Annotated in this window: 41 protein-coding genes and 1 tRNA gene; 18 read left to right on the forward strand and 24 right to left on the reverse strand. The window is 39.6% G+C overall.

Features of this window, described 5'->3' with window-relative positions; all coding sequences use genetic code 11:
* The 3 genes from KBF71_02985 to hflK all read right to left on the reverse strand — a co-directional run.
* Positions 1-393 (reverse strand): acyl-CoA dehydrogenase family protein (locus KBF71_02985; GenBank protein MBP9877282.1); only part of this gene is annotated, 393 nt, incomplete at its 3' end.
* An 11-nt stretch (positions 394-404) separates the two neighbouring features.
* The gene (hflC, locus tag KBF71_02990) at positions 405-1277 is read right to left on the reverse strand and encodes a protease modulator HflC (GenBank protein MBP9877283.1); all 873 of its coding nucleotides are present in this window, start codon (positions 1275-1277) and stop codon (positions 405-407) included.
* Positions 1278-1288: 11 nt separating this feature from the next.
* The gene (gene hflK, locus KBF71_02995) at positions 1289-2275 is read right to left on the reverse strand and encodes an FtsH protease activity modulator HflK (protein ID MBP9877284.1); all 987 of its coding nucleotides are present in this window, start codon (positions 2273-2275) and stop codon (positions 1289-1291) included.
* Positions 2276-2696: 421 nt separating this feature from the next.
* Here hflK and KBF71_03000 point away from each other — a divergent pair, with 421 nt between their 5' ends.
* The gene (locus KBF71_03000; GenBank protein MBP9877285.1) at positions 2697-3779 is read left to right on the forward strand and encodes an Mrp/NBP35 family ATP-binding protein; all 1083 of its coding nucleotides are present in this window, start codon (positions 2697-2699) and stop codon (positions 3777-3779) included.
* Between the two features lie 12 nt (positions 3780-3791).
* Here the strand turns inward: KBF71_03000 and KBF71_03005 are convergent, their stop codons facing one another.
* The 4 genes from KBF71_03005 to KBF71_03020 all read right to left on the reverse strand — a co-directional run bounded on the left by KBF71_03005 (position 3792) and on the right by KBF71_03020 (position 7606).
* Entirely contained in the window at positions 3792-5060 is a 1269-nt protein-coding gene (locus KBF71_03005; protein ID MBP9877286.1) for a sel1 repeat family protein, read from the reverse strand.
* A 137-nt stretch (positions 5061-5197) separates the two neighbouring features.
* Entirely contained in the window at positions 5198-6301 is a 1104-nt protein-coding gene (ychF, locus tag KBF71_03010) for a redox-regulated ATPase YchF (protein ID MBP9877287.1), read from the reverse strand.
* 19 nt (positions 6302-6320) lie between these two features.
* Positions 6321-6953, reverse strand: coding sequence for an aminoacyl-tRNA hydrolase (locus tag KBF71_03015; protein ID MBP9877288.1), 633 nt, complete (start codon positions 6951-6953; stop codon positions 6321-6323).
* Positions 6950-7606, reverse strand: coding sequence for a 50S ribosomal protein L25/general stress protein Ctc (locus KBF71_03020; GenBank protein ID MBP9877289.1), 657 nt, complete (start codon positions 7604-7606; stop codon positions 6950-6952). Before KBF71_03020 ends, KBF71_03015 begins: the two co-directional genes overlap by 4 nt.
* 243 nt (positions 7607-7849) lie before the next feature.
* Between KBF71_03020 and KBF71_03025 the strand changes: the two genes are divergently transcribed.
* Positions 7850-11092: a PAS domain S-box protein gene (locus tag KBF71_03025; GenBank protein MBP9877290.1), complete on the forward strand. Its 3243-nt coding sequence runs from the start codon at positions 7850-7852 to the stop codon at positions 11090-11092.
* 11 nt (positions 11093-11103) lie between these two features.
* Here the strand turns inward: KBF71_03025 and grxC are convergent, their stop codons facing one another.
* From grxC to KBF71_03055, 6 genes are all read right to left on the reverse strand, one after another.
* Positions 11104-11358 (reverse strand): glutaredoxin 3, encoded by a 255-nt coding sequence (gene grxC, locus KBF71_03030; GenBank protein ID MBP9877291.1) that lies wholly within the window; start codon positions 11356-11358, stop codon positions 11104-11106.
* 10 nt (positions 11359-11368) lie between these two features.
* A complete protein-coding gene (locus KBF71_03035) occupies positions 11369-11722 on the reverse strand; it encodes a hypothetical protein (GenBank protein MBP9877292.1) in 354 nt (117 codons plus the stop codon).
* A gap of 64 nt (positions 11723-11786) precedes the next feature.
* Complete coding sequence (locus tag KBF71_03040) at positions 11787-12551, reverse strand: trypsin-like serine protease (protein ID MBP9877293.1); 765 nt, start codon at positions 12549-12551, stop codon at positions 11787-11789.
* 120 nt (positions 12552-12671) lie between these two features.
* Complete coding sequence (locus tag KBF71_03045) at positions 12672-13382, reverse strand: Bax inhibitor-1/YccA family protein (GenBank protein MBP9877294.1); 711 nt, start codon at positions 13380-13382, stop codon at positions 12672-12674.
* A gap of 118 nt (positions 13383-13500) precedes the next feature.
* Positions 13501-14436 carry an ROK family protein gene (locus tag KBF71_03050; GenBank protein MBP9877295.1) on the reverse strand — a complete coding sequence of 312 codons (936 nt, stop codon included), beginning with the start codon at positions 14434-14436 and terminating at the stop codon, positions 13501-13503.
* Positions 14437-15645: an EAL domain-containing protein gene (locus KBF71_03055; GenBank protein MBP9877296.1), complete on the reverse strand. Its 1209-nt coding sequence runs from the start codon at positions 15643-15645 to the stop codon at positions 14437-14439.
* A gap of 65 nt (positions 15646-15710) precedes the next feature.
* Here KBF71_03055 and KBF71_03060 point away from each other — a divergent pair, with 65 nt between their 5' ends.
* A complete protein-coding gene (locus KBF71_03060) occupies positions 15711-16349 on the forward strand; it encodes an SCO family protein (protein ID MBP9877297.1) in 639 nt (212 codons plus the stop codon).
* Position 16350: 1 nt separating this feature from the next.
* On the opposite strand, the gene KBF71_03065 is transcribed toward KBF71_03060, so the two are convergent.
* Positions 16351-20724: a hypothetical protein gene (locus tag KBF71_03065; protein MBP9877298.1), complete on the reverse strand. Its 4374-nt coding sequence runs from the start codon at positions 20722-20724 to the stop codon at positions 16351-16353.
* A 200-nt stretch (positions 20725-20924) separates the two neighbouring features.
* Here KBF71_03065 and KBF71_03070 point away from each other — a divergent pair, with 200 nt between their 5' ends.
* The 6 genes from KBF71_03070 (at position 20925) to KBF71_03095 (ending at position 24140) form a co-directional block, all read left to right on the forward strand.
* Entirely contained in the window at positions 20925-21401 is a 477-nt protein-coding gene (locus tag KBF71_03070; protein ID MBP9877299.1) for a copper chaperone PCu(A)C, read from the forward strand.
* A 108-nt stretch (positions 21402-21509) separates the two neighbouring features.
* On the forward strand, positions 21510-21833 hold the full coding sequence (locus tag KBF71_03075; protein MBP9877300.1) for an AtpZ/AtpI family protein: 324 nt from the start codon (positions 21510-21512) through the stop codon (positions 21831-21833).
* 21 nt (positions 21834-21854) lie between these two features.
* Positions 21855-22604, forward strand: a complete 750-nt coding sequence (locus tag KBF71_03080) for a F0F1 ATP synthase subunit A (GenBank protein ID MBP9877301.1) — start codon at positions 21855-21857, stop codon at positions 22602-22604.
* An 84-nt stretch (positions 22605-22688) separates the two neighbouring features.
* A complete protein-coding gene (locus KBF71_03085) occupies positions 22689-22913 on the forward strand; it encodes a F0F1 ATP synthase subunit C (GenBank protein ID MBP9877302.1) in 225 nt (74 codons plus the stop codon).
* Between the two features lie 118 nt (positions 22914-23031).
* Positions 23032-23658, forward strand: coding sequence for a hypothetical protein (locus KBF71_03090; GenBank protein ID MBP9877303.1), 627 nt, complete (start codon positions 23032-23034; stop codon positions 23656-23658).
* Positions 23652-24140, forward strand: a complete 489-nt coding sequence (locus KBF71_03095) for a hypothetical protein (GenBank protein ID MBP9877304.1) — start codon at positions 23652-23654, stop codon at positions 24138-24140. Before KBF71_03090 ends, KBF71_03095 begins: the two co-directional genes overlap by 7 nt.
* A 343-nt stretch (positions 24141-24483) precedes the next feature.
* Here KBF71_03095 and KBF71_03100 read toward each other — a convergent pair whose 3' ends face one another.
* From KBF71_03100 to tkt, 8 genes are read right to left on the reverse strand one after another with little or no spacing between them, the layout of a single operon-like run.
* Positions 24484-25269, reverse strand: a complete 786-nt coding sequence (locus tag KBF71_03100) for a hypothetical protein (GenBank protein MBP9877305.1) — start codon at positions 25267-25269, stop codon at positions 24484-24486.
* Positions 25270-25282: 13 nt separating this feature from the next.
* Positions 25283-26017: a hypothetical protein gene (locus tag KBF71_03105; GenBank protein MBP9877306.1), complete on the reverse strand. Its 735-nt coding sequence runs from the start codon at positions 26015-26017 to the stop codon at positions 25283-25285.
* Positions 26018-26043: 26 nt separating this feature from the next.
* Positions 26044-26880 (reverse strand): hypothetical protein, encoded by an 837-nt coding sequence (locus KBF71_03110; protein MBP9877307.1) that lies wholly within the window; start codon positions 26878-26880, stop codon positions 26044-26046.
* 29 nt (positions 26881-26909) lie between these two features.
* Positions 26910-27665, reverse strand: a complete 756-nt coding sequence (locus KBF71_03115; GenBank protein ID MBP9877308.1) for a hypothetical protein — start codon at positions 27663-27665, stop codon at positions 26910-26912.
* A gap of 48 nt (positions 27666-27713) precedes the next feature.
* Positions 27714-28544: a hypothetical protein gene (locus tag KBF71_03120; protein MBP9877309.1), complete on the reverse strand. Its 831-nt coding sequence runs from the start codon at positions 28542-28544 to the stop codon at positions 27714-27716.
* 16 nt (positions 28545-28560) lie between these two features.
* Complete coding sequence (locus tag KBF71_03125) at positions 28561-29487, reverse strand: class I fructose-bisphosphate aldolase (GenBank protein MBP9877310.1); 927 nt, start codon at positions 29485-29487, stop codon at positions 28561-28563.
* Between the two features lie 40 nt (positions 29488-29527).
* Positions 29528-30535, reverse strand: coding sequence for a type I glyceraldehyde-3-phosphate dehydrogenase (gap, locus tag KBF71_03130; GenBank protein MBP9877311.1), 1008 nt, complete (start codon positions 30533-30535; stop codon positions 29528-29530).
* A gap of 12 nt (positions 30536-30547) precedes the next feature.
* Positions 30548-32569 carry a transketolase gene (gene tkt, locus KBF71_03135; GenBank protein ID MBP9877312.1) on the reverse strand — a complete coding sequence of 674 codons (2022 nt, stop codon included), beginning with the start codon at positions 32567-32569 and terminating at the stop codon, positions 30548-30550.
* A gap of 115 nt (positions 32570-32684) precedes the next feature.
* Here tkt and KBF71_03140 point away from each other — a divergent pair, with 115 nt between their 5' ends.
* The 5 genes from KBF71_03140 (at position 32685) to KBF71_03160 (ending at position 35911) form a co-directional block, all read left to right on the forward strand.
* A complete protein-coding gene (locus KBF71_03140) occupies positions 32685-32888 on the forward strand; it encodes a hypothetical protein (GenBank protein ID MBP9877313.1) in 204 nt (67 codons plus the stop codon).
* On the forward strand, positions 32888-33232 hold the full coding sequence (locus KBF71_03145; protein ID MBP9877314.1) for a cell division protein ZapA: 345 nt from the start codon (positions 32888-32890) through the stop codon (positions 33230-33232). The genes KBF71_03140 and KBF71_03145 overlap by 1 nt, the downstream gene beginning before the upstream one ends.
* A 268-nt stretch (positions 33233-33500) precedes the next feature.
* Entirely contained in the window at positions 33501-34106 is a 606-nt protein-coding gene (locus KBF71_03150) for a 5-formyltetrahydrofolate cyclo-ligase (protein MBP9877315.1), read from the forward strand.
* A 75-nt stretch (positions 34107-34181) separates the two neighbouring features.
* Positions 34182-35132 carry a TerC family protein gene (locus KBF71_03155; GenBank protein ID MBP9877316.1) on the forward strand — a complete coding sequence of 317 codons (951 nt, stop codon included), beginning with the start codon at positions 34182-34184 and terminating at the stop codon, positions 35130-35132.
* Positions 35129-35911: an ion transporter gene (locus KBF71_03160; GenBank protein ID MBP9877317.1), complete on the forward strand. Its 783-nt coding sequence runs from the start codon at positions 35129-35131 to the stop codon at positions 35909-35911. Before KBF71_03155 ends, KBF71_03160 begins: the two co-directional genes overlap by 4 nt.
* Before the next feature lie 192 nt (positions 35912-36103).
* Here the strand turns inward: KBF71_03160 and KBF71_03165 are convergent, their stop codons facing one another.
* Positions 36104-36538: a GNAT family N-acetyltransferase gene (locus tag KBF71_03165; GenBank protein MBP9877318.1), complete on the reverse strand. Its 435-nt coding sequence runs from the start codon at positions 36536-36538 to the stop codon at positions 36104-36106.
* Between the two features lie 116 nt (positions 36539-36654).
* Between KBF71_03165 and KBF71_03170 the strand changes: the two genes are divergently transcribed.
* Both KBF71_03170 and KBF71_03175 read left to right on the forward strand, forming a co-directional pair.
* A complete protein-coding gene (locus KBF71_03170; GenBank protein MBP9877319.1) occupies positions 36655-39345 on the forward strand; it encodes a hypothetical protein in 2691 nt (896 codons plus the stop codon).
* A gap of 85 nt (positions 39346-39430) precedes the next feature.
* A tRNA-Ser gene (locus KBF71_03175) sits at positions 39431-39520 on the forward strand.
* A gap of 214 nt (positions 39521-39734) precedes the next feature.
* Here KBF71_03175 and KBF71_03180 read toward each other — a convergent pair.
* The gene (locus tag KBF71_03180) at positions 39735-41429 is read right to left on the reverse strand and encodes a hypothetical protein (GenBank protein ID MBP9877320.1); all 1695 of its coding nucleotides are present in this window, start codon (positions 41427-41429) and stop codon (positions 39735-39737) included.
* 272 nt (positions 41430-41701) lie between these two features.
* On the opposite strand from KBF71_03180, the gene KBF71_03185 reads away from it, so the two are divergent.
* On the forward strand, positions 41702-42409 hold the full coding sequence (locus tag KBF71_03185; protein MBP9877321.1) for a PEP-CTERM sorting domain-containing protein: 708 nt from the start codon (positions 41702-41704) through the stop codon (positions 42407-42409).
* A 164-nt stretch (positions 42410-42573) separates the two neighbouring features.
* Positions 42574-43383, forward strand: a complete 810-nt coding sequence (locus tag KBF71_03190; GenBank protein MBP9877322.1) for a cytochrome c oxidase subunit 3 — start codon at positions 42574-42576, stop codon at positions 43381-43383.
* Positions 43384-43616: the final 233 nt, after the last annotated feature.

Consider the following 43616-nt stretch of genomic DNA (forward strand, 5'->3'; position numbering starts at 1 on the left):
TGATGCATATGAGTGAATGGGGTACATAACAAGACTTGATTGCACAGAAAGAGCAGAACGATAACTTGAATCAATGCGCTCAACTTCGCGTGCAATAAGGCCATAGGCAACATAACTTGTGTCAGCACAGCCATAGCCAGAGAGGGTTGAACCAAGAAAGCCCATCTCACCCATTTCGAGATAAATAGCAGGATCAAAGATTTCGTCACGATTGGCTTTGATAATACGCGGTAGGAGTTTCTTTTGACAATATTGACGCGCTTGTGTCTGAATGATTGTCTCATCCTCAGTCAAGAGACTATCAAACGAAAGTGGATCTTGCCAATTGAAGGCCGCTTTGCTTGATTTTTTTCCAGATTTTGTCTCTTGAATTTGGATGAGTTGTTCTGTCATATTTTGTCCTTTTATTTTTTTAAATCACTCGCGTGACTAAAGAATCTAAAAAACTCACTTTCAGGTGATAAAACCATTGTTGTGTCATTGGATCCTAATGATGTTTTATAGGCTTGAAGGCTTCTATAGAAGGAATAGAATTTAGGATCTTTTGAGGTTTCTTTGCTGAGTGTATTGAGGGCTGAAAAATCCCCTTCACCACGAAGAATCTGTGCTTTCTTTTCAGCTTCTGCCAGAATCACGGTTCTTTCACGATCAGCTTTTGCTTTGATTTGCTGCGCTTGCTCTTGTCCTTGAGCTCTGAATTCTGCAGCCTCACGCTCACGCTCAGAGCGCATCCGGGCGAAAATCGCTTGCGATGTTTCTGATGGCAAATCACCACTGCGAATTCGAACATCAACAACTTCGATGCCGAATTTTGAAGCCTCTTCATTCGATTGTGTGTGGATCATGTTCATAATATTAGCACGTTCAGCTGAGAGCACGGCTTGCAGAGTCACATTACCCAACACGCGGCGTAAGGATGAGTTGACAACTGAGTTGAGGCGTTGTTCTGCAATTTTTTCAGACCCAACTGTTTGGTAGAACTTGAGTGGGTCTTTGATTTTGAAGCGCACGAATGAGTCAACATTCAGCCTTTTTTGATCAGAAAGAATCACTTGCTGTATCGGTGGGTCTAGATCTAAGACGCGTTTGTCATAGAAAACAGTATCTTGGATGAATGGCACTTTAAGTTTGAGGCCAGGGTCGCGATAGATTTGTTTTGGATCCCCAAATTGGAGAACAATGGCTTGATCTGTCTCAGTCACTACAAATAAGGATCCACTGAGCAGGATAAACAGAACGAAAACACCGACTATTATTGCAATCAATTTAGAATTCATGTGTATCTCCGTTATTGTTGTTTTGGTGAAGCGGTCGCTTCAGCAGATTCATTTTTAAGCTGATTCAAGGGGAGGTAGGGTACAACACCCTGAGCACCTTGGGCAGACTTGTCAATAATGATTTTAGGGGTGTTCTGTAGGATTGTTTCCATGGCTTCGTAGTAGAGCCTGTCTCCTGTCACAGATTTACTATCTTGATAAGCATCAAGCACAGATTTAAAACGCTTTGCATCACCTTCAGCAAGACGCATCTGTTGATCTTTATAAGCGGCTGCGTTTTCAAGAATGCGCTCAGCATCACCGCGTGCGACGGGAACAATTGAGTTCTGATAGGCTTCTGCTTCATTTCTGAGACGTTCTTTATCGGCACGTGCACGTTGAACATCGTTGAAGGCATCAATAACTGCGGAAGGCGGATCAACTTTTTGAAGCTGCACTTGCGTAATTTCGATCCCTGAGCTGTAGTTATTCAGCATTTCTTGGAGGAGTTGCTGCGTTTTCAATTCAATTTGCTGACGTGCTTCTGTCAAGGCTGGTTGAATTTCTGTTTGGCCAATGACTTCACGCATAGCACTTTCAGCAGCTTTTTTGACGGTACCTTGTGGGTCACGTATTTTGAATAAGAATTCACCTGCATCTTTTACAACCCAGAAAACAGTGAAGTTGATGTCAATGATATTTTCATCACCCGTGAGCATGAGGGATTCATCGCCAAATTCTTTTTTACCAGAGCGATCCATGTCACCATTTTCTGTTCTGTACCCAACCTCAACTTTATTGACGCGCGTTACCTTTGGTGTGTAAACAATTTCGATAGGGGCAGGGAGATGGTAACGAAGGCCTGGCTGTTCTGTGCGGACCATTTTACCAAAACGTTGCACAACGCCTTGTTCATCAGCTGAAACGCGATAGAAGCCAGTTAAAAACCAACCAGCTAGCAAAAGGCTGCCAATAATCAAGACAGTGCTCTGTAAGCCATGGGGGAGAAAAGAACCCATTTTTTCTTTGAATTTTTCAAAGTTTTCATCAAAATCAGGGCCGTTAGATCTGTTAGAGCTTGTTTTACGTTTCGATTTAAAATCGTTAAAGGAGAAAATGTCCTTAAGATCGTTTTCTTTTTTATCATCATCCTCATCATCAGAGTCATAAAAGATAGAACCTTCATCCTCATCTTCGTCATCTTTGTTGGACTTATCCTGTTTTTTCGACCAGGGATTATCAGATTGTGAGTCTTTATCTGAGGTTTTATCTTTTTTTTCTTCTTCATCGTCAGAAGATGGGCCCCATGGGCCTCCTTTATCAGAACCAGATGACATAAATTATTTCCTCATTTTGTTTTCTTGCTTTTGTGTGCGAAAATTTTATAATAGATAAGTTGATTTGTAACTTATTATACGATTATAAGGTAAAGAATATATCATGACGATACAAGAAGAAATAAAAAAAATTCTATCCTATGTATTTCACCCGAAATATCAGAAATCTATTGTTGAACTTGGGTACTTAGAGGCTGTGCACCTTTATCCTGAGAGCAAAACGTTGCGTTGTCTCTTTTCATGTCCTCCTCAAGATGCTTCCTTTCTCTATACAATTGAAAAGAAAATAGAGCAGCTTTTGAAAGAGAAGACAGGCTTTGAGAATGTTCAAATTCTGATCACATCACACCAGCAAATTCAAGAGCCTAAGCCACAGACAAAAACACCGAGCGCTCCTCCTGTTCAAAAAATGGCATTACCACATATGAGGCATATCATTGCGATTGCTTCAGGCAAGGGTGGTGTTGGTAAATCGACAACAGCTGTGAATCTTGCTGTAACCTTCGCGAAGAAGGGATTCAGAATTGGTTTGTTAGATGCTGATATTTATGGTCCATCAATACCAAGAATGACAAGTACGATGGGTCGTCCTGAGATTGAAAAGGCATCTAAAAAACTGATTCCTCATCAAAAATATGGTGTGTCTATCATGTCGATAGGTTACATGACGGATGAAGCAACGCCCATGATTTGGCGTGGGCCTATGGTTCAAACGGCTATTCGCCAAATGATTGAAGATGTAAAATGGCCTGAACTTGATATTCTCTTTATCGATCTGCCGCCAGGAACGGGCGATGCACAATTGACAATGGCTCAAAAAGTCCCGCTCACAGGTGCGATTGTAGTTTCAACGCCGCAGGATATTGCTTTGCTTGATGCCCGCAGAGGGATTGAAATGTTCAAAAAAACGAATGTTCCCATTTTAGGACTCATTGAAAATATGAGTTATTTTGAATGTCCGAACTGTCATCATCAAAGTCACATTTTTAGCCATGATGGTGTAGAAAGCATTGCAAAATCACTTGATATTCCATATTTGGGTGGTTTACCTCTCGATATTAAAATCAGAGAGCAGAGTGATAAGGGCGAGCCCTTTACCCTCGATGGTCAAGTCGGAACGCATTTCCACACTATCATTGAGAATTTGATTACTGAGCTGAGCAGACGAAACATGAAAGTCGCTTAATACTAAGCGCCGTTATTTTTTCACGCGCACTCTTTTGGCGTTAATATCCACTGTGGATTTTTTCCGCTTAGGTTCATTTTGTGGTGACGTTGATTCAGGTTTTGGAGGCGATGTGTTACCTTCCGGCTTTATCGTTTCTGATGCCTGGACTTTATCTAAATAAGTTTGTAATTCAACAAGAGCTTCTTGCGCTTCGTTATGATTTTGCACCGCTGCTTTTTGGAGCCACTCAAGAGCTTTTTGGTAATTGATTTTTATACCGATCCCATTTGTATAACAGCGCCCTAATCTGTATTGAGCATTTTTATGTCCCGCAGTTGCTGCAATATTATAATAAATGAAAGCAGAGACCTCATCGATGCTGAGGCCTTCACCACTTTCATAACAAAGGGCTAGGCTGTATTGCGCTGGCATATAATTTTGAGCTGCAGCTTTTAAGAAATATTCAAAGGCTTTTTCAGGATTTTTTTTGCAGCCTATGCCTTTTTTACAGCAAAGGGCGACATTATATTGAGCCTTTCTATAGCCGAGCTGAGCAGATTTAATAAAAATTCTTGCGGCTGTACGCAGATCTTTTTCACGGCCGAGCCCTTTCTGGTAAAGCAAAGCAATGCAAAAATATGCTTTCGCATGTTGTTGTTTGGCAGCTCTTGATAAAAATTCATAAGCTTGTCCGAAGTTTTGTTCTAACTGTATGCCTTTAAAATAGTAGTATCCTAGTTGAAATAATGCATGAGCATCGTTTTCATTTGCGAGTTGAAACAGTCTTTCAAGTTCGTGCTTCTTTTGTTCTTGGAATTTAACAAGTGCATTTTGAGCCTGATCAAGCCCGAGTGCGGCCGCTTTTTCAAGTAAAATGATGGCTTCTTTTTTATTTGGCTTAATGTTGAATTTGCCGCAGTAGGAATAGTAACTAAGGCCAAATAGAGCAAGCGGATAGTCATAAGAAGCAGCGTTTTTGAGATGCTCTAACCCTCTTGAAATGTCATCATCTGATGCTTTTGGATTGTTTAAGAGAGCGACGCTTTGTTTGTATTGCTCGATTGCATATGGATTGTGCGTAGGTATTTCAAGGGTGACAAGATGGCCCAATAAATCGGTTTCAGGAAGCGTTAGAAGGAAATTGTCATCTGCTTTTTGTTCTTGAACTCTTGGTGCTGGATCTGGAGAGAGAGTGTGTGTGTTAAATTCTAATAAAAGTAAATTAATTTCAGGTAGATTTAAGAAATTAAAAGGATCGAGAGTGGGAGATGGAGTGCTAGGTGTGGGGAAGTGTGACATGCAGATACCCTCATGAATTTTTAATATTAATATTCCGAAAATGTATTATATATCTATAATATTAATATATAAAAGTATATAAGTCAAGGATTAGTTGACTTATATCAGGCATTTTGTGTTGGGAAATAAGCTTTGTGTCAAACATTAAACTTAAAGTGGAAGATATCGCCGTCTTTCACGAGATACTCTTTGCCTTCTTGGCGGAGCTTTCCAGCCTCTTTTGCGCCTTGCTCACCTTTAAACTGAATGAAGTCATCATAGGCGATTGTTTCTGCTTTAATAAAGCCGCGTTCAAAATCGGTGTGAATGACACCTGCAGCTTGTGGGGCTTTGAGGCCCTTTTTGAGAGTCCAAGCTCTTGTTTCTTTTGGGCCTGCGGTGAAGAAGGTAATTTGTTCTAAAAGCTCGTATGCAGAGCGGATGATTTTATGGAGACCAGGTTCAGAAAGCCCTAAGGATGCAATGAAATCGAGCTTATCAGCTTCTTCCAGATTTGCAATTTCAGATTCAATGGCCGCAGAGATAAAGACAGCTTGGGCATTTTGCTCATGTGCCATTGTTTCAACCAGACGTGAGAAGTCATTACCTGTAGCGGCAGCAGACTCTTCAACATTACAGACATATAAAACAGGTTTTGATGTGAGGAGATTGAGCGTACGGAAAGTTGTTTTGTCTTCTTCATTGAGCTTTTCAAAAACATGGCGAGCAGGGAGGCCTTCTTCCAGAACGGGTTTTACCATTTCGATCAATGGCAGAAGCTTTAAGGCTTCTTTATCTTGTGTTTTCGCACGTTTTTGAATGCGGATATATTGCTTTTCAAGGCTCTCAAGGTCCGCAAGCATTAACTCTGTTTCAACGATGGCAGCATCACGCAATGGATCGATATCTCCTTCAACGTGCGTAATGTCTGTATCAACAAAGCATCTCAAGACATGAATAATGGCATTAACCTCACGGATATTTGCAAGGAACTGATTGCCGAGTCCTTCGCCTTTTGATGCGCCTTTAACAAGGCCTGCAATATCAACAAATTCAACTTGGTTGGGAATGACGGCCTCAGAGCTCATAAGCGCTGCAATAAGAGCGAGACGAGCATCGGGCACATCAACAGATCCTGAGTTTGGTTCAATCGTACAAAAGGGGTAATTTGCAGCTTGTGCATTGTGCGTTGCTGTGACTGCGTTAAACAGGGTTGACTTGCCAACATTTGGAAGGCCTATAATACCACATTTAAATCCCATTTTATCCTCGTTTATTGACTCATCTTGGTGCAGATGAGATGCTTTGTTTCTGTTTTTGAACGGCTATTTTATTCATCAGCTTGTCAGCTTGATTTGTGAATAGCATTGTAATGTTTTCACTAAGACCGTTAATTGTATCTTGAATAGCGGTTGCATCTTCATCTGATGGGCGCTGCAGAACATATCTTTCAGTTGGGATATGTGGATTCTCTGATCGACCAATTCCTAATCGAATGCGCCAATAGTTTGGACCAATCGTTTCATCAATGGACTTAAGGCCATTATGTCCACCAGATCCACCGCCTTTTTTAATCCGAATTTTGCCTGGTTCCAGATCAAGATCATCGTGAATAACGTATAAATCTTCAGGATGGAGTTTGAACATTGTCATTAAAGATTGAACAGACTTGCCAGAAAGATTCATATAGGTTTCTGGTTTCATTAAAAAAAGTGTGCAATCATGCTCTTCACCAGCCATGTGAATGTGAATTTCAGTTTTTAAAAAATGGGCGTGGTGCTTGAGTTGGAAATCTTTAGAAGAGAGAGATAGGCGGGATGCAATTGCATCAACCGCCCAAAACCCAATATTATGCCTAGTATCAGCATATTGAGAACCCGGATTCCCAAGACCGATTAAGGCAGCTTGTTTCATTTTTTAGCTTCTTTTGTCTCAGCAGATTTGCCTTCTGCAGCAGCTTCTGCTTCTGGCTCAGCAGCTGTTTCAGATTCTTCTGATTTCAAGCTAGGTGGTGCAATGACGGTTGCAACGGTGAAATCACCAGCAGCAACAGGTTTAACACCTTTTGGAAGATCAAATTGATTGATATGAATTGAATCGCCAACTTCTGAATTTTTCAGATCGAAAATGATTTGTTCAGGAATAGAGCCAGCTTCACATCTAAGGTCAACTGTGTGTGATACGATATTTAAAATACCACCTTTTTTGATGCCTGGGCATGTTTCCATGTTTAAGAATTCAACAGGAACGTGAGCAATAATTTCTGTTTTTGCATTCACGCGCAGGAAATCGAGATGGATTGCAAAATCACTAATTGGATCATATTGAACGTCGCGTGTTAGAACTTGATGTGATTTTCCATCAAGAACAATTTCAACGATGTGGTTCATGAAAGCCTTCGTATGAAGGTGCCTATCAAGTGTTTTTTTAGAAAGATTGATCATTGTAGGTTCTTTTTTATCACCATAAATGACAGCAGGAACATGTCCTTGACGACGAGCTTCACGTGCGGTCCCCTTGCCGGCCTTTGCGCGCTGTGTAGCTTCGATTTTGAGTGTTTCAATCATTAGAAACTCCTAAATGTTAGTGGTTGTAATAACTTCATTTTGTATTTTTGATGAATCAAGAAGCACAAAAGAAGGTCGATTTGCCTCCAGGGGTGCAAAACGATAGATCACATTAATATAACAAAAGCCTTTTTGTCAAGTCTAATATTATGTTTTTTCAGGTTGTCAATTTAATAGGTTGTCAATATCTCTGTTGATAGTATGTACAAATGGAGAACTACTTTTGGGCTGATGGAGGCGAAAATGCCAAAAAAGAATGTCATAAGTCAAGATAGCCGTATGGAGGCTTTCTTAGCAACGGTTGTTGACGGTATTATTACAATCAATGAAAAAGGGATTGTGGAGAGTTTTAACCCTTCCGCTGAACGGATTTTTGGATATAAAGCGAATGAAGTCATTGGCAGAAATGTGAATATGTTAATGCCAGAGCCGTACCACTCTGCGCATGACAACTACCTAAAACATTATCATACAACGGGTGAGAAAAAAGTCATTGGTGTTGGCCGTGAAGTGAAGGCAAGACGGAAAGACGGCAGCATTTTCCCAATGGAGCTGGGGGTTAGTTCTTTCATTGATGGCGATAAACGGATGTTTGTTGGGAGTATTCGAGATATCAGTGAAAAGATGCAGCTCACGCGAGATCTATCATGTCAAGTTGCTTCCATTAATAAAATGCAAGCCGTTGTCGAATTTGACATGGATGGGATAATTTTAACAGCAAATGATGCTTTTTTAAGATTAATGGGAGATATCTTAGAGGATATTCAAGGAAAGCATCATTCTATTTTTGTATCGCTTGAGTATAAAAACACATCTGAATATAAGCAATTTTGGGAGAGTTTGAAGGCTGGAGAATACCAAGTTGCTGAGTATAAAAGATTAGCTAAAGATGGACATGAAGTTTGGATCCAAGGCAGTTATAACCCTATTTTGGATGAAGAGGGGAAGCCTTATAAAATTGTGAAATTTGTTGCCGATATTACAAACAGAAAAGCAGCTGAAGCCGCTCTTAAAGAAAGAGAGGCTCGTATTAGTGCCATTGTTGATTCGACAGTTGATGGGATGATTCTGATTGATGATACTGGTATCGTTCAAACTTTTAACCCAGCTTGTGAGCGAATATTTGGATATAGTGAAAGTGATGTGATTGGAAAAAATGTGAGCATGCTGATGCCGGAGCCATATCGGCATGAGCATAATGGTTATCTTAATAATTACCACACGACGGGCGAAAAAAAGGTTATTGGTGTTGGCCGTGAAGTTGCAGGACGTCGTCAGGATGGGTCTGTTTTTCCTTTAGAGCTATCCGTGGTGCAAATTACGGGTGATGGTAAAAGACTATATTCTGGAATTGTCAGAGATATTACAGAAAGAAAAGCAGCTGAAGCCGCTCTTAAAGAAAGAGAAGCCCGTATTAGTGCTATTGTTGATGCAACGGTTGATGGAATGATTCTGATTGATGATAAAGGGTTTGTTCAGACCTTTAACCCAGCTTGTGAGAGAATATTTGGATATAACTCACGTGATGTGATCGGAAAAAATGTGAGTATGCTAATGCCAGAGCCTTACCGGCATGAGCATGATGGATATCTTCATAATTACCATACGACTGGCTTGAAAAAAGTGATTGGTATTGGCCGTGAAGTCGCAGGGCGACGTCAAGATGGGTCTGTGTTTCCCTTAGAGCTTTCTGTTGTACAAATTATTGGGGACGGGAAGAAATTATATTCAGGGATTGTGAGAGACATAACAGAACGAAAAGCAGCTGAAGAGAAACTCAAAGCCTTTGCAGAAGAAATGGAGGGTAAAAATAAAGAACTAGAAGTTGCTCGCGAACAGGCAGATCATGCGAATAAGATGAAATCAGAATTTTTGGCAACGATGAGTCATGAGATACGGACGCCGATGAATGGTATTATTGGTATGACTGAATTGCTTTTAGGAAGCCAGTTAAATTCAAGGCAGCGTGAATATATTCATACAGTGATGAGCTCTGCCGAAGTTCTTTTAACAATTATCAATGATATTCTTGATTTTTCAAAAATTGAATCTGGGAAAATGGAAATAGAATCGATTCCTTTTGACTTTCTGTCATTGATTGAAGAAACATGCGATCTGATGGCTGTGAAAGCTCGTGAAAAAGGTGTGGAGTTGATTGTTCGATACATTCCTGGTGTTGTTAGCTCAGTTGTTGGGGATCCAACCCGTATCCGTCAGCTTGTGATGAATTTGGTTGGAAATGCAATTAAATTCACGGAAAAAGGACGTATATTAGTCACAATTGATCAAGTGCCGCCAGAATCAGACAACCCAAATGATGTAATGTTAAAAGTGAGTGTGAGCGATACCGGAATTGGTATTCCAGAAGATGTTCAAGAACGGCTCTTTGAAAAATTCTCACAATTAGATACCAAAACGACAAGGAAATATGGTGGTACTGGCCTGGGGCTTGCGATTACAAAACAACTTGTGGATTTAATGGGTGGTACGGTTGGGTTTGAAAGTAAGGAAGGAAAAGGTTCTACATTCCATTTCACAATGCGGTTACAGGCCTTTGCTGAACAGTTGGTTGAAGATTATAAGCATAGTGTTATCGACTTAAAAGGTGTACGTGTCCTGATTGTTGATGATCTGCAGGATAACTTAGTTATTTTGAAAGAGCAGCTTGAATATATAGGAATGGAGTGTGTTTGTTTCTTAGATAGTAAAGAGGCTTTGGATTATATGTTGAAAGCAAAAGAAGAAGGGCATCCAGTTGATATTGCTTTGATTGACTATTTGGTTCCAGGCATGAATGGTGAGGAGCTTGCAAAAGAAATTAAGGCGAAAGACTCACCAATTAAAAATACACCTCTGATCCTGTTTACAGCTCTTGGCGGTTATAACTTCTTTAAACGATTTGCATCAGCGGGTGTTTCTGCCTTTTTATCAAAGCCAATTCATGTGGGGCTTTTGGTCAAAACAATTTCTCAGGTTCTGCAGTCTTGGCAGCAAGGTGGAGATGGTGGCATTTTAACTGTTGATACCGTCCGGACGTATGAAGATAAAACAGATAATATTATGTTTAATAACATTCATGTATTGGTCGTTGAAGACAATCTCGTCAATCAGCTTGTTGCAACAAAAATGCTTGAGAGCATGGGTGTTAAAGTGTCAACCGCCGCAAATGGAAAAGAGTCGATAGATCGGGTGCAAAAAATGCGTTTTGATTTGATCTTTATGGATTGTCAGATGCCGGTTATGGATGGGTTTGAGGCAAGCCGGCTTATAACAGGCATGAAAGAATCAAAAATTATAGAAGACATTCCCATTATTGCTTTGACGGCGAATGCGATGAAAGGTGATAAAGAAAGGTGTTTAGAGGCAGGGATGCTTGATTATATTACCAAGCCAATGCGTAAAGAAGATCTGATTAACAATATTAGGAAATGGATTCCATCTGTTTCAGAATATGAAGGTACGTCAGCAATGGCCCGTACTGCATAACAAGTAGTTTTTTACGACAAAAGTGGATCGAGCTTTCCTTTTTCATCAAGCTCATGCATGTCATCACAACCGCCAATGTGTGTGCCATTGATAAAGATTTGCGGAACAGTTCTTCTCCCGAATGAGCGTTCAACCATCTCTTCAAATTTTTCTTGGTCATAGGTGACGTCATATTCCGTAAAAGCAACTTTTTTCTTGGTGAGAAGCTCTTTTGCTTTTTTGCAATAAGGGCAGTAATCTTTTGTGTAGATTTCAACAGTTGTCATTGATTATCCTTTAAATTTTATTTTGAAGTACATTGACCATATCAGTCATTTTGTTTTTATTGCTAGCAAGGATGTCATTCCCTAAACGATCTTTTACGCCTATGTAAGCTGTCTCTAGTGTTGCAAGCTTAAAAAGGGTTTCTTCTAAAAAAGGAATGAATGCCTTTTGTAACTGAGGAGATTGTAAGAGTGACAAGTGTTTAATCAATTGGTCTGCCTCTAGAATCATTTGATCAAAAGAATCGTCATCTTCATCAAAATCATCAAAATTCTCAAGAGTGAGGAGATCAATTTTTGCATTGAGAGCTGAAAATTGATCTTGAAGTGATTGGATAAATTCAGATTCTAATTCTTTGTGAATCATAAGCGATCTCCCTATGTTGCTTTCAACTATATTTGAAATTTATTGAAGCATCAATAGGGATATTTTAAAAAGGAATTGCAGCCTTTATCCGGCTTGCAGGAATCGCAAGGCCATGCTGTGTTTTCTGATTTTTACTAATGGCGACGTGCATCCCAATGACTTCAATTGTTTTGTCATCATGTGCTATGAAAAAGGGAGAGCCTGAATCACCTTCTGTGCTGTCACAGTCATGAATGAGTAATCTGCCTTTATCTCTTTGACCATAAAGGTGGCAGGTTGAATCAGCCATCAAATAATCAGCACGATCAAAGCTATAACCAGCCCTGATCACGCGCGCGTGAGAGGGAATATTTAAAAGACTTTGAGAAGGTTCATCAGATAAAGTGATGGGGAGTAATGGCAGAGATGATGAGAGTTTCAAGATAGCCCAGTCATTTGCAAACATTGATGTTTCATCAGCTCTATTATAAACGTATTCAGGTGAAAAGAAGATAGAGTCAATGCGCGATTCGCCATCATTTTCAGTGCCGTGGACACCGGCATAAAAGGTAAGATTTTTTGGCGATAGAGGCGTTCCTGTGTTTGCATTGTAAAGACAATGAGCAACAGTGAGAACATATCGTTCATGAATGAGTGTTCCCGTGCAATAGCCATCATCATTGCGAATCACTTTGCCAATGGATGACCAGGGCCAGTTGTTTTGATGCATCACAATACGATCATCCGTGCCAACAATGCCATGAATTTTTTCTTTAGCTGCATAGGCGTAAAGAGCAATAAAGATAAAGAAAATGCCTAAGAGGATTTTGGAGAGTGTTTGTGCGCTCATATTCAGACTCATTCTTTTTCGATAGGTTAACATGAAATCATTAAAAAAAGAATGGAAAGACAAAAGAGAGACAATAAAAAACCCACCAAATGGTGGGTTTTTTGTTTATGACTTGCGTCTTTATTTTCTGTCGCCTAAAAGACGAAGGAGAGCTAAGAACAAGTTTAAGAAGTTAAGATATAAAGAGAGTGCACCCATGATAGCCACTTTTTGATTGGCTTCTGAACCATAGCTTTCATCGTACATTTCTTTAATACGTTGTGTGTCCCAAGCTGTAAGACCAATAAAGACAACAACAGAGATTAAGGAAATTGCGAAATCAAGGCCACTTGATTTCATGAAGAGGTTGACAATACTCGCAATAATGATGCCGAAGAGGCCCATCATCATAAAGCTGCCCATTGAAGCAAGGTCTTTTTTTGTTGTGTAGCCATACAAAGAAGTTGCTGCGAACATGCCAGATGAGATAAAGAACACCTTAACAATGCTGCCGCCCGTATAGATCATAAAGATCCACGAAATGGAAACGCCCATGACGGCGCAGAAAGCCCAGAAGATGGTTTGTGCTTTTGATGCGCTTATGTCTTGAATCTTGAATGACAAGAAAAAGACAAAGCCGAGAGGAGCAAGCATCACAACCCATTGAAGAGGGGTTCCGAAGATTGCATTCATCAGAGCAGGCGATGTTGATGTTAAAAAGGCAATGAGTCCGCTGATACCAAGACCCGCTGTCATATAGTTATAAACGCGCAGCATTTGCTGACGTAAGCCCTCATCATAGGCTTGCTGATCAGAAATGGCCGCTGTTTGTGGTTTTCTGTAATTGACCATTGTTTTGTTTCCTTTACAATTTATGAGAACGGTGAACGTTCTTACTTATAAATGGGTATTCTTCATTTTAGTTACAAGATATTTTACGTATCTTTTTTGCAAAAAGATAGTTCTATTTTTATCGAGAGCATGCAGTTCCTTGATTCTGCCCTAAGTAAAGAGCTGCTCTGACGCCGCTATCGGCACCATATTTGCCAAGAGTAATCTTGGTTGATAAAGGGGCTAGGTGAGCATTGCTTTTCAGTCTTGATTCAAGTTCTTCAGTCAGATTCGGCAAGCATTTCAAGCCGCCTCCGATGATGATAATGTCCGGATCAACGGTGAGTAGGATGAGTCCCAGATTTTCAGCGAGCGCATCAAGATAGAGCCTATAGGCTTGCATCGCTTCGAGTTCGTTTTGATGAATTTTGCGCACCACTTCTTTGCTATCAGTCAGTTTTACGCCAGTGAGCATCTCGTATCGCCTGGTAAGGCCACGGGATGAGAATTCAAAATCCATGCAGCCTGTTTGACCGCAAGCACAAGGAACAGCGTCGCCATCTCTCTCTTTTTTTCTGTAGGGCATAGGAATGTGTCCCCATTCGCCTGCAAGATGATTTGCACCGGCAAGAATTTGTTTGTTCGCAACAATCCCGCCGCCAAGGCCCGTTCCGAGGATCAATCCAAAAACCAGTTTTTCTTCAGCACCATTGCCATTAAGAGCTTCAGACAAAGCAAAGCAATTAGCGTCATTTTCAAGTGTTGGTGCAAAGCCAAAGATTTCTGTCAGATCTTTATTGAGATCGTGCCCTGCTAAAAAGGGAAGATTGGCTGCCTTGATTTCAATTTGTTGAGAGTTTTTGTGTTTCAGAATGCGGCCAGCAATTGAAATGCCGAGCGTATAGGGTGCACTTGGATCTGGGCGCGCTTTTTGGACCATGTTTTTTATTTGACCAAGAAATGCGGAATAATTTTTTTCAACAGGCTCTTGCGTGTGAGAGAGCTCTTCTCCTTTTGAATTTTGGGCAAGGAGAGAAATTTTTGTGCCGCCAATATCGAGTCCAATATGGTACATTTATGGTGTTTCCTTATGTTTTGATTGATAATCTGCAATCCATTTGAGAAAAGAGTTTGGTGAAAGGGCTGGGGAGTATAAATAACCCTGACCGTGTGTGCAGCCCATTTCAATGAGGCTTTTTTGTTGCTCAGTGTTCTCAATGCCTTCTGCGCAAGTGGTCATTTTCATTTTTGTTGCGATTTCAAAAATAACTTCAAGGATCATTTTTGTTTTCGTGTCTTCAGGGAGTTTGACGACCATCGCCTTTTCAATTTTGATTTCTTTAAAAGGAAGATCCATGAGTCTTAAGAGAGATGAGTGACCTGTTCCAAAATCATCAATTGAGAGCTCAATGCCCATTTGAGAGAGCCTTTGGAGATAGTCTTTCACCGGATTTAAGTCTGACATAGCTGTCTGTTCTGTCACTTCAAAAATTAAATGATGAACAATATCATGATAGGCCTCTAAGAGCGGAAAGACTTTGTCATAAAAAGGCAGATGCGTCATGCAAAGGGCAGGGACATTGACTGAAATTTTCAGCATTGGAATCCCGAGCCCTGACCAATATTTGATATCTTCTAGTGCTTTTTCAATGACATAAAGGGTTAAAGTTTCATGCAGATTCTCTCGTTCGATGAGAGGCAAAATCTGATTTGGCATAATGAGCCCCTTACTTGGGTGTTCCCAGCGTAAAAGTCCTTCAGCGCCGTAAAGCATCTTTGATTTCAGATGTATTTTGGGTTGATAGTAAAGGTGTATTTGTTTGCCTGATAGCGCATCATTAAAATCTTCAAGTGAGATAATGTCTTGATCGTGTATCAGCAATGAAAAAAGTGAGTTTGGTTTTTCTTCAAGCTGTTTGAGCGGAATCGTGTGCCTGATTGTCAAGCCTTTTTCTGCAAAGGTTTGAGGAAGTGTCGATTTTTCATCACGCGTTGCTAAGATAAATGTTGTTTGATAGAAGTAAATTGCTTGCTTGAGAAAGACACTAAAGGTTTCACTTGGCTGATTTTCTGGCATATCCATTAACAGAACAAAGTTGGGTCTTTGCATTTTCGCATAAAGACTGGCTTGCCATTTTTCAGTTACGCAGATTGCAATATATTGATTCAGCAGCGCTTTTTGACAGATCTGTTTTGATAGATATCCTGATGGATTGAAGATGAAAAGTCTTTTCTCTGTCATGTTTTTTTGAATAGGGTTGATTTGAATTGGGATCTGTTTCATAGTATAATGCAAAAAACGCGTAGGGGATAGGTCTAATTATTCCATCAAAAATAAATGAGGATAAAATGCTCAAAAGAATCTTTTTCATCGTCTTATTCACTCTCGTTGGTATTGGTGTGATCTTTGCCTTTTTCGGTCTGAAAAAAAATCTAGAGATGACTCAACAAGCAAAATTATCTAGTTTTGAGGCTACGCCTAACATTTTTCCAGCGCCAGCTGATTTGGGTGGTCCCTTTACATTGCTGACGCACAAGGGTGAATTAGTCACAGATAAAACTTTCCACGGGAAGGTTGTTTTGATGTTTTTCGGTTATACCTATTGCCCTGACTATTGCCCAATGGAACTCCAAAATCTCACAGAGGTTTTAAAATTGCTTGATAAGGATCGTTTGGGCGACAAGGTTCAGCCCATTTTCATAACAATTGATCCGCGGCGCGATACAAAGGAACTGCTTGCTGGTTTTGTTAAAAGATATGATCCCCGTGTGGTTGCATTGACAGGAAAGGATGAAGATCTTGAATCCTTGCGCAAGGCCTACAAAGTCTTTACGTCAAAAGTTGATGATGGATCAGACTTCTACCTCATGGATCATTCAACATTTTTATACCTCATTGATCAACAAGGAAAACTTGTATCAATGGTTCGCTATGGCACAGAACCAGCAGAGATTGCTGCTGCGGTCAAAGAGCTGTTGATGAATTAGCCTATGAGGCGTGTGGTGTTTTTTCCCAATTGATCACAACATCCTGTTTCACAAATCCCAATTTTTTGAGAACAGCAAGCACGTGGTCTCTTGTGATTTCGATTCGTACTTTATCAGTGTCACTTTCTTCATCATAATCGTAGTGAACGCCATATTCTGCAGGATTGAGCTGGTTGTTTACCAGCCATCCGTAGTAGCCATCTAGAGCTTCATCTCCTTCAAAGACTTTAAGAGGTCTTTCTGATTGAGCGGCTTTGATTTGTGCGCTGGAGAGTTGTCGAGACTGATCCCCTTCTGCATGCGCATAGTTAGGGAGCAGTTTTAAATCCTCATTTGTTCTGAAGTGTTTTAAAAGTCTTTCAACGAGAAGTCTGGGGGTGAAATGCTTTTCAAAAGTCACCAAAATACGTTGGATTTGAGAGAAATGAGAGAAGCGAGAGATATCTTCTTGGAAAGATGTGAGTTTTGGAAAACCGAAAAGATCTCTGAGTACAAATTCAAAAAGTGCAGATCTATGTGCTCCATGGACCAGAATAAGACTTTTATTGTTGTACGCTTCATCTTTATAGCAGCGATGATTGTCTTCGCTGCAATTCACAGCCTGAATCAAGGCTGTATTCATGACATTATGGACAACGGCATTGACTGTACTTTCAAAAGTACCATCTATTTGATTATAGCCAAGCAATAATGATTTAACAGCTGTATTAAAACCAGCGTCTTGTCCTGTTGGGCAGATAGTGAGTGCTTTCATGAGAATGCCAAGGTTGACACGAAAGAGATATGGATCTGTTATTTTTTCAAGAGCCTCGATCATATGTTTGAGCAAATTGATCCATTCAGGGATTAACTCTTTGCTCGGCAGCCAAGGTGTTTTTCCTTTTTGTTCTTCTGCCGTTAAAGCGAGAAGAGATTGATGTTTTGTTGCGTCGGGTTCTTTTGCGTTTTCACTTTGGATCTGAGTATTGATGAGTGTTTTCAAAAATCGCATAACAGTTACGGTTACTTTTTGAGTCGCTTCTGTTAAGCTCATTTTTGCATATTCAGAGCGATCAAATTCCATTTGATCATTAGCGACAACGGCTTGAATCGCATAATAGTTAGGGCTTTTTTCGTCCACAAAATTAATTTGATTTATAAGGCTTTGAAAGCGAGTTGCAACATTTTGATGTGGCCATTCTAGAGTTGGAAATTCCCTTGGGGCGATCACTCTCAGATGATCTAAATGCAGCGGCTGACTTTTATCCTGTTCGAATAATTTATGTGAGAACTCAATGATAAGAGATATGGCTTCTTTATAAAGTTGAGGCGGCATTTGATCTAAGAATAAAGCAAGACAATAGTATATCAGATCAGAATCATCTATTTTATTGAGGTTTTCTCTAATGCAATTTATCAGAAAAGCACTATTTTCATTCGGGGTCATGAATTTCGTGTAAATCGACATGAGAAGACAGGTGCTATGAAGATGATTAAGATTTTCATTGCTCGTCTCTATAATCAGTAATAGTAGATCTCTTGAGTATTTATGTGGCTGAAAAATTGCAATATCTATCTTGCCTGTTTCCAGTATTTTGATGAGGAGTGTTTTCATTTTTTCTTTGAGTGCCTGCAGGCGTTCCGGTTGGTTTTTCAATTTTTCATAGAGATTCATTGAGAATTTCAGAGAGATATCTGAACTCATTTGATCGGTTATGATTAAGTGATAAATGTCTGAAGAATATTTTTCTTCAAAGATTCGATCTGTATTAATGAACAGAAACTTGAGCGCAAGACCGGTCAGATCGTTAGATAATGGATATTTATCAAGATAAGTTGATACATAATTATAAGGAAGCTCAGCAACGAGAAATCCATAAATATATGATGTTTTATTTATATTGGGGATAGGTGTTTCATGCATTTTTCTTAAAAATGCTCTTTTTTGAGGTGCTAATAAGGTGAGTTTTGAATTAAGATCTAACTTTTGATTATTCTGTCTCTTCTTTTGGGCAATTTCATGTAAGAGAGATAGGTATACAAGACATTCAGGACTTGAGAGGTTATCGTGTAATTGATAATGTCTGCGTAAAAGATAAAGAAGGCACTCGAGATTTTTTTGACGGATATAGGGTGAATCTTGCGCGTTTTTTAGATCTGCTAGAGTTCGTTTTATTTTTTGGGTCATTGCATTTAGGAACTGTGCGATTTCCTCTCTATAAGCCAGATCCGTACCTTGAGAGAGTAAATCAGAGAAATAGGTAGCAAGCGGGATATCAAGGTGTGATACTTCTGTATGAGCAGAGAGCCTACTGAAAATAAATAAGGCATGGTTGTGAATCTGAGGGGCAATAGCCAGATCAGGATTCATTGTTTTTAAGAACAATAAATCGCTTAAATAGGAACCGCATGCAGGATTAGCTATATTTGTTCTGTTTTGAGTTTCTATTGACTCTAAGAGTTCTTGACTCAAAAGAAGTGCGCGTTGATTGCTCAGGTCACATGGGTCAGTTTGTTTTAGTTTTGCGATGTTTATCGCGCGTTGTACGCGAGGTTGACCTGGGTTCTCAAAGGAATTAAGCTCCGTAAAGATAGGATCTGATTCGCGGTAGATCTGAAAAGAGGGCTGAACAAAATAGGTCTGAATGATTTTTTGCATGACTTGATTTTCAGTCTTCTGAAAATAGACGTAAAGAGCGCTGATTCGGTCAAGTAAATGCTGTTCACTTATTTCAGCTAAAACACCGGAGGCTTTAAGTTTTGCCATCGATTGGTGAAATGTGTCTATATCTTTTTGAGATGGTTCTGTTGATGTTTTTTCAGATTGGGACTTGAGGTCTTCGAGACTTTCTATAATGTTATTTACAAAAGGAAGGAGGGCTTCTTTCTTTTGAATCTTAATCATTTTTACAATCAGAAAATTTCTTTCGGGGCTTGGCAATGTATTTAAGAAATCACGTAAATCATCTTGTTTGTCTTTAAACTGATCAAAAAAAGAATGCCATATCAAATCTTCATCATATGCTGAAAAGAAGTCTTGTCTCACTAAGCCATCAATGAGGCGTTCTGGTTGATTTGCTGAATATTCAACAAAGGCGCGTTTATCTTGAAGCAATTCTGCAGCAACTTTTTCATCAAATACTCCAAATGAGTCGGTTAGTCGGTGTAATATTTTCATAAATCCTGTATAGAGCATGGAGATTAAGTATCCTGGGTGCTCTGTATTTGCAAATTGATCCTTGTAATGACGATAGAGAGATAGGCATGCCTCTCTCAGGATCTCCATTGGGTATTCATCTCTCTCGTGCGGTTTGGGCGGTGTGGATCTTTGAAGGTGTGCTATATAAAAACAAATAAAATGAGAGATTAAGAAAGGATCAAGAGCATTTTCGCCTGTAGACTGACTTGAAACATGAGTCAAAAGATGCTCAATCGCCGATTTTGTCATGCCGTCAGATTCTTCTAGAAGCGTCTCTTTATCCACCCTGTGTTTCAAGATTGCATATGAGGCTCTTGCGCAGTGAGGATGGCTTAAATCCTGACTGATTTCAGTCATTTCTTGTTGTACTCTTTTTAAAACCGAAAGGTCTAAAATAGTGAGAGTCTTTTCATCTTGCTTTGTTGGATCTTGTCCTTCAATCAGCGGTTTTAAGTCAGGATTAAAACATAATGACCCATATAGAAAGAAGCATTCTCTATAGAGAGGATGATCTTCTTGGCATAAAATATGAGTTTGTACATAATTAAAAACAGCTTTAGCTGTTTGATTGTAATGAGTGATCAGCTTTTTGAGTTCAACATAAGGTAAATTTAATAAAAAAAGAGCAATTTTATTCTTATGATCTAAGGTATCAGAAAGCCTGGTTTGAAAGAGTAGATGAATTTGACTGATGATCTGCTTGCTTTCGTAACTCTCTGTAAGGGGTTTCATAACGAGCGTGACTGCAATAGCGAGAGGGAAAAGAGGGTGATTAGGCTGGCTGATCAGGGGGCGCATTTTTCCAAGGATGTTTTCACTTTCTAAGGGTGAATTGAATAGATGAAGAATTTCTTCAGCAATTTTATAGGGTTGTGCGTCACATGGAACGGCTCCATCCATCACAGCTAGTAAATATTGTTTGTGTTGTGCGGCAGCTCTATTCGATTCTTCAACAGCGCGACGAGGGGAATCTATTCTGCTAGGATAATCAGGCGTTTGGTCGAGGTCGGCTCTCGGTCTTTTACGGCGAACAGTTCTTAGCCCAATGGTTTCATCTTCAGGTTGCGGGTTCGCTTCGGTTTGTGGTGCTGCACGTGGTTGCTCAGGATTAGCAGCGTCAATCGCCGGATTTTGAGGGGCTTGTGCATCTTGCTGAATTGGGTTGTCGTGATTTTGTATTTGATGAATATTTGCCATGTTGAATCCTTTGATTAAAATATAATTGTGTAAAATTTAGTTTATTATATGGGTAAATAAATTAATGTCAAGAGATAAGTGTGGTTTGTGGGGGTGAATCTGTTTGCATTTTGTGGTTTTGTTTTATATGATTCGGATCAGGATGTAGAGCAGCTGCTCTCGTTCAAGACTTTTTATCAATAAGAATAAGGAATAAATCAATGAAAAAATTGTTTGGAGCTCTTGTATTTTCTGTCGTTGCTTTGAGTGGGGCTGTTGCCGCTGCTCATGGATATAATCATGGCGATGTAACAATTACGCACCCATGGACAAAAGAATCAGCAGAAGGTCAAAAAAATGCTGGTATCTTTATGGAAATCACAGCAAAAGGAATTGAAAAAGATGCACTGATCCGTGCTGAAACAGATGCTGCTGAAAAAGTTGAATTGCATGCTCACATTCATGAAAATGGGGTGATGAAAATGCGCGCTGTTGAGAAGATGGACATTGTCCCTGGTGAAAAATTAGAACTAAAACCAGGTAGTTATCATGTCATGCTTTTTAATCTAAAAAAGCCATTTGTGAAGGGGGAAGAAGTGCCAGTGACTTTGTACTTTGAAAAAGCCGGTAAGATTGAGGTTGTGGCTAAAGTTGAGGCTCATGATTTTAAAGGAACACATAAACATCACGCACACTAAATTTATAGCATTTTGGTATGTGAAAAGCCTCTTTTGTTTAAGAGGCTTTTTTCTTGATCTATGAGCGAATACCCTTTTAAATGATCTATAAATTTATAAGGAAACACAATGTCAGACAATAAAAAAACAGATCCGAAGCAACTTTTGAAGGAACTCGATTTGGCTGAACAAAAAAAAAATGCAAGGCCAGATCTGTCAAAAATCGATATGAAATCAAATAAAACCATAAGTTTAGCCATGCGCCTTGGTGTTGAAATACTCGCAGCACTTGCAATGAGTGTATTTATAGGTTTGCTTATTGATCACTTTTTTGATACATATCCTATAGGATTTATTATTATGTTTGTCTTTGGAGCTTTTGCGGGCATTTGGAATGTCTATAAGGTTTTAGGATTTCATAATAAAAATAATTCTGGTATAAACGAGAAATAAGAAAGTTTACAAAAGAGGAATATCGTGGCCAATCCCTTAGAACAGTTCAGAATTCAACCACTCTTGCCTGTGGAAGCAGGCGGTTACAATATCTCATTTACCAATTCATCAGCTTGGATGCTTGCAACAATCGGTTTGATTTTGTCAGTTCTGTTGATTTCATCGACACGAAAAGACTATATTCCTGGAAAATTGCAGAGCCTGGGCGAGATGTGTTATGACTTTATTGCCAATATGCTGAGTGAGAATGCAGGCCATGAAGCGAAAAAGTTTTTTCCCTTTGTTTTTTCTCTCTTTATGTTCATTCTTTTAGGAAATGCTCTGGGCATGATTCCTGGGGCCTTTACCTTTACAAGCCATATCATTGTTACTTTTGCTTTGGCCATGATCGTGTTTATCATGGTCACGATTCTTGGTTTTGTGAAACATGGCTTGAAGTTTTTAACTTTCTTTGTGCCGAGTGGTGTCTCGCCATTTTTGGCAATTATCATAGTGCCGATTGAGTTAATTTCATATCTATCACGGCCAGTTAGCCTATCGATTCGTTTGTTCGCGAACATGATGGCGGGTCATACGATGTTAAAAGTTTTTGCGGGTTTCTCTGTATCTTTAGGCGCTGCTTTTGGTGTTTTTGGATACGGAATGGGTGTTTTGCCAATTGTGATCAACGTTGGTCTGATTGGCTTTGAGTTTCTTGTTGCTTTTTTACAAGCCTATGTCTTTACAATTTTAACCTGTCTCTATATTAGAGATGCGATAGAATTGCATTGATTTTTTGTTAAAAAGGATCAAGTATCATTCCGATAATGGTTCGGGTAAATTGTTATCTAACAAAGAAAGAAAGTGAGGATAATTATGGAAGTAGAAGCAGCTAAATATCTTGGGGCAGGTCTTGCCGTTATTGCATTGTTCGGCGTTGGTATTGGGATTGGGAATATCTTCTCATCGCTTGTCACTGCAGTTGCAAGAAATCCATCAGCGCGTCAGCAAGTGTTTCCAATTGGTATTTTGGGCTTTGCATTGACAGAAGCTGTTGCTCTGTTTGCGCTATTGATTGCGTTTTTGATTCTGTTTCTTTAAAAAAACAGATGATGAAAGGAAACTTTTTTCCTTTCATGTGAAATGGAATTGTCTGAAAAGCAGGGTCGTTGACTTTGCTTTTCAGGTGGTTCTGAATATCTCTTAGAAGAGGTTTTGAATGATACGTACAAAATTTCAATTGCCAAATCAGGCAAGATCATTTGCAGTGGTAATGGTTGGTTCCATTCTTTTGCCATTGACAGCGTTTGCGACTGAGGAAGCGCATGAAGGTGGTGGATTGCCACAATTGGCTGCTGATACATTTCCCAGCCAAATTTTTTGGTTATGTTTAACCTTCGCTCTTTTATATTTAGGTGTGTCATATTTATTTGTGCCGCGTATTGAGAAGACACTCAAAAAGCGTGAAGATAAAATTGAACAGGATTTTGCAAAGGCGCGCACTCTGGCAGAAGAGGCTGAGGCTTTTCAAACAAAAAGAGATGAAACCCAAAAGATTGCTCATCAGAAAGCATTAGGCATTTTGCAACATGCACAAAAGGAAGCGGCTGATCTTTTAATGGAGCAAAGTGAAAATCTGCAGGTTTCATTTAATGAAAAAGTTGTTCATCTTGATGAGGCTATGGCAGTTGTCAGATCGACTTATATGAAAGAGATTGAAGTAGTAGCATCAGACATTTGCGAGAAGATTGTTGCAAAATTATGTGGTGATTTGGTAACGCGGAGCGAGATTGAAAAAGCCGTTTCTGCGCATAAAAAACATGAGAATTTAAGGATAGCATGCTAATGATACAGACAGCAACATTTTGGCTCATTATTGCTTTTGCCGTTTTTCTTTTTCTGGCATGGAGAAAGATTCAGAATGCGGCTTCAGCAGGCGTTGACTCATATATTCAAAAGGTAAAAGCAAAAGTTGATGAAGCAGAGCAATTCAAGCAAAGAGCAGAAGAGCTTTTACGTGATGCTGATCGTCAGTATATGAAAGCTCTTTCAGATGCAGAGACAATGATCTCTCAAGCAAAGGAAGAGGCAATTCTGATGAAGCAAAAAGCAGAATCAGATGCTGCACAGTTGGTTGATAAGTTTGAGAAAATGGCAGCGGAGCGAGAAAAGCAGCTGCAAGTTTCAACCTTAGAATCATTAAAGCAAATGACAGCTGAATTGTCTCTTAAAGCATTAGAGCGCGTTCTTTCTGAACAATTGACAGATGCTGATCAAAAGAAAATGGTGGATGAGTCTATATCTCTGCTAGCGGCAAAGATCAGCTGATTCTTTTATTACGTCATCATTGCTCTAGGAAATGGCGCGTCCAACACTGGTATGACATCCTTTTTGTGATGCCCGGACCTGTTGCCCTAAAGTTCAACACCACGTCATCCTGAACTCGTTTCAGGATCTATTTGGATTGACAAGGAGATGCCGAAACAAGTTCGGCATGACGTGTTTGTTGTTAATTCGCTAAGATCCCATCCTTCTAGTCTAAAGCTTCAGCGATACAGACGTCGCCTTTTAATAAGGCGTCTCTGAATGACAGAAACGGATCATAGATTCTTTTCTATTATGAATTTCTCCCAGCAGTCTCAATAGTGTACTGCTAATTACATTAAAATTGTCATGATTCTCTTACTATTTCACGATTCTGAGCGTGCACTCTGTTGAGTGCAAAAAGAGTAAGGGCGATTGTCAAAATTGTTGATACAGCCATTAGGAAAATCGGAGAGGCTGTTTCATTAGTGATAACAAGTTGAAGGTTTCTTCGGTTTGTTCCAGTCTCTTGGCTTTTATCTGTTGCAAGTTCCAGCATGTATATTCCAAGCTGGAAGAGCATTGCTAGAAGAATATAGCTGTACCAGAAAACACCAGAGGGTGGATAATGAAATTGATAGGAGAATTGATCAAGAATGATTGTTTTGCGCTGATGTAATTTCTTTTCAAGAATACTATTTTTTTCATCGTTATTCAGAAACATCAATCCGTTTGTAATGTTGATTTTTTTGAGTTTTGGGTGTTGTAAAAGAGCTTCAATTGCAATGAATCTGTTGGATTTAAAGGTGATTTCTCTGAGTTCTGGGAAAAACTTGATCAATTTCGGTATGTCAATTTTTACCGTTTCTGTATTGATGTTAATGGTGAGATTGACAAGATTCAGCGTTGTATGATTGCGCAAAATATGAGGCAGCTTTTTCAAGAGTTCAGTGAAGGCTGCTGTTGTTGAAATAGTGACATGATATTCGGTAAGAAGGAAATAACTGTGCGGATCTTTTTCATCACAAAGATCTTTCAAAGTCAATGTTTTTGGTGCTGCCACAGATGTTTGATACCACTCAACTCCAGTTGTTGGGAGATGTTTGCGATCTTGTACTTGATGCAAAGCAACAAGTGTACGTATATGAGACATGTTGTTTCCTTTGTTATAGTTGTTGCCTTATCATTTCAAAGGATCTATCCCTTTGTTTTTGATGAGAAAAAGAATAGAGTTTGATTTGAGCCAAGAGAGATATGGCAATGATAAGAAGAGAGAGTGTTGATTTGTGAGTGAAGAAATTTGTTTCTTGGCGGCGGTGATCAAAACTCATTGACATTAGGTTTGTGATGCTAAAAAGTAAAAAGATGTTGAGTATGGTAAACCCGAATTTGAAAAAAAGACGTGAGGGATAGTCAAACTTATAGGGGGTGCTTTGTATAAAAATGTTTAAATTCTTACGATAGCCATGCCTTAAAAGATTATGTTTTTCTTGAGTGTTCCAGTAAATTTTTGATTCGTTAATGTGTACGCTTGTTAAGTCAAGTTGGTTCAGTAGTCTTGAGACAAGGATACTTTGATTAGAGCCAATAATGAGATGTTTTATTAAGGGGAAAAAATGAAACAAAGTGTCAATATCAATCTTTTGGACTCGATGTGTTAATGTGAGTGATGTGAATGAGAATTGATGATTTTCTAAGGATGATTTTAATATTTTGATCAATTGATCATGAGCCTCTTGTGTTTCAATTCTGAGACTCTGATCATAAGATTGAACGCGTGATTTTCCCGGATAAGGAATATGTTGAACTTGTATGCTTTCCCACATTAAACCCAAAGCTGGCATTCCATCTAATTTTGAGATAGATGAAAAAGGTGTGTAAATTGATTGAATTCCTGTCATATTGAGTCTGCCTTTCCACAAAAAACTTATTGTTGTTTTGCGATTTTTTGCTCGCGAATGACCTCACGATGGCTGGCGCGATATCTCTCAAGTTCATAAAAAAATGTCCAAATGATAAGACAAATTGTGATCAATGGAAAAGTTAAAGTATTGAGATATGAGAATTGAGAGAAGGCTTGTCTATTTGACCATTCTTCTTGAAATTCCCTTTTTGAGTCTATCTGCTCAGACAGGATTTTAGAAAAATGATAGAAGTGAAGAAAAACATTTCCTAATATAAGCGCACACATATATTTCAGATATTGCGTTGAGGCATACATGAAACGATAACGAGACCCGCCTGTATAGATACATGTTTTACTCATTTGAGGATCTCTGGTGATCAGAGCTTTTTCACCTTTGTCAAAGAAAATACGTTTTTCTTGAATATTGACTCGACTTATATTTTTATGAGATATAATGGCTGTAAGAGCCAGAGTCTCATTAGATGGAATGGTGAGTTCTCTGATAGAGGGCAAAAACGCAAGCAAAAGAGGGATAGTCTCTAGCGGCACATGAGTGGCAATTTTGAGATGTGTGATCGGAGGATTGACAGAAAGACTGAGAACTTGAATGTTATTTTCTTCAAGACGTTTTTGGATTTGCTTTATAAGGTATCGTAAGGTTGCTTCTGATTGAATTTCTACGCAATAGTCATTGAGATTTTTTATTCTAGGGCAAAAAGAGCGAGAGAAAAGATGCTTTGGTAATATGGAAACGCGCGATGATTGGATATCAGGTAATTTCCCTGTTTCTTCATCTTTTTGTTGCAGAAATTCAATCAGGTCTATCGTAAAAGGACTTTGCCGAACGAGATGTGTCATGTGTTTTTTGCTCCGTGTTGGATGTTTGATTACTGATTTTTCTTTTCACGGGTGATTTCCCAAGACTCATTGGCAGATTTGTACAACCAATATAATGTGAGCCCTATGCGCAGAATGAGGGAGCCAATCATATTGACGAGGAGGCGATTTGAGATTGTGAGATTGTGATCTGTGGATTTATAATTTGTATAGCCGAGTTCTAAGATATTGAATAGAATTAAAGCATTGAAGAGATAGGAGAGCAATTTGCAAGATTGCGCTGAGAGGTGACTATAAAAGTAAGGGAATGTGGTCAAGTAGATGCTTAAATTTTTGCCTAGATTTTGGTTGATGAACTTATCCTTTTCACCTTCATCCCAGTAAATTTTGACTTGATCAAAGGTTAGTTCTCTTAAGCTTGAGCAACTGGCAAGTTGTGTCATTGAGATATCTTTATTGGAATTCAAATATAGAGTCTTGATATCAGGAAAAGCTTTGAAAAGAGTCTCAATATTGATTGATCCTATCTCGTATATATCAAGGGTTGTGACAAGAGGAATGCTCTCAGTCTCTGATTTGGTCTCTAAATAGGTGACCAGTTGGTCATGCCCTTCCTGCGAGGCTATTTCCAATTTATAGCGAGTGAGTGGTTTTGGTACCTGACCTTCTGTTAGGGCGGAGGGTTGATATTTCACATAAGAAGGCTCTTCATAACTTATTTTGGTAAAAGATATGCCCTCTGTCGGGAAGCTCGTAAAGTCTGAAGAAGTGCCCTCTGAGGAAGCTGGTAACGATTCAGTTTTCAATTTGAGTCTCCTTGTTTTTATATTGTTGTGAGCCTTGCAAATTTGGTGTCAATCGGTTGGGATGGGAATTGTTCTTATCGATTCATAATATTGATTATTGAGCATTCCTGCAACAAAAGTCATATGACGCAGACCTGCACCAACTGAGCCTAGTATGAGTATAAATGGTACGAGGATCTCGATTTGATTAATCGGTAGTTTCGGACGCTCACTGTCAGTTGCATTTTTGATCAATTGTTTTTCAGCTGAATCCAGTATATAGAGGCCAATGCTGAAAATGCATAAGAGCAGGATAGCATAGGCCGTTAGAGAACGGGTAGAAGGATAAAGCAAACGATATTCAGATTGCTGTATTGTGATAGTCAAATCGAATTTTGGGATCTCTTCTCGTATTTTGTCTTTTTCATCTGGATTTAGAAAGAGCTTACTCTCTATTGTCAATCTCTTGAGGCTTTGAGCTTGGAGAATAGAAAAAAGACTGATCTTGAAATTAGCGACCATAACCAACTCTTCAACTTTTGGGAAGAACACCAAGAGAGACGTTAATTGACTGGCGGTGACGTCTGCGAACATTTTCAGCATGGTCAGAGGAATTTCAATACGACGCTTCCTAGTCTTTGCTATGTTTTGGAGTCCCTCTATGAGGTTATCGAGAGCTTTTTCCGTTTGAATTGTCAAAGAATATTGAATTAGCGGCTTTTGAGGAATAGAAGTAGGTTGTTGATACCTTCTGAAGCTGAAGATGCATTGCTTTGGAGTCTCAAGCGTCCTTGTTCTCAATTCAATACCTTGTGTTGGAATTCGATTGAGGCGACAGAACCCAGCTTCAATCTGAAGCCTATCAAACGTGAAGATATAAGGTATAGAATCAGTTCTCATGCTTTGAACACTTGCCTCAGGCTTGCTTATAGATATCAATGAGCTTTCCGAGAAGTTCAAGTGCTTCGGGGCGTGAGCGTTGGAACGAGTTACGACCGATGATTGATCCATTACCGCCACCATCACGAATGGCAATCGCATCATCAAAGACACTTTGTTCACCTTTTTTATCTCCGCCAGAGAAGACAACAATACGGCGTCCAGCAAAGCAAGATTCCATAATGTGGCGAACACGTTCAGCTTGTGTGGCAACTGGAATTTCGTGTTTTTCGTAGACTTTTTTGGCCTCTGGATTCTCTAAGTGTGCTGCAGGCAGTTTCACTTTGATAATGTGAGCGCCTAAAAGGCAAGCCATATGAGCACCATAGGCAACGATATCGATTGCTGTTTCGCCTTCTTTTGTGAGATTCCCACCCCGCGGATAAGACCATACAACCACAGCAAGGCCTTTGGCTTTTGCTTCGTTTGCAAGTTCACGGATTTCTTCAAACATAGGGAACATTGCATCACTCCCTGGATAGATTGTAAAGCCAATGGCAGAACAACCGAGACGCAAAGCATCATCGACAGAAGCAGTAACAGCCTGATCAGGGGCGATTTTGTTTGTTGAGAGGGAATTTGCGCTGTTCATTTTCAAAATGGTTGGAATGGCGCCTGCGTAGGTGCCAGCTCCAGCTTCAATCATACCGAGGGGGGCTGCAAAAGCATTAAGACCAGCATCGATTGCAAGTTGAAAATGATAATGTGGATCATAGCCATATTCGTTTGGTGCAAAGCTACGGGCAGGGCCGTGTTCAAATCCTTGGTCAACGGGCAGAATGATCATTTTACCTGTGCCGCCCAATTTACCAGTCATGAGGATGCGGGCGAGATTGGCTTTTGTGCCTGGATTGTCACTTTCATAGTAATCGAGAATTTTTTTGACGGCTGGTGTCATGCTCATTTGAGTATCCTTATTTTTAGTGGTCAATATGATTCGTTTGTTATGCTTTGTGGAAGGTAATGGCTGTGTCGCTCATGCGGCTTGAAAAGCCCCATTCATTATCATACCACGATAAAACGCGCACGAGTTTTTTATCAATCACTTGTGTTTGTGTAATATCAAAAGTTGAGCTTGCAGAGTTATGATTAAAGTCGCTTGAAACGAGCTCTTCTTCGCAAATATTCAAGATGCCTTTAAAACGAGAAGATTGCGATGCTTTGATCATGGCTTCATTGATTTCTTCAGCCGTTGTTTCTCTTTTTGCAATGAATTTGAAGTCAACCAAGCTCACATTTTGTGTTGGAACGCGAATCGCTGTGCCATCAAGTTTCCCTTTTAAGTGAGGCAAAACAAGGCCAACGGCTTTTGCAGCGCCTGTTGATGTTGGGATAATGTTTTGAGCCGCTGCACGTGCTCTTCTCAGATCTTTGTGAATGGAATCAACAAGGCACTGATCACCAGTGTAAGAGTGAATGGTTGTCATATAGCCATGCTCAATCCCAACGAGTTGATCAAGAACATAAGCCACAGGTGCAAGGCAGTTTGTTGTGCAGCTTGCATTTGAAATGACTTGATGTTCTTTTGTGAGTTGATCATGATTCACGCCATAAACAACGGTCAAATCAGCCCCTTCTGCAGGTGCGGAGATGATGACTTTTTTAGCGCCAGCTTCAAGGTGCTTTGCCGCATCTGCTCTTTTTGTAAAGATGCCAGAACATTCCATTGCGATGTCAATATTCAGTTCTTTCCAAGGCAATTGGCTTGGGTCTCTGACAGCAAAGACAGGGATCGATCTATTATTGACGATGATGTTTTTTTCATCATGACCAACAGGAAAGGGAAATTTGCCATGAGCTGTATCATATTGTAAAAGATGCGCACTGGTTCTGACATCACTCAAATCATTGATAGCAACAACTTCAAGGTCCTCTCTTTTTTGCTCATAAATCGAGCGAAGGACTAGGCGTCCAATGCGGCCGAAACCATTAATTGCCACTCTAACTGTCATTTCTTTTTCTCCCTACTTTTTCATATTCTTGTTGATGATATCACAAATTGCGTCACTGGTAATCCCAAAAAATGAATAAAGATCCTTTGCGGGTGCTGAAAGGCCAAATCCATGCATGCCGATGAAATATCCGTGTGGACCAATATAGCGATCCCACCCTTGACGAATCCCTGCTTCTATTGCGATTTTTCGCCCTTTGTAACAAAGGATTGACTCTTGGTATGAGTCTTCTTGAGCTTCAAATAGAGTGGTTGAAGGAACTGAAATAACACGGCTTGCAAGTCCTTCTTGTTTGAGTTTCTCATGAGCTTCAAGAGCCAGATGAACTTCAGAGCCTGTAGCAAAAATCGTTGCAGGATCTTGTCCTTCAGGGGCGAATTCTTTTAAGAGATAGGCGCCCTTGAGAGAGAGATTTTCCTTTGATGATTCAGTGCGCACAGCAGGCAATGATTGTCTGCTCAAAGCAATGAGGGTTGGTCCCTCTTGATGTTGCAAAGCAAATTCCCAGGCCTCAATGGTTTCAATTAAATCAGCTGGCCTGAAAACAGTTAAATTTGGGATAGCGCGCAGGGCGGCCAAATGCTCAATGGGTTGATGGGTTGGACCATCTTCGCCAAGGCCAATTGAATCATGAGTCATCACATAGATCACTCGTTGTTTCATTAAGGCTGCAAGCCTGATTGCTGGCCTGCAATAATCAGTAAATGTCAAAAAGGTGCCGCCATAAGGAATCAATCCTTTGTGAAGCGCAAGACCATTCATAATGGCCGCCATGGCATGTTCTCTGATGCCGTAATGAATATAGCGTCCTGCTTGATTTTGTGGATTATAAGTTGTACTACCTTTGCTCATTGTATTGTTCGAGGGAGATAGGTCAGCAGAACCACCGATAAGCATTGGGCATGTGTCAAAAATAGCTTGTAGAACTTCGCCTGATGCTTGCCTTGTTGCGAGTGCTGGTTTTTTTTCAAGGGCGCTTTGTTTGAGAGTTTTGAGTATATCCAGCACATTTTGAGACACATCTCCCTTGAGAGCAGCTTTGAATTCTATGCTTTGTGGATGAGCACTCAGAATGCTCTCCCATCCTTTGACGAGGTGGTTGTTGCGGTTGCCAATTTGGCGCCATTCATCAAGCAGATGTTCAGGGATCTCAAAGGCTTCATAATTCCAATTTAGATTTTTGCGTGTGGCTGCAACTTCATCTGTGCCGAGAGGCGAGCCGTGGGTGCTCTCTGAGCCTTGTTTGTTTGGAGCGCCATAGCCAATTGTTGTTTTGCAGGCGATTAAAGATGGACGCTCATCTGCAAGAGCGCTTTCAATTGCATTGAAAATTTGCTTTTCGTCATGTCCATCGATAGATTGAACATGCCAGCCATAACTCATAAAGCGCTGGAGGGCGTCATCAGAGCAAGAAAGGTTCATCGGGCCATCAATGGTGATGCTGTTGTCATCGTAAAGAACAGTGAGTTTTGAGAGCTTTAAGTGTCCTGCAAGTGAGGCTGCTTCGTGACTGATGCCTTCCATCAAGTCCCCGTCGCTAGCGAGAACGAATGTTCTGTGATTTACAAGCTCTTCACCAAAGCGAGCTCTGAGGTTTGTCTCTGCAATCGCCATGCCGATGGCTGTTGCAAGCCCTTGTCCCAGCGGACCTGTTGTTGTTTCAATTCCAAGAGATAGATCAACTTCAGGATGACCAGCTGTGTGGCTATGTAATTGTCTGAAATTTTTGAGTTGATCCAGTGTCATTCCTTTGTACCCAAGGCAATAATTGAGTCCGTAAAGAAGCATTGAGCCATGTCCAGCTGAGAGGACAAAGCGGTCGCGGTCAGGCCATTCTGGATGGCTTGCATCAAATTTCATGAAATGCGAGAAAAGAACTTGAATCACATCAGCCATTCCCATCGGAAGACCAGGATGTCCTGAGTTTGCTTTCTGGACTGCGTCGATTGCAAGGAATCTGAGGCAGTTGGAAAGATCTCTAGAGGCAATTTCCGGGTTTCTGTGTGATTTTGTAAGTAAATTCGTTGATTTCATGATATATTCCATTTTCTAATTGAAGAAACTATGTTAATTGTTAGCAGTGCTTTTTTGGCGAATCAAGTTTATTCTTTAAAAAAGACGTCGATTCCATTTTGATGAGAGGGTAGTTATGACAAATGAATCTGTATTCGATCTAAAACTTCAGACATTGCAGCAAAAGCTTGCCGAGCTTGAGACAGTGATGAGGGCCCGCATTGAACAAGAACAGGCTTTAAGGTTCGAGCAATCAATAAGTCATGACAAGGTGACTGAAGCGAATCGACGTGTCGATCAAATTATTGAACAGCTTGAAGAGTTAAGGAGGGCTGGATAATGCCTCAGTTTATTGTAAAAATCGCATCAAAAGAATATCCAATCTCTTGTGAAGATGGCCAAGAAGCGCGTCTTGAGAAAATTGTCTCTTATGTTCAAGAAAAAGTATCCCAAATTCTGGGTAATAACCCAACCTTAGTCGAATCACGGATGATGGTGCTGACAGCACTGATGCTGGCAGATGAAGTTCTTGATTTAAAAGAAAATAATGAAAGGCTTGCAGCAACAAAACCTCATGAATTAGAAGCAGAGGCTGTTGCAAAAATTCAAGCTGACTATGAGCCAATTTTGGATCAGATGATTGAATCGATTTCAGGACTTGTAAAACAGGCACAAGAAGCTTAAATTATAAGATGGAGAGTGGCTGCTCTTCTCGTTAGACAAAAAACCCCTGGGGCTATACTTCTTCCAAGGGAGCTGTCCCTGTCAGGATCTTGGTCTTGGCATATGGCGCCCACCTGTACATAACAGGCCTACGGAGGATTTGTCGACGGCTGTAGCGGCGCTCTCTGCTAATAAACATAAGGCATTCCTCTACTTTTTTGCGCATCGTATTGACTTGTCTTATGCCTCTTATTATACGTGACATATTTCCTAAATGAGGTGAATTGTTGTGGTTTTAGATCAAAAAGAAAAAGAAAGTTCAAAAGATACAAAGCGCTTTTTACGCCAAGATATGTTGACGTTGCGTATGAGTTATCTGAAGTCAGTGAATCTCTCAGATTTGATTGCTGATTTTAGATCACTGATTCGTGAGAAGAATTTATTACAAGGTGAAGACTCTGTTGCGGTCTATTGTCCAATTCAAGCAGAAGTTGATATCCTAGCTATTATGAAAGATTACAAAGGATCACTCGCTTTGCCAGTTATTGATCCTTTAACGAAAGAGATGCAGTTTCGGTCTTGGAAAGAGGGTGATCCCCTCATTAAAAATATGTATGGAATTTTAGAGCCGTCAAAAGATGCCAAGCTGGTTGAGCCTGATGTTGTGTTTGTGCCGCTGTTGGCCTTTGATGAAAGTGGGCATCGTTTAGGGTATGGGGGTGGTTATTATGATAAATATCTCCAGAGATTAAAATCCGAAGCGAAAAACCGAAAAACAATATTTATCGGCCTTGCTTATGAATCACAAAAGCTTGATGTGATCCCCATTGAAGATCATGATGAAAAATTGGACTTTATTTTAACAGAAAAAAAATTATACAGTGGCAATATTTGATTCTGGACTTGCGGTGCTCATAGTATTGTTCCATACTTTGAAAAAGAACATAGAACAATATAGGATGAATCTAAGATGGAAAAGCCGTTATACATGTGGGGTATTTTTATCGGCATTGTCTTATTTCTGTTGATTTTAGATTTAGGTGTTTTTCATCGACAAGATCGAGAGATCTCTTTTAAAGAGAGCCTGTGGATGACCTTGTTTTATGTGATCATGGCCTTTCTTTTTGGTCTCTGGGTTTGGTATATTAAAGGTCTAGACGGTTTTGCAGAATATATAACAGGATTTTTGGTTGAAAAGTCTCTGGCACTTGATAATATCTTTGTTATCTCTCTGATCTTTACTTCTCTTTCCATTCCTCTGAAGTATCAACATCGTGTTTTGTTTTGGGGAATCCTTGGCGTTATTGTGCTCAGAGCCATTATGATTGGTCTTGGTGCTCAGATGATTGCTGAGTTCCATTGGATTTTGTATATCTTTGCTGCTTTCATGATTTTTACAGGCATAAAGATGCTTTTTATGTCGGATAAGCCTGTTGAGATTTCTGAAAACCTATTGTTGATCTGGATGAGAAAGCATCTGAGTATAACAGATAAGCTGCATGAGAATAAGTTCTTTCTGCGTCTAGTGGATCCAGTTTCTAAGAAAAGAAAATTCTTTGTCACTCCTCTTTTTATTGCGCTTGTGATGGTTGAATTTATAGACCTGGTTTTTGCGGTTGATAGTATCCCTGCAATTTTTGCGATTACCCAAGATACATACATCGTTTATACAAGTAATATATTCGCAATTTTGGGCTTGAGAGCTTTGTATTTTGCGCTGGCCTCGATTATCAATCAATTCCACTATCTGAAATATGCGCTCGCAATTGTTTTGATCTTTATTGGTGCTAAAATTTTTATCGCCGATGCTTTTGGTCTGGCTAAAATTCCACCCTTGCTGTCATTAATTGTTACGCTCAGCATTTTAATTGGTGGTGTTTTGGTTTCATTCATGAAGAAAAAAAATATGGAGGCTCAATGATAGGTGCACTTGATACATTGTCGGATTCATTAAGGAAAATCATTGTAACGAAAGTCTGGGATTATTCAGTTATCGTACTCATACTTATCAATACAATCGTTCTTGGAATGGAAACATATCCAGCCCTGATGGAAAGTCATGGTGTTCTTTTAAAACAAATAGATCAAATGATCCTCTATTTATTTGTGATCGAAATTTCATGCCGTTTGATTGTCTATCGTTCAGAATTTTTCACACAGCCCTGGTCATTTTTCGATTTTCTTGTTGTGAGTATTGCTCTTGTGCCATCACAAGATGCATTTAGCGCATTAAGAGCTGCCAGAGCCTTGCGTGTTTTGCGTATGATTTCTATTTTCCCTAAGCTAAGGGGCGTTATTGAAGGCTTAATTAAAGCTGTCCCCGGCATTTGTGCCATTGGCGCTGTCATGGCGATTATCATTTGTGTTTTTGGATTAATGGCGAGTAAGCTGTACGGTGCGGATTACCCGGATTGGTTTGGTAATTTGCATCTTTCTGTCTTTAGTCTCTTTCAAATTATGACGCTTGAAGGATGGCCAGACATTGTGAGAACAGTGATGGAAGAAAAGCCATTCGCTTGGATTTTCTTTGTGATCTACATCTTAATCGCGACATTCAGTATTTTGAATCTCTTCATCGCTGTTGTTGTCGAGGCAATGCAAAGAAATCATGAGGTAGAGGAAGATGCGGAGCTTGATAGGCTTGATGTGATTAATCGGAAGCTTGATGTGATTGTGTCGAAATTATCTGAGAAATTATGAACGATTGGTAAGGTGCACAATTGTCATCCTGAGGCCCGCCTTGCGGGCCGCGAGGATCCAGTCCTGACTGATGAGTGCAAGACACTGGTTGAGAGATTTCTGGATGGTCGCGTCGCTACGCTCCTCACCATGACGGTATTTATAAATCTCTCTTATAACTCTTTATCAATCAATTCTGTGATCTCAAGACCTCTAAAGGCTTTTTTTCATATAGAATCGTTGATGATCTTTTGGGCAGTCATCAAGAATGCCGAACACCTCATATTCTTGTTTTAGGTAAAAATCCTTTGCTTGAAAATCAAAAGTATCTAAGTGGCTTAACCTTGCGCCTTTTGATTTTGCTATCTCTTCAACATGATTCAAGAGTTTTGATCCTAAATCAAGGCCGCGATAGGCTTCATCGACAAAAAGATGATCGATATGAAGAATGCTCTGAAGGAAATAGAGATTTGCGTTAATGCCGCCGATAATTACGCCATTATTTTTAATATGAAAATTCAAAGGAAGGCTTGAGGGTTTCTCAGATTTTATATTGAGCTTGTCTCTGTTAAATGCAGAAAGGTGTTTGAGAATTGAGTCTTGTTCTTCTGCATTGCTTGTGAGAATTTTAAAAAGGGAAGGTTTCATTTTTTGATTTCTGGGCCTGTTTTATAGAGACAGGTCATCATAATTTATTTGACAAATAAGGTAAAGACTTTATCGTACTGAACATTGTTGATCGAATGCTATAAGGAGGATCTCAGATGGTTGGTGCAATTGAAGGTGTTAGAACGCATAGCACAGAAGCGAGTCCTTTTGTTTTCTATATGAAAAAATTCTCGGTTGAAAACAACGCTCATTTGATTGGGCGTATTGCAAAAGTTTCCACAAGAACGCCTTATAAAATTTTGCTATTACTGCGCCAGGTGAGCAAGGAGTTTGCGAGCAGTCCAGAGTTTACAAAAGTTGTTGCTTTGCATTCGGTCTTTATGATTACTGTCTATAGTCAACACATTTTTATGAGATCCCTATTTTTGACTCATTTTGATGCCTTGAGTTTTCATTGGGAAGTGCCGAATAGCAAAAGGTTTTTAGACTTTATGTCAGCACGTCAAGAAGTGAATGCACCAGCTTTAAAACATGTTGCTTTCTATCTTCAAGAATCGATTTGTCCAACGCTTTTGAATATGCCTGATGAGCAATTTGCAGCTTATTTTGGAGAGCTTGATAGTTGTGCTCTTCCGAGTATGATAGCGGAGAATAGTGCATTTCATGATTTTATCAATCAATTAGGTATGCGTTTTCATTTGCAGTCACAAATGAAAAAATTGATAGTGACTCCTTTTATAGCCCAGATAGTGGATGAAGATTTACAAAAGGTGCTTTCATCTGTTCAGGATATTGATTTTTGGCTAATTGGTCTTGATCCTGCGGCAATTGTCAGAATATTGACGCTCTATCAAGGAAAAGCACTCAAGAGGCTTTATTTTAATGTTCCGATGCAAGTGGCTCAGAAATCACTGACAGAGGAGGAGCAAAAGAGATTATTTGGAGAGCTCAAAGAGCTGACTATCACTAGTTACATCTTGCCTGAAAAAGAGAGTAGTACATTCAAAAAATGCCTGATGTCGCAATCCTTGGTTGATGTCGAGATTAAAGGCGCATCGGATTTTCTCTCCTCATTCTCAGATCAAGAAATGAGGGAGATATTTCATGTCGTCAAAATATTGAGGATTGAACGGATCGCGCCGGTTGATTTGATGCGTGTATTGTCCTCAAGTCTCTCGCTAAGAGAGCTTTATGTTCCTTTGCGATCGTTGCTTGCAAGTGTTCCTCTCTTTCCTGATCAGTCTTTGCAGAGCATGTTTCAAAATATGCGTGTTCTTTATTTTGATTTGGAAAGGGGTCAGCCAGTAGATATGGTCATAAAATTACTTGGTTTCATGCCTCACTTGAGAGAGGTGTCATTGATGATGACTGCTGAATTTTCAGCTAAAATCATGATGATGAGTTGTCAAGAGATGGAGCGGCTTTTTGGGAAAATAAGGCGGTTACATTTGTATAATCTGGGGATGTCTGAAGCAGCCTTTGTCAGAATCATGAAATATGCTGTGAATATAGATCATTTGAATGTAATTAATAACAGAGAACTTAATGAGACTCTTGTGCGCAATCGATCTCCTCAGGTGCTCAGAGATATATTCGGAAGGCTTCGTGTTCTTACTTATGAACATAGTGATTTCTTAGAGAACGCTGAGGCTCTTTGTCAATTTGTTGAGGCAGCATGTTGTTTAGAGAGTCTTTCTTTTAAAGGGAGGGGCATTGTGGGCATGACGGAGGCCGATCTTGAAGGGTTATCTGAAGAAGCTCTATTGCGTTTGGCAAGATTGGCTGAGCCTCTTGCACAGTGTTTGCCGCCTGAAATTGTTGGTTATTTGCTGAATTATCTTCCAGGTATATTGCCTGATGTCGTATTTCTACAGAATGAAGCTGTGAATTTTATACGAGATGAACATATGGGTAGAGTCATTGATGGTGTCCAGATGTTTGAATCTGATAGCGATGCAAAACAAGATATATTGATATATCGGCTATTAAAATCGACATCTTCTTTTGAAAAATTCGATGCGGATCATGTGGAAAATGTATCGGCTCTTTTTGATAATTTGAGCGTTAAGGAGTTTCAGAGGGGGTTTAGCTCTCTATGCTCTTTCAATTTAAAAGAGAAATTTATCAGCGAGAGAGCACTCAGAAAGCTTTTTACCCATTGTACAACGTTAACGGAATTACGATTGGCACAATGCAGTACATTGAATGATGTTGTGCTCGCTATTGATGAAAAGGTCTTAGAGAGAGCATTTGCCAATTTAACCCTGCTAGATGTGTCAGGAGCTCTTAGAGATATAAGGGCGATCATAAAAATTTTAAAGGCGACTCAAAACTTACAGTCTCTTAATCTGAATCAATGTTGGAGTATTGTAGAGGTGAATGCCTCATTATCTGACGAAGAGTTTCGTGTTGTCTTTGGTCAATTGCGTGAGCTTGATGTTTCAGAGACCCGTATTTCTGAGGAATTTATCATCCGGTTGTTTAAAGTGGCACAATCATTAGAACGTTTGAATTGGGATAAATGTCTCATCACAGAAAGGGTAAAAAATGATGCCTTGGATGAGCAAGCCTTATCAAGGCCGCTGGCTTATTTATCCATATTCAGTACAACAACATACTCCTCTATCATTGAAAGAGTATTGAGGCGAATGGAGTCTATTGAAACTTTGGTTGTAGGTGGCGATGTTCTGGATTTAATGAAGAGGCAGGCTGATGATCAATTAAAGGAGATTTTTGGCAAAATGAAAGTTCTGATTATAAAAGGGAAGCTTAAATCACGTAAGCAGATAGCGCGCTTATCAAATTGCTGTCCTGATTTGAAAATAAAGATTGAGACAGTGGAGTAATCTCGTTTGCCTTTAAAAGAACAGTTTCTTGATTTTTTTCGTGTAAAAATTCATTTTGTGATGTAATATCTGAAGATTCTTTTACGGAGGGATGGCCGAGTGGCTGAAGGCGCACGCTTGGAAAGCGTGTTTACGTTAACCCGTAACGTGGGTTCGAATCCCACTCCCTCCGCCAGCCTACGCTAAAGCTTCGGCTGACGAGCCAGCCTATATAGTGGCTTCAGCTGACGAGCCAGCCTATATAGTGGCTTCAGCTGACAGGCCAGCCTATATAGTGGCTTCAGCTGACAGGCCAGCAACGCTAAATCTTCCGCTGGTAAGCCCGCAACATCAAGTTCTTCTTTAGGCTTAAGTTCCTAGATACATTTCTGTCCAGGAAGCAGATGTGATTAGTGCTTCCAAAACATATGGTAGAACTTTTTAAGATCTTGATTATTTGGGGCATACTGACGGGCTTTTTGGAGCCAGGTTTTAGCAACGGCTTTATTGTTACATATTTTCTTAATTTGGCCGAGCATGATTAATTGTCCTGCCTGAAATGCAACGTTTACAAAATTATCTTTGATTGCTCCTTTATTTGGATCTAGAGTTACAGCTCTTTCAAGATAGTTGCATGCGTCTAAAATATTTTTTCCTGGAATTTGGTTATTTGCAGATTTGACGCCAAGTATATTTAAAACACCGACAAGATTGGTTTTGATGGGTTCATAGTTTGGATCGATTGCGTAGCCTTTTTCAAGATATGCAAGGGCATCAATCAGGCCTTTTTCGGGAATTTTATTTTCTGCGCATTCAAAAGAGAGAGTATTTAAAATGCCGACAAGATTGGTTTTTGAAAGCTCACTTGGGGATAGTGCATAAGCTCTTTCTAAAGTTGCGGCCCCATCTACTATCGTTTTCTCTTTCGCTTCGCCACTGCAGTAATAGAGTCCTAAAGAGTTCAGTGCTTTTGATAATAGTTTTTTTGTGACTTCAAAATCAGGATTGATTGCTAAGAGTTTTTCATAATAAAGAATAGTATCTTCAAGCTGATCATCAGGGAATTCACCATCTGGAAATGGATTGCCGAGAATAGCTAGAATGTAAGTTAGATTGTTTTTTAACTGAATTTCATTTGCAGTAGATTCGAGAACTTTATCTAACAAGGAATTCATATCTAACAAAGGAGGCGTGCTGGTGTTCATTAGAGCTTTCTTGATTAAATCTTCAAGTGTTGTGCATGCATCTGCAAGTGTCGTTCCTGGTATTTTTCCTGTTAAAACTTCAATGATAGAATTTAATGAGGTGCTTTTGGGGCCTAGATCATCTTCTGTAGAAAAGTGGCTTTTCCAAGGATAGTCGTGCTGATGTCTTTGAGCGCGTCCTAAGAATTCATCGCTTGATGCGTCGTCATCTGATGTAAAATCAACTTCGTCTGAATCACTATCATATTTTGCTCGAATATCGTTTGAAAATTCATCATCTGAGCTTGGATAGAATTCTTTCGGATATCCTCCGCGTCTTCTTCGCGCTTCACGTACGAGTGCATTATAATCAGACATGTCATCTTTTGGAATCAGTTCTGCTGCTCTTTCTAATAATTTACTAGCTTCGCCCTTTTTACCTGGAATTTTATCTTGATCGTATTGCGCTCCAATAATCTTTAAAAAAGAAGATAATGCCTTTTGTGTGGATGTTTGCTGAGGGCTATATTTTAAAAATGTTTCTATCAGTCTATCGAAAATAACAACTTCTTCTGCTTGATTTAAAATGTTTAAAACAGAGTCTGTATTTAGCTGAAGAGCATGATTTAATAATTCAATAGAATCATCAATCGATTTACCAGGAATTTTCCCATCAGCATATTGAGCACCTTTCATGATTAAATCTTGTAAAGATGTAAAAATTTCCACTTTTCGGGCAGTAAGATTGCCGTTTACTTCTGTAAGATAATTACCAACAATGGTTATTCGGTTAGAAGCTTTTAAAATTCCCGAGTTGTTTATTGTATCGGCGCAAAGAACAATATCGAATGCACCTAAAACACCCTCATGATTGATAGTTTCTGCTTGCTGAACAATCGTAGCGCCAGACATTATACTCATTTTTCGCTCCCTATTATTAATATGATTGATTATCGATCATATTTATTTCTGATGGAAATGTTTTAATTTGTTTTTGATATAGACTGTTCGTATTTAAAACAATTCGTTATTATCTTTTGCATAATTTGACATGTGAAAGGGTGCTTGTCATTCTATATTTATGTTTTTGTTGATTTTTATTCATGGCACGATTTCTGCATCTAGAAGGGTAAGTTCGTAGATGGTCTCTATTGCAGATAAAGCGAATTATATAACAATTCAAGGAGAGAATAATGACATATAAAAATAAATTGAAAAAAGGAATCGCGGCTATCGGTGTTAGTTTTGTTGCGCTAATGACAGCTGCTCAAGCAGAAGCTGCAAATTATTATCAGTTTGATATTGCAACCTGGCAAAAAGTTTTGTTTGCTCCAACACAGGTATTTGATTCAACTCCTACAAATCCATATGGATCGAATGGGACGAATAATACAACGTATCAAGACTTTTCAATTACCTATCCATTTCAGGCTGATTTCAGTGCTCTCACAGACTATTCCATTCATCGATATGCATTGCCAGTGGCTGTAGATTTATCAGCCTATGATGGTATTAAGATCTTTACATCAAATGAAAATGAATCACCTTGGACCTATGGTTTCAGATTCTTCAACCCTGATTTAAATTCCGTAACAGATACATCTTTATTTGAAGTTGTGGCAGGTCCGGCAGGCGTATTTGGGATTAAGACGGTTGTGAATGGTGATTCACAAGTCTTTACAGTTGATTTCCAGCCAGGCGATTCTAAAATCATTCAGTATGTTCAATTTGAATTCTATGGCCAACATGGGGTGCTTCCAGGACTTAGGTCGAATGGGACAGAGGATACCAATCCTGAGTTTAGAATTTATGTGGCAACGCCAGAACCAAGTTCAATAGCTTTGCTCGGTATGAGCTTGATGGGTATTATTGCGGCAGCTGGATATAATCGTCGTAAGTAATGTCTATCAATAAATAAAAGAGCGTTCCATAAGGGGCGCTTTTTTTTTGCAAAAAAGAATAATAATTCGATGCATTTTTTGCTCCATTTTTTAATAATTCACTGTTAGAATCGACTCCAGAATCAAAATAATAAAAAGAAGAAATGATCAAAAAAGAGGTATTCATGTCAAAATCTGATTCAAAATCTGAACTCGCTCATCCTTATCACCTTGTAGATCCTAGTCCATGGCCCCTGCTTGCTGCAATTGCTGCAGGTGTTCTTGCTTTTGGAGGTGTTTTGTTTATCCATGATGGTATTCATTTTGTGCTGGGGCTTGGTGCTGTTGCCGTCCTCGTGATGATGTATATTTGGTGGCGTGATGTGATTAAAGAGGCCTTTGTTTTAAGGCTACATACCAAAGTTGTAAAATTAGGGTTACGGTATGGGATGGTCCTCTTTATTACATCTGAGGTGATGTTCTTTGTGGCTTTCTTTTGGGCATATTTTAATGCGAGCCTTTTCCCGACTGAGGCGATTGGTCATGTCTGGCCTCCTGCAACAGTCAAGCCTTTTAATGCTTTTGAACTGCCTTTTACAATGACCTTGATTCTATTGTTATCAGGGACAACAGTGACTTGGGCGCATCATGCGATACTTGATGGGAAGCAAAAAGAAGCATCACGCGCCTTATTGTTGACCATTCTACTAGGTGTGATGTTTACTTGTTTTCAGGCTTATGAGTATCATCATGCAAGTTTTGGCTTTAAAGATGGTATTTACTCATCAACATTCTACATGGCAACGGGTTTCCATGGCTTCCATGTGTTAATCGGAACAATCTTTTTGATTGTCTGCTGGTTCAGAAATGCAAAGGGTCAATTCACACCGAATGATCACTTTGGTTTTGAGGCTGCTGCATGGTATTGGCACTTTGTTGACGTTGTCTGGCTCTTTTTGTTTACAGCTGTTTACTGGTGGGGTTCTGCAGCTTGATAGAGTAGACGCAATGTCCAAAGTTGTCATTCCTGCGAAGGCGGGAATCCAGTAAAAACAATAAATTGGATTGGTTTTCGTTGAGAGATTCCTGGATCCTCGCCTCGTGTATAGTAACGGATGATTGCCAAGACTCTTGTAATGTGCTATTAGGTATAAATTATTTAGTCATCAGAGGATACGCAAATGCAAATAAAATTACACGCTAACGCACGAACAACACCTAAAATCAG

The sequence above is a fragment of the Alphaproteobacteria bacterium genome (assembly GCA_018063245.1).
Lineage (GTDB): Bacteria > Pseudomonadota > Alphaproteobacteria > JAGPBS01 > JAGPBS01 > JAGPBS01.

Bases quoted from the DNA above. Each gene is read 5' to 3' on its own strand.
- hflC (MBP9877283.1), bottom strand. From the start codon at position 1,277: ATGAATTCTAAATTGATTGCAATAATAGTCGGTGTTTTCGTTCTGTTT.
- hflK (MBP9877284.1), bottom strand. From the start codon at position 2,275: ATGGGTTCTTTTCTCCCCCATGGCTTACAGAGCACTGTCTTGATTATT.
- KBF71_03000 (MBP9877285.1), top strand. From the start codon at position 2,697: ATGACGATACAAGAAGAAATAAAAAAAATTCTATCCTATGTATTTCAC.
- KBF71_03005 (MBP9877286.1), bottom strand. From the start codon at position 5,060: ATGTCACACTTCCCCACACCTAGCACTCCATCTCCCACTCTCGATCCT.
- ychF (MBP9877287.1), bottom strand. From the start codon at position 6,301: ATGGGATTTAAATGTGGTATTATAGGCCTTCCAAATGTTGGCAAGTCA.
- KBF71_03015 (MBP9877288.1), bottom strand. From the start codon at position 6,953: ATGAAACAAGCTGCCTTAATCGGTCTTGGGAATCCGGGTTCTCAATAT.
- KBF71_03020 (MBP9877289.1), bottom strand. From the start codon at position 7,606: ATGATTGAAACACTCAAAATCGAAGCTACACAGCGCGCAAAGGCCGGC.
- KBF71_03025 (MBP9877290.1), top strand. From the start codon at position 7,850: ATGCCAAAAAAGAATGTCATAAGTCAAGATAGCCGTATGGAGGCTTTC.
- grxC (MBP9877291.1), bottom strand. From the start codon at position 11,358: ATGACAACTGTTGAAATCTACACAAAAGATTACTGCCCTTATTGCAAA.
- KBF71_03035 (MBP9877292.1), bottom strand. From the start codon at position 11,722: ATGATTCACAAAGAATTAGAATCTGAATTTATCCAATCACTTCAAGAT.
- KBF71_03040 (MBP9877293.1), bottom strand. From the start codon at position 12,551: ATGAGCGCACAAACACTCTCCAAAATCCTCTTAGGCATTTTCTTTATC.
- KBF71_03045 (MBP9877294.1), bottom strand. From the start codon at position 13,382: ATGGTCAATTACAGAAAACCACAAACAGCGGCCATTTCTGATCAGCAA.
- KBF71_03050 (MBP9877295.1), bottom strand. From the start codon at position 14,436: ATGTACCATATTGGACTCGATATTGGCGGCACAAAAATTTCTCTCCTT.
- KBF71_03055 (MBP9877296.1), bottom strand. From the start codon at position 15,645: ATGAAACAGATCCCAATTCAAATCAACCCTATTCAAAAAAACATGACA.
- KBF71_03060 (MBP9877297.1), top strand. From the start codon at position 15,711: ATGCTCAAAAGAATCTTTTTCATCGTCTTATTCACTCTCGTTGGTATT.
- KBF71_03065 (MBP9877298.1), bottom strand. From the start codon at position 20,724: ATGGCAAATATTCATCAAATACAAAATCACGACAACCCAATTCAGCAA.
- KBF71_03070 (MBP9877299.1), top strand. From the start codon at position 20,925: ATGAAAAAATTGTTTGGAGCTCTTGTATTTTCTGTCGTTGCTTTGAGT.
- KBF71_03075 (MBP9877300.1), top strand. From the start codon at position 21,510: ATGTCAGACAATAAAAAAACAGATCCGAAGCAACTTTTGAAGGAACTC.
- KBF71_03085 (MBP9877302.1), top strand. From the start codon at position 22,689: ATGGAAGTAGAAGCAGCTAAATATCTTGGGGCAGGTCTTGCCGTTATT.
- KBF71_03090 (MBP9877303.1), top strand. From the start codon at position 23,032: ATGATACGTACAAAATTTCAATTGCCAAATCAGGCAAGATCATTTGCA.
- KBF71_03095 (MBP9877304.1), top strand. From the start codon at position 23,652: ATGCTAATGATACAGACAGCAACATTTTGGCTCATTATTGCTTTTGCC.
- KBF71_03100 (MBP9877305.1), bottom strand. From the start codon at position 25,269: ATGTCTCATATACGTACACTTGTTGCTTTGCATCAAGTACAAGATCGC.
- KBF71_03105 (MBP9877306.1), bottom strand. From the start codon at position 26,017: ATGACAGGAATTCAATCAATTTACACACCTTTTTCATCTATCTCAAAA.
- KBF71_03110 (MBP9877307.1), bottom strand. From the start codon at position 26,880: ATGACACATCTCGTTCGGCAAAGTCCTTTTACGATAGACCTGATTGAA.
- KBF71_03120 (MBP9877309.1), bottom strand. From the start codon at position 28,544: ATGAGAACTGATTCTATACCTTATATCTTCACGTTTGATAGGCTTCAG.
- KBF71_03125 (MBP9877310.1), bottom strand. From the start codon at position 29,487: ATGAGCATGACACCAGCCGTCAAAAAAATTCTCGATTACTATGAAAGT.
- gap (MBP9877311.1), bottom strand. From the start codon at position 30,535: ATGACAGTTAGAGTGGCAATTAATGGTTTCGGCCGCATTGGACGCCTA.
- tkt (MBP9877312.1), bottom strand. From the start codon at position 32,569: ATGAAATCAACGAATTTACTTACAAAATCACACAGAAACCCGGAAATT.
- KBF71_03140 (MBP9877313.1), top strand. From the start codon at position 32,685: ATGACAAATGAATCTGTATTCGATCTAAAACTTCAGACATTGCAGCAA.
- KBF71_03145 (MBP9877314.1), top strand. From the start codon at position 32,888: ATGCCTCAGTTTATTGTAAAAATCGCATCAAAAGAATATCCAATCTCT.
- KBF71_03155 (MBP9877316.1), top strand. From the start codon at position 34,182: ATGGAAAAGCCGTTATACATGTGGGGTATTTTTATCGGCATTGTCTTA.
- KBF71_03160 (MBP9877317.1), top strand. From the start codon at position 35,129: ATGATAGGTGCACTTGATACATTGTCGGATTCATTAAGGAAAATCATT.
- KBF71_03165 (MBP9877318.1), bottom strand. From the start codon at position 36,538: ATGAAACCTTCCCTTTTTAAAATTCTCACAAGCAATGCAGAAGAACAA.
- KBF71_03170 (MBP9877319.1), top strand. From the start codon at position 36,655: ATGGTTGGTGCAATTGAAGGTGTTAGAACGCATAGCACAGAAGCGAGT.
- KBF71_03180 (MBP9877320.1), bottom strand. From the start codon at position 41,429: ATGAGTATAATGTCTGGCGCTACGATTGTTCAGCAAGCAGAAACTATC.
- KBF71_03185 (MBP9877321.1), top strand. From the start codon at position 41,702: ATGACATATAAAAATAAATTGAAAAAAGGAATCGCGGCTATCGGTGTT.
- KBF71_03190 (MBP9877322.1), top strand. From the start codon at position 42,574: ATGTCAAAATCTGATTCAAAATCTGAACTCGCTCATCCTTATCACCTT.